The organism is Variovorax sp. JS1663, assembly GCF_002157355.1.
In the GTDB taxonomy this organism is placed as follows: domain Bacteria; phylum Pseudomonadota; class Gammaproteobacteria; order Burkholderiales; family Burkholderiaceae_C; genus Variovorax.
In genome coordinates this window covers 55,500-108,988 of the sequence record NZ_LYMK01000016.1, presented here as the reverse complement: position 1 = coordinate 108,988, position 53,489 = coordinate 55,500, and the positions used below count along the sequence as shown (strand labels likewise).

Sequence of the window (53,489 nt, the reverse complement as noted above, 5' to 3'; positions counted from 1 at the left end):
GTGGCATGCGGACATGCGACTTCGCCGCCACGCATCAGTCCCACTCCAGGTGGCGCACCGTCTGGACGGTGCTCAGATGCTGTTTCGCCATCAGCAGCAGCGCGTCGACGTAGTCGGTCGGCAGGCAGCGCATGTTCTCCCCGACCACACGCAGGCCCGCGTGCGCGAGCACCGCGGCAAAGCGCTCTGCGTGGTCGTTGAGGAAGCGCGACAGCGTCGATTCGCTGATCCCCATGCTCGCGGCAATGGCGGCCTGGGTCGAATTGCGCTGAACCGCCTGCAGGATCGAGGTCTGGATCTTGTGGGCGCGGGCGTCGAGGGCTTCGCTCACGTTGCATGCCCTTCCGCCGCCATGCGCCCGCTTGCGGCGGATTGCGACGGCCTTGCTAGGCCTTCGGCGCCACGGATCGGAGACTTCGGTGCCATGACCTACCGCCCTGCCCTTTCCGCCGATCCCGCGCTGATCCACAACTCAACGCGAACTCTCATGTCGACCAACGCGGCCCCAGGCCAGCCCGGCATGGCTCGGACGGCCGTGCACATCTCGCGATTGAGCATGCGATGGAACGAGGGCGTGCTCGAGGTCCGCTTTTCCGAAAGCAGGATCGAGTCGCTCGAGCCAGTTCGGCGCCTGCGCCCGGTGACTGGTCGACGCCTCGGAAGGTGACGGGCCATGGCTCAAGCCGCCTTCGGCTCGGGCAAGGTTGCTGCGCGCTCGCGCCCCCCAAGCCTCAGTTCCCAGAGCGCCTGAAGCTTGCGCGCACGCTTCGAAGGCACGTCCTTAGCCTTCCCCCGCGCGATTCGCGACAAGGTCGGCTGCGGGATGCTCGTCTGCTCCGAGATGGCCACTTGCGTCATACCGGACGCAAGCAGGGCTCGCAGGTAGTCGGGTGCTTCCATGGATATTCCATTTTCCATATTCATAGGATTTTGATGTGTCGTTCATGAATATGCAAGTGCGATTAAATGAAGCCATGGACACGCTTGGCTCTCGAATCAAGGCCGCCCGACTACGCAAGGGCATGACGCAGGCGGAGCTATCGCAGCGGGCAGCCGTTGGGCAGGGAGACATCTCCAAGCTGGAGAACGGCACGGTGTCGGGATCGACCAAGGTCGTGCAGATGGCACGCGCCCTCGGCTGCGATCCCTACTGGCTGGCGACAGGCGAAGGTGAGCCCTGGGGGCAGCCCGCTTCGCCAGACATGGAGTTCACAGGGGGTGGCAATGTTGTCGGCTTGGCAGTCCGCGGCTCCTCATTGTTCTTAGAGGGGAACGTCCAGATCGATGAGCATGACGCGGCAGCAGGTGGCGTCGTGCTCGGCTCGGGCGTGCACGATGGGTATGCCATCAAGGTTGTCGGCGACAGGAACGCGCCCGCGCTGAAGGATGGGCAGTTTGTAGTTGTCGAGGCCACCAGCCCTGTAGCACCTGGCGATCTAGGCCTGTTTCATCTCAGCAATGGCGACGTGTTACTGCGCGAGTTGCTTCGCGAGACCGACGACAACTACTACGTCGACTCTGCGGCCTGGGGTGCTCGGCAGACACTACCCAGGGCCTCGGTGACCAAGACCGAACACATCGTCGCTGTCGTTTCTCCATCCCGCTGGCGCAAGATCGAGTAGAGAAATATTCATTTGCGCTTGACGACTGACTGTCGTATTTGAATAATCGCTCCACGCCCATCCCGGGCGCTGTGGAGCGAGAAATGGATTTCGACGAAGCTTATGAAGCGACGGTGAGCCGCGAGCAGGCCCGCCGCGAGATCGCCCGACACGACTGCGACGGCGGCTTTGAAGCCTTCCTGACCGAGGTGGGCGACCGGGCCAGCTATCGCGGTTCCGAGGTTCTGACCTGGCTGGGGTACTGACCATGGCCTGGCTCGATCTCATCCTCGCATCACGCCTATTCGGCTGGTTGTTCGGCGACATGCATGGCCGCGACGAGCGCGAGGACGCCACGCCCGCCCGTGTCGTCGCCTCGGCCTTCGCAATCGCAGTCCTCTCTGGCTGCGGCGGCGGTGGCGGTGGCGGCGGCGGTGGGGGCCCCATCGCGACACTGCCCGCCCCGACCCACCAGAACCCGCAGCCCGAGCAGCCGATCAAGCCGCCGCCCGTGTGCTCGGTCTGGCTCGAAGGCGACAGCATCCTGCACGGCTCCACGTTCGGCGCCGGCCGACTGACTGAGCCGCCGGCCGCGGCCATCAAGCGCATGCGGCCGATGTACACCGTCACCGATCGCAGCCAGCCCGGCGCCTACGTGAACTTGCGCATGCCCGGCTTTCTGACCGAGCTGCTCGACGCGAGGTTCATCGTGATCGAGTTCGGCATCAACGACGGCGGCAACGGGTTCGACTACAAGGAACCGCTGCGCGCCATGGTGCAGCGCGCGAAGGGCCTCGGGCGCACACCGGTCGTAACCGGCTTGTCGCGTGTCCGCGGCGCTCCGCCGTGGCGTGATGCCTACGACGACCTGGCCCGGCAAGTGGCCGCCGAGGAAGGCGCCATCTTCGCCGACTGGGGCGCGGCCGCATTCGACCCGGCCGACATGGCCGACGACGTGCACCCGGGCCAAGCCTACTCGACGCGGCTGGTCGAGCAGTTGGTGCGCGCACTGGACAAGGCCGCGCCGGAGTGCAACGCATGACGGCACTCAACACCATGGTCAAGAAGGTGGCCGGGCTGGCCGACACCAAGGACGTAACGCCCTGGCAGAACCGCTTCATCAAGAACGTGGTGCGCCAGACCAGTAATGGCGACAACACCACCAGCCTCACCGAGGCGCAGATCGACACGCTCGAAGAGCTCTACGAAAGGCACTTCGCATGAGCGCGATCACTGCCGGGAAGGAAGAGCGCCTGCTGCGCTGGGCCACCGCCGACTACCTGTCCACCGCCGAGGTGCCGCAGCAGCCCAGCGACACCAGCGGCCTCGAGACGGTAAAGGGGCGCGAGTACGTCGTGCTCCGCAACATCAACGGCATCCTGGCCGTCTACCACGTGCGCTCGGACGGCACGATCTCCGAGCTGCTGACGTGGCCCCGGGAACTGAAATGAAGCGCCTTGCCGTCGATGCGGCCCTCTTCCCCCTGTTCCTGCTCGCGCTCGCGCTGCGCGCCATCTGGAGATCCCTTTGAACACTTCACCCATCATCATTTCCCAGATCGGCAACGGGCCGACGACTGCGCTCGACCTTCGCCTCATCCCGGACGACACCCGTCTGCGCATCCTGCACGCGGCGAACATCCTCGCCGGTGCGATCGGCGACGGGCGAGTCGTGGTGGCCGAAGACAGCGACGCCTTCGCCGAAGCGGCCATCGACGAACTGGGAGCCGCGGTGAGCGCGCTCGACGACCTGTTCACACCCAAGGTGCCGGCGACGGCCGAATATGGCAGCGGCCTGCAGCAGCGCTACCCCGTCATCCGCAACGGCGAAGAGGTGTTCGTCCTGCTGGAACACATGACCGACCTTGAGCTGCGCGCGACGGAAGCCCGCATCAGATTCCAGGCAGCGGCCGACGCCCGGCACGCGGACGAGTTGGAAGCGAGCCGGAGCGGTTCGTGAATCCGCTCGTGCTGACCGGCCACGAAACCGGCGAACATCTCATCAAGCAGTTGGTCGCCCTGCGCCTCACCGCGCGATGGCTCATCCACTCACGCGACGAGAGACGCAGCCTGCGCGCGGCGTGGGCACGCGTGCTCGAAAGCAATTCGGGCGACGCCACCGCGCAACGATGCATCGCGGAGCACGATGAGCGTCTGGTCGACCTGAAGTTCGCCGAGATCGAGATCGGCAACTACCTCATGCCGCTCTGCGCTGCTCTCGATGACGCCCAGGTGCCGCGCGCGGCAATCTTCGACGCCCTGGAGACGAACCGCGCCGATCGTGACACCGACTTGGTCCGGCAGTACGGCGGCAAGACCTCGCACCTCATCTGCGTGCTGGACCTCGAGAACTCCGCCACCAAGGACGACGACATCGCGATCCGGCCGCTGAAGTGGTGCCACACCATGGCCTTCATGCACGCGCTGCAGACGAACGAGAAGCTGGACCGAGTGGTCCACGACGAAGCGAACGACATGTTCGGCGGCGCCTTCGGCGAGTACCGCGAGCGGCCGCTGATGGAGCGGCTGGTGGGAGGCAAGGCGTGATGTCAGGGCTTGGGACGACCGCCGCTTCACTCCACCTTGATCGCCTTCGCGCCCCGCTTCGGGCGGACGAGCGGCGGATCGTCACCCGGCTTTGCCTTGGTGACTTCGTCCAAGCGACGAACCCGCCCTGGCTTCATCGCATCGCGGTAGAACTCGATTGCTTCCTTCAGTTTCGCCTGCGTGGCGAACAACTGCGCCGAAGATTTCTCGGCGGAGACATCGCGCCCCACCTCGATGCTTTCTGCCTCGACCAACATCTTCTCAAAAGTCTCGGCCTCGCGCGGCTTCAACGGGTTGAGCCCTTGCGCTCCGCAGCGCGTCAGCACTATGCGCAACAAATCGACAGCAGTTACGAACCGCACTTGGTGGATCTGGCTTGCCCATTCGTGGCGATAAACATCCGCTTGCAGGCGCGCCAACTCAAGCTTCATGAGCGGGTTGCCTTCGTCGTCAATGGCCTGCTCGAGGATAGAGACGATCTCGGCATTGAGGCTGCGCTTGCCATCCGCTGCGTGGCGCTCCAAGCGCTCGCGAAGTTCAGGCGGCATACGCAAGGGGTACGGCGGCTGTTGTTTGGGCTCCATCACCCAATCATCGACTCTTTTTGATCCTTCAACAAAGAATCTACTTGACTCTTCATAGTTGACTCTTTCAGAATCTACACCATGGCTACCGAACAAACTGCACCCACCCCGGTCCGCCTGCCCGAGGACTTGAAGGCGGCGCTGAAGAGCGCAGCCGACGAGAACGACCGCAGCCTCAACGGCGAGATCGTCAACCGCCTGCGCTCGACCTTCAAGGGAAAGCGCAAGCCCGCAGCCGACCAGCAGTCCGAGCAAGGCGGTGCCCAGTGAGCAGCATCGTCAAGATCAACGACACCGACCTGCAGGTGATCGAGTTCCAGGGCCAGCGCGTCGTGACGCTCACCATGGTCGACGCGGTGCACGAGCGCTCGAAGGGCACGGCCGGCCGCAACTTCCGGGAGCACCGCGCACGCTTCGTTGAAGGCGTGGATTTCTTCATCGCCAGTTCCGACGAAATTCGTCGGAACAACCCGGGCGCCATTCCTGACGCGCTTCGTCGGAACGATGTGATCCTGATCACCGAGGCCGGCTACACCATGCTGGTCAAGCCCTTCAACGACGACCTCGCCTGGAGCGTGCAGCGGCAGTTGGTCAACAGCTACTTCAACAACCGGCCGGTGGCGCCGCGCATCGCCTACGCCGTCGGCGCCCGTGACACGCTGACGAAGGCCGAACAGGACGAATTGCGCACGATCCTCACCGAGGGCGCCGAGCGCCTGCCGCTGAAGCAGCGGGGAGCCTTCCTGACGCGCGGCTGGAGCAAGCTCAAGGCGCACTTCAAGGTCAGCTATCGCGAGATCCCGCGGCGCGAGTTCGCCGAGGCGCTGTCGATCGCGAGCCGGCATGTCGCCGACCTGGATCTGCCGCAGGCGCTGCCGGCACCCGCCACCCTGCAGCCCCTCGAACAGGCGCTGCAGAGCATGCACCTGATGGCCGGCTCGGTCGCAGACCTGGCCGCCACCGTCAACGCGCTCATGTCCGAGCGCACCGCATCGGCTCGCGCCTCACCGCGCGGAGCCAGAAAAGGTGAAGCCCAGGCAGGTGAGAGCGCCCGGGCTTCTGTGAAAACCACCACCCCGTCTAAAGAGCAAAGGACTTCACATGTCGAATGATGCCACGTTAGCGCCTGCTCGCAAAGCCGGCTCTGCCAAGACCCCTGCGCCCTCTACAGCCGTCCCGGCCGCGCCGATCGAGAACGAGGCCAGCACCCTGACCACCGCTCAGGCGAAAACCGTGCTCGAGACGATCGCTGGCTATAGCGACACCCTTTGCAAGCTACTGATGCTGGCGCAGACCCAGGAGGACGAATGGGTTGCGGGAATTGCCGTAGACGCCGCCCTGATCATCGCGACGAGCATCGGCGCGCTGAGCGACACCGCGGCGGGCGGCTCGCGCGGCACGGTGATCGGTGGACACGACCGCTGGAACTTCGGCCCCAACTTCGGTGAGCGGGGTGCAGCATGAGCGCCGCCGCGACCAAGCCGCGCGCCAAGGGCGCGAAGAGCGCGAAGAAGGCAGACGCGCCGGCAGCGGAGACGCCGCAGTTCGCGATGTCCGAGATCTGCCGGCTGCTGCGGAGGGCCGAGGAACTGATCGACCAGGCCCGGGAGATCGGGGAGCCCGGCGACTTCGGCGAGCGCCTGATGCGCATGGCCATCGATCCAACGCTGACCGACCTTCACCGCAAGCTCCGGTCCGATGCGTTCTCTCGCGATTCTGTCGACGCGGCGATCGATGTGCTGGCCGACCTGCAGAGCCTGATCGACGGCGCCGGAGCCACAAGCGGCGGAGCCCGCAGCTTGGTCTTGCAGCAGGCCTTCGAGTGCACCGACAGCGCATACCACTTGATGGACCGTCCCGGCTTCTGGCCGGCCGAGCCGCAGATCTCGCAGAAATACGTCGACGAACAGCGCCATGCCTTCGAGGACGGCCGCGGCATGGCGCTCGAAATGCTGCGCAACGCCGACAGGCTCTTGCTCGCCGGCACAGATGACACAGCCGCCGCGAAGCGCTGGTGTCGCGGCGGCAAAGCGCAGTACCGGTTCGCCAAGATCTACCTGGAGTGGCTCATGGACAACCCGGAGACGCTCGAGGGGTTCGCTGCCGTGCTCTCCGCCAAGCTCAGTTGCGGGGGAGTCATCGCTGACGAATTCGATCTGTCGATGGCAGAGTTCGAAGCGGGCGAAGTTGGCGCCGATGGGACCGAGTCCGGTGGTGATGAGGACAACGTTCCGGCCGAGCGACCCACCACCGAGCCAGTCGAAGAGCAAACCGCGCCCCCGCAAGCAACAGGGATCGCCGAGGATGACGCTCATATGAATTGCAGCAACGCGCTCGAGATCACCAAGCTTCTGATCTGGATCGAACGTGCACGCTGCAACCTCAACAAGCTCTCCTTCTGGAGGACGAAGAGCGAGAAGTTACGCCAGCTGTGCGACGACTTCTCCATCAACGACGTGGCATGGGATGAACCGGACTCCGATGCGATGCGGACCCTCCTTTGGCTGCAGATGAACATGCTCGATGAGGCGATGGAGGTTCTGGCATGAACGTCCGCGCCGGGCTGTCGTTCGAGCAGCGCGCCGACCGCGACGCCTACGTCGGCCTGCCAGAAGCCCTGCTCGCCGCCGGCGTGCTCCGGCCCTGGCAACTGCCCGGTGCGCCAGGCAACGGCACCACCGCGGTGACCTTCCATGCCGACGGCACGCGGGCGCGGCGTGGCGATCCGCGAAGCCTCCTCGGCGAGTGCGGCCGCCTGCAGGTGCGCCGCGTCGCGAAGGGTTGCCTGCGCGTCGAAATCTGGCGCGGTGCCGTCGCCCCGCCCCGCGTGCAATGGCCCTTCCCTGTAGTCCATGGGAGCCCACCGCTATGAGCACACCGCCCCTTTCCCGCGAAGCGCTGGAGCCTCGCCTGGTGCACCTGATCGCCGGCCTGCGCCGCCACCAAGTCGAAGAGGCCGTGCAGCTGCTCTTGGACTACATCGACGGCAAGAGCCCCAAGAAGGCTGAGTTGGCCGAACCATCCGAGGCCCAGCTGGTCTGCTACGAGGCCTACCAGGTCGTCGGCTCGATGCTCTCGGACCTCAGGCAGTTCGGGAGCGAAATCGGCGACAAGATCCTGGACAACCTGAGCGCCGCGAAGCTGGTGCACAAGGACGTGCTGCCGTGGCCGCCATTCACGCCAGAGAAAAAGGCCCCCGCCGCGCCGCTCCCCGAAGGCACGATCGAGGACATCATCAACGGCTTGCCCGGCGGTCTCGACGGCTACCTCAAGACGTGGGGATGGCTCCAGTTCGCCCGCGGGATCGAGAAGGCGTTGGGCTGGGCGTGGCGGCCTGAGTTCGACGCCGTCAGCCAAAAGCAGGAGCAACTGGCCTACGAGTTCTGCGCAGAAATCAACGGCCTTGGCGGGAGCAAAGGCTCGCCGCCCGACCCCATCCGCCTTCTGGAGATGGCCCAGGCCTTGTACGAAGCCGAGCGCGAGGACGCAGCATGCACTGGGTGACGATCGAAAAGGCGGCGGAACAGACCGGCCTGCCAGCGTCCTTCTTCCACGAGCGCACCGGCGCCTCGGGCGAGTGGCCCGAGGGCAGGGTCTGGAAATGGTTCGACGGGCGGAAGCTTGTCGACCTGGACGCGCTGTACGATCTGATCGCCAAGCGCCCCAGCATCCCCAGCAAGCGAGGCCGGAAGCCCCGGCAGACCCAATGCCAAGAGGAACATCAACCGGCGTAATCGTCCGGGACGCCCACCTGCAGATCGATCTGCGCCGGCATGGCTTCGGCAAGGAGCGGTTGGATCTGCCGCCCACGCCCTCGAACATCCGCTACGCCGAGAAGCTGCGCAACGAGATCTTGGGCAAGATCGAGCGCGGCACCTTCGCCCTGGCGGACTACTTCCCGGACAGCCCGCGCTGCAAGACCGACGCGCCGAGCTTGACCTGGGCGCAGGTCGCCACCGAGTGGCTGAAGATCAAGAAACCAACGGTGCAGCACAGCACCATGCACCACTACGAGCAAACGCTGGGCAGCCTGCATTTCGACGAGGTGCGCGGCAAGCACATGGCCGACTTCGACTACCGGCTGCTGATGGGCCTGCTGGCCAAGCTGCCGGAGAACCCGAAGACCTTCAACAACATCGCCACGGTCATCAAGCAGGTCCTGCACTACGCCTACCTGGCGAAGACGATCCGGGAGCCCCTGCACGAGCACATCGCCATGCGCCGGCGCCAGGAGCCGGAGCCTGATCCGTTTGATCTCGCCGAGGTGGACCTGCTGCTCACCAAGTTCACGGAGGACGAGGCCCGCGACTACTACGAGTTCGCCTTCTTCTCGGGCCTGCGGCCGTCCGAGCAGATCGCCCTGCGCTGGACGCGCGCCGACCTGCGCTCCGGCACCGTCAAGGTGGACACGGCGCTCACCCGCGGCAAGGAAAAAGGCACCAAGACCAGCAGCGTGCGCATCGTCGAGCTCAGCGGCCGCGCGCTGCGCGTGCTCGAGCGGCAGCGCGCCCGCACGCAACTGGCCGGCGGCCATGTGTTCGTGGATCGACACGGGAAGCCCTTCGCCGGCACCGATGGACCGCTTGACGACTGGTGGAAGCCCGCCATGAAGGTCTCGAAGCTGCGCTACCGCGACGCCAGGCAGACCCGCCACACGTTCGCCACCATGTGCCTGATGGCGGGCAACCGGCCGGCCTGGGCCGCCGGGCAGCTCGGGCATTCGGTGGAGATGTTCTTCCGGGTCTACAGCCGCTGGATCAAGGGTGCCGACCACGGCGCCGAGCGCAACGCCCTGGACGCCTTCATCAGCCCCAAGACCGGGACAAAAACCGGGACAGAAGGGACGAATTCAACGTAGTTCGGCAGAGCCTCCAGAGGGGCGCCTATCGAGGGAATCCGCCGATTTCTGGCGTTTTCCCCTCAAAATAGGTTCGATTCCTGTCGGGGGCACCAGCAAGGTGTTGGTCCATCAGCCGCACCGCGCGCGGATGCACCGCGCGAGAAAAGGAGTGGCATGGCCAAACTCGTGTTCGGAATGAACCAGTCCCTGGACGGCTACGTCGACCATATGGCGTTCGGGCCAAGCCCCACGCTCTTCCGCCACTTCATCGAGGAAGCTCGGGGGCAGGCGGGCAGTGTGTACGGTCGCCGGATGTATGAGGTCATGCGCTACTGGGACGACGAGCACCCCGAATGGACTGCGGAGGAACAGGCCTTCGCGGCGGCGTGGCGGAAGCAGCCGAAATGGGTCGTCTCGCGCTCGTTGAAGTCGGTCGGCCCCAACGCCAGGCTGGTCGAAGGCGATCTCGAGGGGGCGATCCGTGCGCTGAAGGCCGAGCGCGATGGAGAGATCGAAGTGGCTGGCCCGGACCTGGCGCAAAGCCTCACCGGACTGGGCCTGATCGACGAGTACCGGATCTACCTGCACCCCGTCGTGCTCGGTCACGGCAAGCCCTACTTCGCCGGACCCCGGCCGCCGCTTCGCCTCGTGACCCATGATCGGATCGGTGAGGATGTGATCAGGCTGACCTACGTGCCGGCCTGATCTCGCGCCTCGCCAGATGGAAATCGCCGCGGCACCGAGCCGACCTCGTCAACAAGCGCCTTGGCTTTCCTGATGAGCTTCTCCGCAAGTGCATCGGCGTCTGCTTCACCGGACACCGCCAGCCGGCCTATGAAAACACCGTTTCGATGCACGTTCGCACCGACTGAGCCTGTACCGGTGTACTCGATGGTGATCCTGGCACCGTGATAGTCAAATATCGACCGGATACTTGAATCGGCCATTTGAATCTCCCGGAAGATCCATGCAGCCCTCCGAAGGGGAGTGCAGTTTCAACGGTCACCTCGTCGCAGCGGAACGCAAAGCTTAGACAGATTTCGACGACACGGACTGAACAACCGTCAAGAGACGGCCGATAGTTCAGCGTGATCAAGGGACGATTTCAGGCCCTGCCCGGCAGTACCTCCCGAGGGGCTCCTGTCGAGGGGATTCGGTTAAATTCCACGACCCGATCATGCATCTGCACGTCGACGAAGAGATCACCTTCCGCCGGCTCGAAATCCTCCTGGTCTTCATGGAGACCGGCAATCTTGCCCGCGCGGCCGAAAAGCTCGAGATCAGCGCGGTGAGCGTCCACCGCGCCCTGCACGCGCTGGAATCGGGGCTGCGCTGCGCCCTGTTCCGGCACGAGGGCCGCCATCTGCACCCGACCGAAGCGGCACAGGCACTGGCGGAGGTGGCACGCGATGTCCTGCGCACGATGTCCAAGGGCATCCGCGTCACGCGCGAAGTCGCCGGCTACTCGGCCGACCGGATCCGGATCGGCTCGCTCTACTCCCTGACGAGCCGCACGGTGCCGCGGCTGATCATGGGGATGAAGCTGCGCAAGCCGGACCTGCACACCGAACTGGTGCTCGGCTCCAACGCCCAGCTGCTGCAGAAGCTGCGCGATGGCACGGTCGATGCCGCACTCATGGCGATCCCCGAGGATGCCTCGGACGTCGAATCGGAGCCGCTGTTCGAGGACGACATCCACTTCGCCGCGCCCGTCGGCTCGCCTTATGCGGCGCAGAAGGAGATCGATCTGGGCGCGTGCGCCGGCGAACGCTTCGTGAGCCTGAGCGAGGGCTTCGTCACCTACAGCGGCTTCGTCGACACCTTTCGCATCGCCGGCTTCACGCCCAACGTGGTCATGAAGACGGACGACATCTTCTCGCTGATGAACCTGGTCAGCGGCGGCGTCGGCTTCACGCTGCTGCCGGGCCGCGTGCGCGGCGTCATGCCGCACAACGTGCAGCTGATACCGCTGCAGCCCCGATACCTGATGCGCCAGACCATCGCGCTCAATTTCCTGCGCACACGCGAGCGCGACCCCAACCTGCTGGCGCTGCTGTCGGTGTGCCGCCTCGCCAAGGCCGAACTCGGCTGAGTACGCCGCGGCGTCCGATTGGGGTTAACCCTCGATCGTTTCAGAAGGCGTAAAGGTCGACGAGACCGCTTCATTGATCGTCCGGGAGGGGGTCCGTACCGTACACCCCCAGACGCACGGTGCTCATCGGCGTCGCACCCAAAACTCCGGAGACGCTTTGATGAGTTCACACTGGATTTCGATCTACGTACTGGTGGGCATGTTCGTGCTCGCCACGGTGCTGCCGATCAACATGGGCGTGATCGCCTTCGTCGGTGCCTTCCTGGTCGGCACGCTGGTCGCCGGCATGAACGCGAAGGCGATCATCGGCGGCTTTCCCGCCGACCTGTTTCTCACCCTGGCCGGCATCACCTACCTGTTCGCGCTGGCGCAGAACAACGGCACCATCGACTGGCTGGTCAGGCTGGCGGTGCGTGCGGTGCGCGGGCGCATAGCCGCCATTCCCTGGATCATGTTCTTCATCGCCGCGCTGCTGACGGCGGTGGGTGCCGTGAGCCCGGCCGCGGTGGCCATCATCGCGCCGATCGCGCTCGGCTTTGCCGCCAAGTACGGCATCAATCCGCTGCTCATGGGCCTGATGGTCGTGCACGGCGCGCAGGGCGGCGGCTTCTCGCCGATCAGCATCTACGGCGGCATCACCAACAAGATCGTCGCCAAGGCCGGCCTGCCCCTGAGCGAGATGGCGACCATGTTCGCCAGCCTCGGCGTCAACCTGTCCGTGTCCTTGCTGCTGTTCTTCCTGATGGGGGGCATGAAGCTGCTGCGCCAGAAGGCCGACGTGAGCGGCGCAGTGCCGGCCACGCGCCGCGCTGCCCATGCACAGGGCGGGGCGCAGGTGTTCGGCGATGCGGAGGCCGAATCGTTCGCGGAAGAGCGGCGCATCGCGACGGCGGCCGGCGAATCGCTCATGGACGTGGCGCCGGCAGTCCCGGCCGACGCCGGTTCGCGCCTCTACCAGATCGCCACCGTGCTGGGCCTGCTGGCGCTGGCCGTGCTGACGCTGTTCTTCAAGCAGGACATCGGCTTCGTCTCGATCACCATCGGCCTCCTGCTGACGCTGATGGCGCCCGATCTGCAGAAGCGCGCCCTGGGCCAGGTGTCATGGCCGGAGATCATGCTGATCGTCGGCGTCAGCACCTACGTGGGCGTGCTGGAAAAGATGGGCACCATCGATTTCGTCGGCCACAGCGTGGCGGGCCTGACCTCGCCGCTGATGGCGGCCCTGCTGCTGTGCTTCGTCGGCGCGGTGGTGTCGGCATTCGCCTCCTCGACCGCCGTGCTCGGTTCGCTGATCCCCCTGGCCGTGCCCTTCCTGCAGGGCGACAACGCCGTCAGCGCCATCGGGTTCATCGCCGCCATGGCCGTCTCCTCGACCATCGTCGACGTCAGTCCCTTCTCCACCAACGGTGCATTGGTGCTCGCCAATGCGAAGGGCGTGGACCGCAACGTGTTCTTCCGGCAACTGATGGTGTACGGCGCCATCGTGACGCTGGTCGCGCCCGTGGTGGTGTGGCTGCTCTTCGTCGTACTGTAGGCACCGGCTCCACCCACTTCATTCAACCCGATCCACTCCATGAACTCCAGCCCCTGGAATCTCAAGGCCGAGGACCGCGCCGCCCGGCTGGCACGCGCGGCCACCGCGCTCGGAACGCGGCTCGACGGCAAGCGCGTCGATGCCGATGCCGTCGGCACCCTGCTCGAAGCCGTGCTCCTGCCCGGCGATCGCGTCTGCCTCGAGGGCAACAACCAGAAGCAGGCGGACTTCCTCGCGCAGGCGCTGGTGAACGTCGACCCGCAGCGCGTGCACGGCCTGCACATGGTGCAATCGGTGCTGGCGCTGCCGGAGCACCTGGACATCTTCGAGAACGGCGTCGCCGCGCGGCTCGACCTGAGCTTCTCGGGACCGCAGGGCGCGCGCCTGGCCAAGCTGGTGTCGGGCGGCCGCATCGAGATCGGCGCGATCCACACCTACCTCGAACTGTTCGCACGCTACTTCGTGGACCTGACGCCCAAGGTGGCGCTGGTCGCGGCGCAGGCGGCCGATGCCGAGGGCAATCTCTTCACCGGCCCCAACACCGAAGACACGCCGGCCATCATCGAGGCCACCGCGTTCTCGGGCGGCATCGTGATCGCGCAGGTCAACGAATGGGTGGACGGCAAGACCACGACGCTGCCGCGCATCGACATCCCGGCCGGCTGGGTGAACTTCGTCGTCAAGGCACCGCGGCCCAATGTCATCGAGCCGCTGTTCACGCGCGACCCGGCGCAGATCAGCGAGGTCCAGGTGCTGATGGCGATGATGGCGATCAAGGGCATCTATGCCGAGTACGGCGTGCAGCGCCTGAACCACGGCATCGGCTTCGACACCGCGGCGATCGAGCTGCTGCTGCCGACCTATGCCGAATCGCTCGGCCTCAAGGGCAGGATCGGCAAGCACTGGGCCTTGAACCCGCACCCGGCGCTGATCCCGGCGATCGAGGCGGGCTGGGTCGAGTCGGTGCACTCCTTCGGCTCCGAGCTGGGCATGGAGGACTACATCCGCGCGCGCTCCGACGTGTTCTTCACCGGGCCCGACGGCAGCCTGCGCAGCAACCGGGCCTTCTGCCAGGCGGCCGGCCACTACGCCTGCGACCTGTTCATCGGCTCGACCCTGCAGATCGACCTCGACGGCAACAGCTCCACCGCGACGCTGGGCCGCATCGCCGGCTTCGGCGGTGCGCCCAACATGGGCGCCGATGCACGCGGCCGGCGCCATGCCAGCCCGGCGTGGCTGCAGGCCGGGCGCGAGGCGCGGGCCGGGCGCACCGGCGCGGCCGGCACGCCGCGCGGGCAGAAGCTGGTCGTGCAGATGGTCGAGACCTTCCGCGAGCACATGCAGCCCGCCTTCGTCGACCGGCTCGATGCCTGGACGCTGCAGGAGCAGGCCGGCATGGCCCTGCCGCCGATCATGATCTACGGCGACGACGTGTCGCACATCCTCACCGAGGAAGGCATCGCCAACCTGCTGCTGTGCCGCAGCGACGCGGAGCGCGAGCAGGCCATCCGCGGCGTGGCCGGCTACACCGCGGTGGGCTTGGCGCGCGACCGGCGCGCGGTGGAGAACCTGAGGGACCGCGGCGTCATCCGCCGACCGCAGGACCTGGGCATCGATCCCCGCCAGGCGACGCGCAACCTGCTGGCCGCACGCAACATGCGCGACCTCGTCCGCGCCTCGGGCGGCCTGTACCAGCCGCCCAAGCGCTTCAGGAACTGGTAACCGGAGATCCGACGATGAGTGACCTTCCCGCAGGGCTCGAAACCCTGGACTTTTCTTTTACCGGCGGCCGGCCGGCCGGCGCCTTCGCGCCGGTGCTGGTCGGTGTCGTCGGCTCCGGCAACCTCGAGGTCATGCTCGAGCCGGCCGCAGGCGACGGCTGCGCGGTGCGCGTCGAGACCTCCGCGCGCGGCTTCGGGCCGATCTGGCAGGCCGTGATGAACGACTTCCACGCGCGCCATCCGCTGGCCGGCGTGCGCGTTTCGATCAACGACATGGGCGCCACGCCCGCGGTGGTGAGCCTGCGGCTCGACCAGGCGGTGGCCGAGATCACCGGAGGACAGCCATGATCAGCTATGCCGAGTGCTCGGCGCGCGAGCGGCTGGCGCTGCTGCTCGACCCCGGGAGTTTTCACGAATGGCTGCCGCCGAGCGAGCGGGTCATGAGCCCGCACCTGGCGCAGCTCGGCGTGCCCTCGGCCTTCGACGACGGCGTGGCGGTCGGCCGCGCGACGCTGGGCGGCCGCCAGGTGTTCGTTGCCGCCCAGGAAGGCGCGTTCATGGGCGGCGGCGTCGGCGAGGTGCACGGCGCCAAGCTGGTCGGCCTGCTGCAGCGGGCACTGCGCGACCGGCCGGCTGCCGTGCTGCTGCTGGCCGAGTCCGGCGGCGTGCGCTTGCACGAAGCCAATGCGGGGCTGATCGCCGTGTCGGAAGTGATGCGCGCGCTGCTCGACGTGCGCGCTGCAGGCATCCCGGTCGTCGTGCTGATCGGCGGCGCCAACGGCTGCTTCGGCGGCATGGGCATCGTGGCGCGTTGTGCCGACTTCATCGTGATGAGCGATGTCGGGCGGCTGGCGATGTCGGGGCCCGAAGTGATCGAGGCCTCGCACGGCGTGGAGGAATTCGATTCGCGCGACCGGGCCCTGGTGTGGCGCACGACCGGCGGCAAGCACCGATGGCTGACGGGGGACTGCGATGCGCTGGTCGAGGACGATGTCGCTGCGTTTCGCGCGGCAGCCGTCGCGGCGATCGACGCATCGAGGCCCTTGACCCTGGCGGGCCTGGAGGAGGAGCACGCACTGCTCGCGGCACGCCTGCGTGCCCTGCCGGCCGACAGCGAAGGCCGCGACGAAGCGACGCTGCTCTGGCGCGCACTCGGCATCGATGACGCGGAGCACGTCCCCGAGCTTCCGGTGGAAGCCATTCGCGCCCTGCGCGCCCACTAGCCAGGAGCCCCAGATGCAATGGAATTCCCTTGTCACCGAGCTCTTCGGCCCCTACCACGGCATGCGCGCAGCCGGCGACTTCCTGCAGGGCGAAGTGATGTTCGAAGGCGAGCCGCTCACGGTGATCGGCACCACGAACCATGCGCCGATCGGCGTCCGGCTCGCCCTGGCGCAGGCCCGCGTGGTGCTCGACACCCTCACCCGGCACCCCGGCCGGCCGATCCTGCTGCTGATCGACACACAAGGCCAGCAGCTGCGCCGGCGCGATGAATTGCTCGGCATCAACCGTGCGATGGCGCACCTCGGCGCAAGCATCGACCTGGCGCGCCGCCGCGGCCACCGCGTGATCGGCCTGGTGTACGACCAGGCCTTGTCCGGCGGCTTCATCACCTCGGGGCTGATCGCCGACGCGTGCTACGCGCTGCCGGATGCGGAGATCCGGGTCATGCGCATTCCCGCCATGGCGCGGGTGACCAAGCTGCCGGAGGACAAGCTCACGGCGCTGTCGAAGTCGAATCCGGTGTTCGCACCCGGCGTGCAGAACTACGTGGCCATGGGCGGCGTGCGTGCCCTGTGGCGGGGCGACCTGCAGGCCTGCCTGCGCGAGGCCCTGGCCCACACGCCGACCGAAGACCTGCGCGCGCAGGACGGCGCCGAACGGGGTGGACGCCGGCTTGCGGCCGGTGTGGTGCAGCGCGTGCTGGATGCCGCCTGAACGGCAAGGCACCATGGGAACGCAGCGCTTGCGTCGCCATCAGCTGGTCCGGCTCACCGATGCCGGCTGGCGCGCGATCCTGCAGCGCCCATGGGACGCGCAGGCCGGCGCCTGCCTGTCGCATTGGGCCATCCATCGCCTGCCACTGGTCGTGACACGCCAGCCGGCCGATTCGTTCGCGGATGGATCGATCGCACTCGGGCTGCCTGCCCCGGCGCGATGGGACCGGCGCCGTCTGCCGCTGCGCGTCCCGCCTGCAGCGGTCCTCTACGTCGATGCATTTCCACGTCTCGCCGACGTGCGCGGACTGGTTCCCCGATCGGCGGCCCGCCCGGTGCGCGCACTGGACGCGGCATTGCAGTGCCGGCAAGCCGATGTGCGCGTGTTCGGCAGCTACGGTTGGCAGGCGATGACCGGCCTGAGCTATGTGCGATCCGAGTCCGACCTCGATCTCTGGATCGGCGTCGACGGCATGGAGCAGGCTGATGAGGTCGCAGGGCAGCTTCACGCCTTCGGCACCGCGAAGCCGCGGCTGGACGGCGAATTCGTGTTCCGTGACGGCGCCGCGGTGTCGTGGCGTGAGTGGGTCGAGTGGCGCGCCGGACGCACGCGCGGCCTGCTCGTCAGGCGCCTCGACAGCGTGGCCTTGCACCACGACCTCGCCTGGTGCGAACGCGCCAGCATCTTCGCGGAGCTGGCTGCATGAAGACGGCGGTGCTTCGGGCAACGGCGTCCTCCAGCCTCACGCCGGGCGCCATCGGGCGCGCAGCCACCCTCGCGCTGCACGACGAACTGTCGCTCGCGCCCAAGCCGGGCCTGGTGACGCTGATCGACGCCGGCAGCCATGACGACATGGATGCGCACACCTTCATGCGCAGCCTGTTCTCGCTGCGCCGCTACTTCGCTCAGATCGCCGAAGCCGGCGCTCGCGGCGCCGATTTCGCCGTGCTCGAGCAGTGCGGCATCGCGGCGGAGGCCCGCATGCTCGCGGCCACCGGCGGCGTCAACACGCACCGCGGGGCGATCTTCATGCTCGGGCTGTTGTGCGCCGCGGCAGGCGCGGTCTGTCGAGAGCGCGGCATCACACTGCATGCGCAACACCTGCGCGATGCCTTGCGCCGGCACTGGGGCGATGCGCTGGCCGCTCGCAGCCGGCGCCCGCCCCTTCTCCCTGGTGGCATCGCCGCGCGGCGCCACGGCCTGCGCAGCGCCTCCGAAGAGGCGGCGCTGGCATTCCCGGTGTTGTTCGAGACGGCGCTCCCCGCCCTGACGGAAGCGCTGGCCCGTGGCCTGACGCCCTCGCAGGCGCGGCTCGACACCCTGTTCCACGTCATCGCCGTGCTGGACGACAGCAACCTCGCGCATCGCGGCGGCCTCGCCGGCCTGCGCTGGGCCCAGCGCGCTGCGCGGGCGTTCCTCGATCGCGGCGGCGTCGCGCGGCCCGATGGGCTCCGAGAGGCGCAAGCCATCGCCGACGATTTCGTGCGGCGGCGCCTGTCGCCCGGTGGTGCGGCCGACACGCTCGCCGCCGCCTGCTGGATCCGGCGCGTGTGCCCAGGATCATGAGCTTCGCACTGCTCTTTTCCGGCCAGGGCACCCAGCATCCGGCGATGCTGCCCTGGCTGGCCGACGACGCCCTCGTGCGCGACATGTGCACCCGGCTGGGCATCGACGACTGGCGCCAGTCGCTCGCCGACCCGGGATGGGCCGAGCGCAACGACAACGCGCAGACGCTGTTGACCGGCCTCGCCCTGGCGGCCTGGGGCCAGCTGGCGCCCCTCGTCGCATCGCCGGCCGCCGTCGCCGGCTACAGCGTCGGCGAATTGGCGGCCTTCAGCGCGGCCGGCGTGGTCGAGCCCGCCACCGCCGCGGCACTGGCGCCGCTGCGGGCCGAGGCCATGGATCGATGCGCCGCCCGCGTGCCCGGCGGTCTGCTGGCCTTGAGCGGATTGCCCGAGTCGCGGCTCGAGCAGTTGCGCGTCGAAGCCGGCCTTGCACTCGCCATCCGCAACGCAAAAGACAGCGTGATCCTCGGCGGCCCGAGCGCCGCGCTGGACCAGGCGGAACGCGCGGCCCGGGATGCCGGCGCGCAGTGCACGCGCCTGCGGGTCCATGTGGCATCGCACACGCCCTGGATGCGCGAGGCCGCGGAGCAGTTCGCGCAGACGCTGGCGGACGTGCCGTTCCACGCGCCCCGCGTCGTGCTGTTCAGCAATGCGCGGGATCGCATCCGGGATGCGGCCGCGGCCCGTACCGCCCTGGCCGCGCAGATCGCCACGACGGTTCGCTGGGACGAATGCATGGAGAACGTCATGGCACGCCAGGTGCGTTGCGTCCTGGAGCTGGGCCCGGGCCAGGCCCTGGCGCGCATGTGGAACCAGCGCCACCCCACCGTTCCAGCGCGCGCCTGCGACGACTTTCGCAGTGCCGCAGCGATTGCCGCCTGGCTGAACAGCCACGCGGACCGATGAAATGAAGGACGCCCGCGTGTCCGGCACGGCCGCCCACGATGGCGTGCCTGGGCTTCAGCTGAACGCCGGCGCGAGGCCGTCCCAGCACAGGTACTTCACTTCGAGGAATTCCTCGATGCCGTGGTGCGAGCCCTCGCGCCCCAGCCCGCTCTGCTTCACGCCGCCGAAGGGCGCCACCTCGTTCGAGATCAACCCGCAGTTGATGCCGATCATGCCGGACTCGATGGCTGCCGATGCGCGCCAGATGCGCGCGGCGTCCCGGCTGTAGAGGTAGGCGGCGAGCCCGTACTCGGTGGCGTTGGCGACGGCGATTGCTTCGTCATCTTCCTCGAAGCGGATGAGCGGTGCGAGCGGCCCGAAGGTTTCTTCGCGCGCCAGCGCCATCCGCGACGTGGCGCCGGTCACGACGGTCGGCTCGAAGAAGCGGCCGCCGAGCGAATGGCGATGCCCGCCGTGCAGCACCGTCGCACCCTTTGCGATGGCGTCCGCGATGTGCTCCTCCACCTTCCGGACAGCGGCGTCGTCGATCAGCGGACCGAGCTGTACGCCCGGTTCCAGGCCATTGCCGACGCGCAAGCTGCGGACACGCTCGACCAGCCTGGCGGCAAACGCCTCGTACACGCCGGCCTGGACGAGCACCCGGTTGGCGCTGATGCAGGCCTGCCCGGTGTTGCGGAACTTGGCCGCGACCACGCCGTCTGCCGCCGCATCGAGGTCCGCGTCGTCGAAGACGACGAAAGGTGCGTTCCCCCCCAGTTCCATCGAGCACTTCTTGATGGTGCCCGCGGCCTGCGCCAGCAGCACGCGCCCGACCTCGGTCGAACCGGTGAAGGTGATCTTGCGCACCAGCGGATGGGAAGTGAGCTGGTTGCCGATGTCGCGCGTGTCGTTTCCCGTCAGCACGTTGAACACGCCTGCCGGCACACCGGCGCGCCGGGCCAGCTCCGCCAAGGCCAGTGCCGTGAGCGGGGTCTGGCTCGCAGGCTTGACGACCATGCTGCAGCCTGCGGCCAGCGCCGGGCCCGCCTTGCGGGTGATCATCGCCGCGGGGAAATTCCAGGGCGTGATGGCGGCGCAGACGCCGATCGGCTCCTTCAGCACCACGATGCGCTGAGTGTCCTTCGGCGCCGGGATCACGTCCCCGCGCACCCGCTTGGCCTCCTCGGAGAACCATTGGAGGAACGACGCCGCGTACTGGATCTCGGTCTTCGCTTCAGCCAGCGGCTTGCCTTCCTCCAGCGTGATCAAGGTCGCCAGGTCGTCCCCGTGCAGGATCATGAGGTCGTACCAGCGGCGCAGCACCTCCGATCGCTGCTTGGCCGTGGTCCGGCGCCAGTCGAGGAACGCGCGGTGTGCAAGCTCGATGGCCTGCGCCGTCTCGTCCTGCCTGAACCGAGGCAGCTCGGCGAGCGGCTCGTCGGTGGCGGGATTGCGCACGCTGTACTTGCCGTGCGGCGTGGCATCGATCCACTCGCCGCCGACGAAAGCGGCGGCGCGGAACAGTTCGGGGTCCTTCAGCAGGTTCTTCATGGTTCGCTGCATCAGCCGATGCGCTTGGTTTCGAAATGGACAGGCAGGGGCGTGGCCAGTCCGGCAGCGCGGGCGAGGTCGAGGATCATCCCGGCGACCACCACGTCCTGCAGGCCCGAACCGACGGACTTGTACATGGCGATTCCGCCTGCGGGACGGTCCGCCTTGCCGGCCAGCAGGTCATGGAGGCTGATGCACTTCGCATCGGGTTCGGCGCCGTCTTTGCGGGCGGCCAGCATGTCCCCGGATTCCTCGAGCACTTCCTCGACGTTGTCGCAGACGATGAGGCCGGCGCGCGCCACCACGCTGCTGTCGACCTCCCGCTGATCTGGGAGCGTCGACCCGATGGAGACCACCGTCGCATGGGGCTCCAGCCAGGCGCCCTGCAGGATGGGTTTCTCGCCATACGAGCGGGCGGCAGCCAGCACGATGTCGGCGCCGCCTGCGGCCTCGGCCGGCGATTCGACCGCGCGCGCCGGGATGCCCAGCTCGGCGCTCATCTCGGCCGCGAAGGCTGCGCGCTTGGCCGGCGTCGGACTGAACACCCGGATCTCGTGCAACTCGCGCACCGAGGCGATGGCGAGCGTGTGCATGCGCGCTTCCAGCCCGCTTCCCAGGACGGCCAGGCGGGCCGCGCCAGGCGGCGCCAGGCGGTCCAGGGCAGCTGCGGATGTGGCCGCCGTGCGATAGGCGGTGACCAGGTTGCCGTCCACGATCGCGGCGAGCGAGCCCGTTGTCGCGTCGAACAGCACCACGGCGTACTCGAGCTGCCGGCCTGCCGGCCCGAAGGCCATGCCCATCAGCTTGGCGCCGTAGTAGCGGGATCCCGGCGGCACCGCCGTCATGGTCCGGAGCGAGGCGCGCTCCGCGGCCCCTGCAGCGATCGTGCGTCGGGGTACGGCCTGCGGCCCCATGGGCCGCGCATAGGTTTGCTGCAGGGCATGCACGGCAGGCAGCCACCGAAAAACGGCTGCAGCCGTTTCGGAGGAGACGAACAGGGGCGCATCGGCCACAGCGCTCGTGGATGGATTCACGTCGGGGAGGTTCATTCGAATTTCAGGTTGGCTTCATAGATGACGCGCCGGTACAGCCGGGTGTCGTGGCGCACCTGGTCGATCAGCAGGCTCGGAGGTCCGGAACGAGGAAGCATTCCGAGTTCGCGAAAGCGCGCCTTCAGTCCTTCGTTCTGCACCGCGACGTTCAACGCCTGGTTCAGGCGCTCGATCACCGGCGCAGGCGTACCGAGCGGGGCGAAGATCCCGAGCCAGGAGGCTGTTTCCATGCCCTTCAATCCGGCTTCCGCCACGGTGGGCACGTCCGGCATCCGCGGGTCGCGCTCGGTGCCCGACACCGCCAGGACCCTGACCCGGCCCGTCCTGGCGAGCTCGATGGCCGTGGCGTCGAAGGTGAGGTCAATGCGGCCTGCGGCCACTTCCGTGAGCGCGCTCGAGGTGGACCGGTACGGAATGTGGACGAGGTAGGTGCCGGTCAAGGCCTTGAACAACTCGCCGCCCAGATGCGCCCCGCTGCCCGGGCCGGCGCTGCCGTAGGTCAGCTTCCCTGGGTTCTTGCGGGCGTAGTCGATGAACTCCTGCAGCGTCTTCACGGGCAGTGCCGCATTGACGACCATCGCGATCGGGTACACCGAGGCGATTCCCACGGGCGCGGCCGCCGTCGCCGCGTCGTACTTCACCGACGGGTCGACCAGCGGGAGGATGCCGTAGGCGATGTTGGTGAGCAGCAGCGTGTTGCCATCCGGCTTTGCCGCGAACACCGCGGACGTTCCGATCCGCGTGCCTCCACCCGGCCGGTTCTCGACGATCACGGGCTGGCCCAGGGCCTGGCCCAGCTGCTCGCAGATGACGCGCGCACCGATGTCCGTGATGCCGCCCGCGCCGTAGGGCACGATCACGCGGACCACCTCGGCGCCGCCGGCGGATGAAAGCAGGAAGCAGCCGACGCCGCCAAGGAAGGCGCGGCGTGCAAGGTGCGTCATGGTGTCGTCTCCAGTTCTGGTGTGCCGATGCCAGGACGTGCAGGGCCGTCCTCGCACTTCGCTCAGCAGGGATGCCGCCCCACCATGAATGCGCCGTCCGGATCGGAGGTCACGGGAAGCCCGGAAGCCACCAGCCCCTGGCGAAGCACTTTCATGAAGCGGTCGGGAATGCGCATCGCGGGCGCGCGCAGCGGGCCGCCGTTGAAGCCCGCCAGCCAGTCCTGGTACTTCCACATGGTCCGGTTCAGGAAGGAGGTGCCGCCGATGTAGGCCTGGGTCGCGGCCGCATTGGCGCCGCGCGCGGGGTTGACCTTCCAGTACATCTCCATCGCCTGCTCGAATTCCCCCTTGCGGGCCAGCTCGAACGCGCGCGGGTAGTAGTGGCTCATCCACTGCGTGTTGCTGGTGCCGGAGAACTGCATCTTCATCACCCCCATGAGCGGGATGGCGTCGCCTTCGATCGGGCAGCTGATCACCACCTCGTCGCGGAAGTGGTAGTACATCTCGCAGATGCCGGCAGGCAGCGGAAAGCCCTGCTCGGACTTGATGGCCACGATGTTCGGGCAGTCCTTGAGCAGCCGGCGCACGAATGCCACCGACATGCCCGCCGGATGGATGCGCTCGAAGCCCCAGGCCGGCAGCGGAAACAGCATCACGGCGAGCTTGGTCGCGTCGCAGAACTGCTTGGTGTATTCGTAGACCTCCTGCTCCGTGGTGGGCCAGAACTGCGCGGGATACGAGAGCAGCACCATGGTGGCCCCGGCGTCTTCCGCCAGCTTCACGGCCTCGATGTTTTCCGCGAGCGTGTTGAAGGACGCATGGAAGAACAGGCCGAAGCCGGGGCCCGCCGTCTCCGCTGCCCAGGCCGTGAATTTGGCGTTCTCCTCCGGCGTGATGGCGACTTCGGTGCACAGCAGCGTGTGCTTGAATCCGAGCTCCTTGGCCAGCGCGACGTCGTGACGGATGCCGCGCTCGTTGAGTTGCTTTAGATCGGCCGAATAGCTCGGAATGGTGACGGCCGAGCAGCCGGTCAGGTTCTCCCGGGCCCAGGCCCGGGCGTCTGCGCGCTTGTAAGGAAGCATGGTGGACTCGCTTGTGAGGATGTCAGCCGTGCCCGCGGAAGCCGCGGCACGGAACGCCACAAGACTGTAGGTTCGCCGCGCGCAAGGGACGAGGGGGCGCGCGCGATAGCAGCTATGCGCCCAGGCGAAAGCTCAGGCGGCGTCGGCTCCCGCCAGGACTTGCGGTGCCATCGAAAGCAGGAGTCCGTGGATCTCCCGCGTTGCCAGCGTATGCGGCCGGTGGCGTGCCACCGCGAGCACGATGGCCCGCGCAAGCACCGGCTCTACGATCTTCAATGCGACGAGGCGCCTGCGGTCGTGCGGCGCGATGGACAGGGAGGTGATCGCGTAGCCCGCGGCGGACGCCGCGATCTCGTGCTGCAAACGGATCGAGTTCGCCTCCGCCGCAATCCGCAGCGTCAGGCCCAGCTTGCGCGCGAGCACGGCCAGCCTCTCCCGCAATGGGTGGGGTTCACCGGGGAGCACCAGCGGCAGATGGGCGACCTCCTCGAAGCGGACTTCCCGACGGCCGGCAAGCGGATCGCCGCTCGCGACCACGAGGCAGAGAGCCCCTTCCATCAGGACCGGCTCGTCTGCACTGGCCTCGCCTCCATCGCGCAGCAGCAAGGAGAGGTCCAGTCGACCTTGATCCAGCATCTCCTGCAGTTGCGCGCTCGACCCTTCCGCGAGGTGCAAACGCACCTGAGGGAACTGCTTCAGGACACGCTGGTACAGGGGGCCGGCAAGCGCCGGCACCGTCGAGGGCAGCAGGCCAAGGCGCACGTCGCCGACCGGCACCCCCCGGCTGGCCCGGACCTCGTCGGCAAAGCTCTCCGACTCGGCGATCAGCCGCTTGATCCGGGGATACAGCTGCTGCCCGAGTTCCGTCAGGACGACCCCCCGGCCGGTCCGGCGGAACAGGGGCGAACCCGCATCACGCTCGAGTTGAGCGATATGCCGGCTGACGACGGACTGCGGCACGTCCGCCGCCACGGCCGCGCGCGAGACCGCGCCCAGCTCCGCGACCTTGACGAAGTGATGCCAGCCGGCGTCGATGATGGGCTTCATGCCCGCAATTCTCGCCGCCTCCCTCCGCGCACGGCAGGGCTGCGGCGGGTGCACGAGCCCGGCCCAGGCGCGCTCACATGGGCTGGCCCAGGTACTGGTACGTCTGCAGCATGAGGGCCGCCGACCGCTGCGGATTCGGCACGGGATCCTGCTCGTACTTGCACAGCTGCAGCGAGGCGTTCCACACGGTGGATACCCGCTCGAACCGCCGCGCCGCATAGGCCAGCAGCGCCTCCTCGACTTCCGGATGGGCCTGCGCGCATTGCGCGAGCACCACGGCATCCTCGATGGCCATCCCCCCGCCCGAAGTCATCTGCGGGGTCGGCGAATGCGCCGCATCGCCCACGAGCACAATCCGGCCGCGGTGCCATGGCGCCGGCACGAGCGTGATGTCGAAGGGGCGGACGAGCACCTGCCCGGGCGTGGTGACTTGCGCCAGCGCATCCTGGATCACGGGGGCGGAGAAGCCGTCCAACCGCTCGCGCACCAGCACATCCAGCTGGTCGTCTGGCCAGTGCATGTGCTGGGCGCTGTTCTCAAGGAAGAACAGATAGCACGCCTCCCTGGAGGTCGGCAACGCGCCCACGGTACGCTTGCCGTCCGGCGAGCGATAGAGGCAGAAGCCGTTGACCTCGGGAGGCCGGGGCGCATTGAAGCGCCATGCACTCTGGCCTGCGAACCACACCCGGTGTTCGGATCCAAAGAACAGCTCCCGCAGCTTCGAATAGGCACCGTCTGCCGCAACAACAAGGTCATACGCTGCCTCGCGCCCGTCGGAGAACACGACCTCCACCCGGTCGCCGCGATCGGTCACGGACGTGGCGCTGAGGCCGCGCTCCAGCTTCGCGCCGGCCTCGCTGGCGGCGGTCTCGAGGATCCGGGCGAGTTCCGGGCGGCGGATCCCGATGCCAGGTGGCGTCGGGTTCGACATGAGCAGGTTCCCCGCGGCGTCGTGCTGCTTGAACACTTCGAAGCGCAGGCCGCTGTCGAGGCAGGGCTCGGCCAAGCCGATCTCCGAAAGTGCGCGCATCGTGTTGTGAAGCAGACAGATGCCCGAGCCGACGGTCGACCTCGCCGGCTGGACGTCGATGCAATGCGTCTCCAGGCCTGCCTTGGCCAGCGCGCAGGCCGCCGTCGCGCCGCCGATGCCGCTGCCCACTACCAGCACCCGCTTGGCTTTGTTCATGTGTGTGTCTCCTGTTCAATGACTCGTTGATGCTTGCGCTCGCGCCGGCTGCGCATCGCGCTGTGCTGCGCGGCTGCGCAGTTGCAGGTAAAAGCAGAAGGCGACGGCGTCGATGGCCACCGCGGCCCAGCCGATGGCGCCGTAGCCGAAGAACTTGACCAGGGTACCGCCGAGAACCGGGCCGATGGCAGACCCGATCATCAGCATCGCCGGCGTCGCGGAAACGGCCCGCCCGGACGGATCCAGTTCGGCCAGCACCCCGAAGGTGAAGATGTGCGTGAAGATGACCGCGGAGACGAAGAAGGCCCCTGCCGCCGCATAGGCCGGGAATGCCGTGCTCGCGACCAGGGCCACTGCCAGGGCCGCCTGGGCCACCGCGCCGCCGAGCACGACCTTGCGAGCATCCACCCTGTGCTGCAGGAACGCCGCGATCGCGCCCGGCGCCAGGTTGACGATCCCGACGGCGATGAGCACGAGATGCAGGTTGGAGGGCGTGAATCCGCGATCGGCGCCCATCCGCTCCAGAAAGCTGAACACCATGGCCTGCGTCACGTTCATCAGGCTGATGCCGGCCATGGCGCACCATGCGGCCTTCGGCAGCGGAGCCGCTCGAGCGACGTGCACCTCGGCAGCGCTGCGGCCAGGTTGCACGTTCGGAAACGCCAGGGCCGTGATGGCGCAGGCCACGAGCATGATGCCGCCGAAGATGGCAAAGAGCCCCGCTCCTCCGACCGCCGCGATGATCTGGGGCGCAGCCGCCATGTAGGCCACGCCGAACACGCCCACCGCCACCTGCATGAAGCCGAACATCCGATGCGGATTGCGCGTGAGGGCGACGGTGCCGTGCGTGATGCTCAAGCCGACGCCGGTGGCCATGCCGCCCAAGGCATGCAGCAGGGCCAGCGTTTCGAACTGGCTGCTGCGCATGCAGGCCAGGAATGCAGCGGCCGAGCCGGCATAGGCGATGGGGACGATCCAGCGGCCGCGCAGGCTGTTGAAGCGCGGGGCCACCACCAGGCTCGCCGCGACGGCGCCCGCCAGGAACAAGGTCGCGAGCGCGCCCGCTTGCTGCGGGTCGAAGCCGAAGCGCGCGATCAGCGTGCCGACCCAGACCGGCAGCGCCACGATGTCCACCATTCCCGCGCAATGCGCGGCCATCAGCGCGACGCGCGCGCGCAGCTTGTCTGTCGAATTCATGGGAAGTCTCCTTCGTAGGATTTCAATCGACGGCGCGCGGCGAAGCGATCCACAGCGCGCCCTCCTCGTCGTGCTCCACGCTCACGGGCGTGAGCGATTGCCCCATGCACGGTCCCCGGGTGCAGACCCCGGTGTCGATGTCGAACACCGCACCGTGCCCGTGGCAGACGATCGAAGCGCCGTCGGCGCTCAGGTAGGCGTCCCTGCGCCAGGCCAGCGGCGCGCCGGCCACATGCGGGCAGGCATCCAGCCATCCCTGCACGCGATCGCCGCGCCGCACCACGAACATGGGATGGCGCGACACGCTCGCCAGATCGAACCCGCGCGCCGTCCCGTCGGCGAGCTCTTCGAGCCTGCACAGGTACGTCGGCATGCCTGCTCTTCAGTGCGCCTGGCCAGGCGGCGGCGGGCCGCCCGGCGCCCACTTCTCCCGGTGCTGGAACAGGAAGATCTGCGATTCGTCGACCTGCATGGGCGCTTCGCGCGCGACCCAGCTGTCGTCGTGCAGGTCCATGTCCGCGTCGTACTCCACGTGGCAGCCCACGGGGCTGTTGAAGTACCAGAACCAGTTGGAACCGAACTTGTGGCGTCCAGGCCCCCAGAAGGTCTGGTAGCCCTTGGCGGCGAAGCGATAGCCGCACTGCAAGACCGCGGTCGGGCCCGAAAGGTGGAAGGTGAAGTGCTCCACGCCCTTCATGAAGGCCGGCGTCTCGATCAGGAACAGCGTGTGGTGTTCCTGCGTTCCTGCCGGTCGCAGGAAACTGCCGGCGCCGGTGAACCGGTCGGTGCAGCGGAAGCCCAGCCGATCCGTGTAGAACCTGGAGGCCTTGGCCTGGTCGGGCACGAAATACACCACGTGCGAGAGGGTCAGGGGTTGGAACTCGGCATCGGCGCTCGCTCCGACGGTGTTCGGGCCGCGACCTGGTTTGCTGCCGGGCGAGTTCACGGTTTCACCGGCCACCTCGATCTTCCGCCGCGCCGAGACCTGGAACCCGAGAACGAAGCCAAAGTCGTCGGACGCCTCGATGGAGCCATCGGGCAGGCGCTTCACCTCGCGGTCGCGGCCAAGCTCGTCGGCGATGGCCTCCACCGTCTCGCGGTCCGCGACGCCGTAGATCGTCTTACGCAGCATCGAGCCGGTTTCCATCGGCGGCGGCAGCGAGGGGTCGTCGCGGCGCGCGATGACGATGGACGTGCCGTCGACAGCCTCGAAGCGCCCGCCGGATTCGCTGACGCCGACCGGTGTCAGGCCGTAGTCGGTGAAGAACTGAATGCAGGCAGCGACATCGTCGACGCCGAAGACCAGGGAATCGGGTCCCAGGATGTTCATCCTCGTTTCCTTTTCGAGAGTTGGAAGGCTCGACGGCCAGTGTCATCGGCCGCAACCGAATAAATGCTATACGCATCGTATCGATATAGGTTCAGGACAAACCCTTGCAACCGGCCCGCGATCAACGGCTCCCTGATAGCGGCGCTCTCGTCGTGAGTTGGGCGAGTCCATTGCCGGGGCGGCGTTCTTACGGGGTTTCCCGATAGTTTCAATACGGTTCGTCTTGTATTATTTTTGGTACCAACAGGCGTCTCGATGACGGCGCCTCAACTGCGGAGACGACCCATGACGATCTCGAGACGGCAGGCGCTGGGCGCCGGTGTCGCAATGCTGATGACGACACTGGCCGGCAAATCACTGGCGGACGACTACCCCAGCAAGCCGGTGCGCATCATCGTCGCCAACCCTCCAGGGTCAGGGCTCGATGCCGATTCGCGCTTCTGGGCCGCGGGGCTCACGTCCTTGCTGGGCCAGTCGGTGCTCGTCGACAACCGTCCCGGCGGCGCGACCACGATCGGCACCTCGCTGGCCGCCAAGTCGCCTCCCGATGGCTACACCCTGCTCGTCGGCATCCCGAGCTCGCTGTGCTACATGTCCGAGCTGTACACGAGGCTTCCGTACAAGCCCACCGACTTCGACGCCATCAGCCAGCTCACCACCTTGCGCAGCGTGCTCGTGGCCCATCCGGGCCTGCCGGCCTCGACGGCGTCCGAACTCGTGGCGCTGGCCAAGGCCAGGCCGGGAACCATCCCCGCGGGAACACTCGGCATCGGCACCTTCCAGCACCTTCTGGGCGAGTGGTTCGGCACGATCACGGCGAGCACCTACCAGTTCGTCCCGTACAACACCACCAGCCCCTATGCGGCGCTGCTTTCGGGCGAGACGCAGGTGATGTTCGATGCCCTTGCGGCCTCCATGAGCAATATCCGCGCGGGCAAGCTGAAAGCGCTGGCTGTCACCGGCAAGGGCCGCCACCCGCTGCTGCCGAACGTGCCCACCTTCGAGGAACTGGGCATCGCGGACTACGACGCCTCCACGTGGTTCGGACTCATGGCCCCCGCCGGCACGCCCAAGGCCGTGCTGGAGAAGCTGGCCGCTGCGTGCGCCACCTTGGCACGCAAGCCGGAGGTCGTCCAGCGGTACCACGAATACGGCGGCGAGCCCGTAGGCAGCACGCCGGCCGAGTTCTCGGCCTACATCCGTGCCGAACGTGCGAAATGGATTCCGGTGGTGAAGCGTTCCGGCATCAAGCTCGAGTTGAGCTGACGGCCCGGGCACGCGACCTCATGTCACCCACATTGCGGCTTCTTTGGTTCGTCCCTTCGCCCGTGGCCCTGGTCGCCGATGCGTTGCGCCTGACGACAGGCGTGACTCTCCAGGCCGGGCGCAATCCCTCATCCGACGCCCAGTTCGAGGCGCTGGCGTCGGGCCAGGCGGATGCCGTGGTCACGGCCATGGACAACGTGATGGATTGGAACCTTCGCCAGGGGCCACAGGATCTGCGCGTTATCGCACAGCTGGAGCGCACGACCCCGCTGACCCTGGTGGGGCAGGCAGGGCGCACCAGGCTTGAAGACCTGCGCAACGCCACCATCCTCGTCGACGCGCCCCGCAACGGCTTCATCGTGGCCTTGCGCGCGATGCTCGCCGAGGAGGGCATCGGCCCGGACGCCTATGCGCTGGAGCCTGTGGGCGGCGTGAAGGAACGGCACGATGCGATGGTCTCCGGATGCGGCGACGCCACCCTGCTGGGCCCGCCTTTCGACGCCATGGCGCTCGAGGCCGGCCTGAACCGCATCGCGACCGTTCAGGAGCGCTATCCCGCCTTTCCCGGACAGGGCCTCGTGGTGAGCGCAAGTGCCCTGGAACGGCTGCGCCCTGCTCTCTCCGCCTGGCTGGGCGGCCTCGAGAACGCGCGCCGACGCATGGCCAGCGACCCGGAAGCGGCGAGACAGGCACTGGCGCCGGGAGGCTTTCCTGCTCCGGTCGTGGATGCCATGCTTCGTACCGCGCCGGCCTCGCTGTGCCCGTCTCGCGCCGGGATCGAGCTTCTCATCGCGCAGCGCCGCCGCTGCGGCCTGCCCGGCGCCGACACCACCTACGAGGAACTGGTGGAGGCCTCGGTCCTGCCTGCCGCCTGACGTTGCCCTCAGGCGACCTTGCGTTTCCTGGCAGGCGCGGTGCCGGCCTCCTTCTCGCTCGGCGCCAGCATCTGCATGATCGCGGCGCAGTGCTCGTCGGCGAATTTCTTGTCCAGCGGCAGATGCCGCATGAGGAGCCGGAAGTAGATCGGCGCATACAGGATGTCCATCTGCAGTTCCGTCTCCAGGTCGTTGCGGATCTCGCCAAGGCGGCGCGCCTCTTCGACCACCTCGCGCACGACCGCCCGCCGCCCGTACCAGAAACGTTCGCGGAACTCGCGCAGCACATCCGGATCGCTCTGGCCCTCGGCCATGATCTGAGAAACGATGCGTCCCGACCAACCGCTGTACTCCTCGACCAGCAGATGGACATGGCGCGTGAGCGCCTCCCGCGGGCTCGCGACCTTCGGCATGGGCGTGTGGCTCAGGTGGGTGTGCAGGAATGCCTCGATGACCACCGCCGCCTTGGAGTTCCACCAGCGGTAGATGGTGGCTTTGCCCACGCCTGCCTCGCGCGCGATCGACTCGATGGAGATCTGCTGCACCGGCGTCTTCTCCAGAAGCTTCAGCGTCGCATCGAGGATGGCCATGCGCGATGCATCGCTGCGTACGCGTCCGGGCAGGCGCGGGCGGGCCGCAGCGGGGCCCGGGGCGGCGGCGAGCCTCGCAGCAGAAGAGGCCGAAGAGCGGCCGCGAGCCTTGGCTGCGGCGCCTTGGGAAGAGGTTCTGGTAGGCAAGGAATTCCCGGTGGCAGCTGCGACGGCCCCATTATCTGGGACACGGCATCGGACTCACACCCGGGCCCCGGGCTCCAGGTCCAGCAGCACAAAGGCCATGCGGCATGGCTTGCCGGAACGGTTCGCCCAACTGTGGTTGGTCGCTCGCTGGATCAGGATGTCGCCGGCGCGCATGAGCGTCTCGCCTTCGTCCATGAGCGCGTGGATCTCGCCCTCCAGGACGATCGCATAGTCCAGGGACTGCGTCTTGTGGAACCAGAAGTGACGGGCGCCGCCCTTGTCCCGAACCCCGTGTTCGTCGAGGAATCGCGCCAGCTCGGCCGGCTCGTAGACCTCGTCGGGCGGGAAGTCGACCACGCGCAGGAGCGATCCCCCCTTGGAGTGGAAGCCGAACGCCCGGCCGGCGGGTGCCGGATCGGGGCCGGGCGCAGCGGCTTCGCCCGTCGCCCACAGCACCTGTGCGAACGGGGCACCTGGATCCGTCGTGTGGTTCGGCGCCGGCCCGTCCGACACGAAGATGGACTTGCCCTGCTCGTTCTCGCCGGTGACGATGCGGCGCACCGGCCGCGAATGCGCCCAGGTCTTCTCGCGTTGCATCTCGATCGTTGCGTCAGTATTCACGCCAAGGTCCTTTCTGATGGCGATATCTCGAGTCGGTGTTTCGCTGTCCATGATCAGACCGGCTTCGGCGTCTGCTGCCGCATGCACACGTTGCGCTGGCTGCCAAGACCTTCGATGTCCGAGTCGATCACGTCGCCTTCCCGGAGGAAGCGGTTGTGGTGCGTGCCGTTCCCCGCAGGAGATCCGGTCGCGATGAGGTCGCCGGGCCAGAGCTGGACATGCGCGGTGATGTACTCGATCTGCCGTGCCACATCGAACAGCATGTCGGCCGTCGATTCGTCCTGCATGGTCTGCCCGTTCAGCTTCAGGGTGATCCGCAGGTTCTGCGGCTGCTGCACGAAGCATGCGGGCACGAGGACGGGGCCGAAGGGCATGAAGCTCGGGGCCGACTTGGATCTCAGCCAGTCGGTGCCAAGCATCTTGTAGTCCGTGCGGGCGATCAGGTCCCGTGCCGAGACGTCGTTCACGATCGCATAGCCGGCGACGTGATCGAGCGCCTCTTCGCGGCGCACGTTCCGGGCCGGCCGGCCGATGATGACGGCGAGCTCCAGCTCCCAGTCGGGCCTTTGGGTGGTGGCCGGGAGCATGACAGGATCGAAGGCGCCGGTGATGGCCGAAGGCAACTTCGGGAACACGTACGGCTCGCCGTGCGCCGCCCGCTCGTCCATCATGTCTTCGGCCCACTTGCGCAGCGCCGGCCCCTCGAGGCCCTCCGGCCCGACACCCATGTCAAGCGTCAGGTCGACGACGTGCTTGCGATAGTTGGCGCCGGTGCAAAGCACCTGCCGCGGCAGGTCCACGGGAGGATGCACCCGCAGGCGGGACATGGGCAGCTCGAGCCCGTGCTGCGCCGGAATCCGTTCCCGCAGTGCCTGCAGCACCGCCAGGTTGCGATCCCAGTCCTGCAGCAGGTCCAGCACGGAAGCCTGCGCCGACCAGCGGGCCCCGCAGCGCACCGCCTCGGGATGCAGCGCAGGCAGGGGCAGCACGCGATCGCCGATGCACACGGCAGCAAATCGTTCGCCTCCATCGTGCGAGAAGGTTCCCAGGGAAAACGTCGCCATCGGCCTCTCACATGAAAGGTTGGCGCGGCGTCGGCCACCAGGTGCCCTGCTCCCGCTGCCCCATCCGGTTGCGCAGGACACCGACGCCCGACACCTCCAGCTCCACGACATCGCCCGGGCCGAGGCTGCGGCCGAGCTCGAGCGCCGAGCCGTTGCCCATCGTCCCCGAGCCGATCACGTCGCCCGGCTGCACGTGGTCGCCCAGCGATACGTAGGCGATCAGTTCCTCGACGCTCCACAGCATCTCCGAGGTGTCGCCCTCGCCCCAGGTTTCGCCGTTCACCCGAACGGCCATGCGGATGCGGTCCAGGTGCGGGAACTCGTCGATCGTCGTGATCCACGGGCCGATGCCATAGGCGAAGTCCTTGCTCTTGGTCGGCCCCATGCCGATCGCGAACTCGTTGGCCTGCAGGTCGCGGGCCGAGAAGTCATTGAAGATCGTCACGCCGAACAGATGCGAGCGGGCGGTGTCGGGCGTGATGTTGTGGGCGCGCCGGCCGATGACCCAGCCGATCTCCAGCTCGTAGTCCATCTTCTCCGCGCGCTCGGGCCACGGCACTTCGGCTTCGTGCCCGATCACGGTCCAGGGGGAGCCCTTGAAGTAGCCCGGAACCTGCAGCAGGGCCGGCGCGGGCGTGAGCTTCATCCGCTCGTGGAACTGCCGGATGTGCTTCACGAAGGTGAGACCGTCGCGCACCACGGACGGATCACAGGCCGCAGCCCAATGCAGACCCTCGAACGCCCTGGAGGCATCGTCCCCGTGGCGCGCCGCCGCCTCGTGCGCCGTCTCGAGGAACTGCTCGCCGAGCGAGATGGCCGCCGACATGCTTTCGGGGAACACGGCTGAGGCGTAGCGCAGCGCAGCCTCGCGGCTCGCGCCCCGCGACTGCTGGCGCAAGACCTCCGCCGCCCGCAGATCGATGACGCGGGACTGCTCCGGCTGCACCAGGCATATGCGCTGAACCGGACCATCGAGTCCCTGCACGACAAATCTTCCGAGCTTCACGACGACTCCTGCAAACAGATGATTGCGATACTGTACGTCTCGTTTTTAACCTGACTCTCTGGTGTTTACCCTAGAGCGCGCAAGAGACAGGATGTCGGCGCATCCCATTGACGCAATCGAGGTCCGCGCCTATAGTCATTCTCGATACGATCCGTATCGTAATTTTGTCGGCAAGACGCAATCACGCACTGCGTCCCCAGCCCCCTCCTCTTCAACTCCTGGCAGCCATTCCATGAGCAAGCGCCTTCCCGTCATCATTTCCTGCGCCCTGACCGGCGCGGGAGACACCCGCACGAAGAATCCCGCCGTCCCGGCCTCACCTGGAGAGATCGCGGACCAGGCCATCGATGCTGCGCGCGCCGGCGCATCCATCGTCCACGTCCACGTGCGCGATCCGGAGACGGGAAAGTCCTCGACGAAGTTCGCCTACTACGAGGAGGTCGTGCAGCGCATCCGGGCCTCCCGCTGCGACGTGCTGATCAATCTCACGACCGGTCCGGGCACCATGCTGACGGTGCCCACCGATGCGCCGTTCCGTGTCGAATCCATCGCCGATGCCGAGCTCATGACGCCGCACGAGCGGGTCGCGCACGTGGTCAGGCTCAAGCCCGACATCTGCAGCCTCGACGTCGCCACGATGAGCTTCGGCGACGCGGTCTTCGTCAATCCCGCGAACCACCTGCGCGAGATGGCCGCGGCGATCCAATCGTGCGGCGTCACCATGGAGCTGGAGGTCTTCGACCTCGGCCATGCCCGCCTGGCAAGCCACCTGATCGCAACCGGCGCCATTCCCGAAAGCGCCTATTTCCAGCTGTGCATGTCAGTGCCCTGGGGCGCACCGGCCACGCCGACGGTTCTGGCCGAGATGCAGCGCCTGCTGCCGCCAGGCGCCCGCTGGAGCGCCTTCGGCATCGGTCCGGACCAGTTTCCCATGGTTGCCACCGCAGCCATCCTGGGCGGACACGTGCGGGTCGGTCTCGAGGACAACCTGTACATCTCGCCGGGCAAGCTTGCGCGCGACAACGCGGAGCTCGTGGCCAAGGCGGCAAGGATCATCGCGGACCTCGGCTACGAAGTCGCCACGCCCGATCACGCGCGCGCGGCGCTGCTGGGCTGAACCCAGGAAGCACGCGAGATGCCCGAAACCCTGCCGGCTGCCGACAATCCCACGCGAGCGTACATGGCAGACGCGGTGGCTTCCGGACGCCGGCATGTTCCCCTGACGGTGAATCCCGCACTGGCCAGTCTGTCGGCGCTGCTGGTGGAGAGCGCGGGGAAGGAGCTGGTGATCAGGTTCACCGCACCACGGACCGCGACGCAAGGCAACGGCGTGGTGGGCGGCGGCACGCTGGCGAACATGCTCGATCTGGCCATGGCCATGAGCGTCCTCTCGCAGCTGAAGCCCGGCTACACATGCACGACCATCAGCCTGACCGTCAACATGCAAAGCGCGGGCCAGGAAGGTCATTTCATCGCCGTGGCGGAGGCGGACAGGGTCGGGCGGCAGATCGCCTTCGCGCACGCGAAACTTTATGACGCAGGGCGCTCCCGCCTCGTCGCGAACGCGACCTCGGCACTCGCAGTCATGCCGGTGCGGCCGTAGCGCGCATTCGCTCAGATCCACGACTGGATGTCAGCTCCTTGACGGACTCGCGTCAGACCACCAGAGACGCCGAGCGCTATTCACAAAGGCCTGACGTTGAAGAGGTGAGACCTTTCACGCCAGCGGCGGCAAGCGATCCAGCAGCTTGTCCAGCGTGATCGGGTAGTTGCGCACCCGCACGCCCGTCGCGTTGTAGACGGCATTGGCCACCGCGGCGGCCACGCCGCAGATGCCGAGTTCCCCGACGCCCTTCGCCTTCATCGGCGACGAGATCGGGTCCGTCTCGTCCATGAAGATCACCTCCTGGTGCGGAATGTCCGCATGCACCGGCACCTCGTAGCCGGCCAGGTCGTGGTTGACGAAGAAGCCATGCCGCTTGTCCAGCGCCAGCTCTTCCATCAAGGCACCGCCGACCCCCATGGTCATGGCACCGATCACCTGGCTGCGGGCCGCCTTGGGGTTCAGGATGCGCCCTGCAGCGCAGACCGCCAGCATGCGCCGCACGCGGATCTCGCCGGTGACCGCATCGACGCCCACCTCCACGAAATGCGCGCCGAAGGTGGACTGCTGGTACTTCTTGTCGAGATCGCCGTACTCGATGCCGTCCTCCGCCACCAGGCCGCCTGCGCCCGCTGCCTGGGCCAGCGGCACCGAGCGGCCACCGGCGCGCACCATGCCGTCCGAGAACTCCGCATCAGGCCCCGCGACACCGAGCTTGCGCACCACCGCTTCGCGCAGCTTCATGCACGCGGCGAAGACGCCCGCGGTCGAGTTGTTGGCACCCCACTGTCCACCGGAACCGCATGAGACCGGATAGGCCGAGTCGCCCAGGCGCACGCGGACCTTGTCGAGCGGCACTCCCATCGTTTCGGCGGCGGTCTGCGCGATGATGGTGTACGAGCCCGTGCCGATGTCGGTCATGTCGGTCTCCACCGTGACGATGCCCTGGCTGTCCAGGCGCACGCGCGCGGCCGACTTGGTCAGCAGGTTGTTGCGGAACGCCGCGGCGACGCCCATGCCCACGAGCCAGCGGCCCTCGCGCTGCTGCCCAGGTGCGGGCTTGCGCCTGCTCCAGCCGAAGCGTTCGGCCCCCGTGCGCATGCACTCGATCAGCCTGCGCTGCGAGAACGGGCGTTCCGGTTTTTCGGGATCGACCTGCGTGTCGTTCAGCACCCGGAACTCGATCGGATCGAGGCCGAGCTTCTCCGCCATCTCGTCCATCGCGATCTCCAGCGCCATCAAGCCCGGCGCCTCGCCGGGCGCCCGCATGGCATTGCCCTCGGGCAGGTCCAGCACCGCCAGCCGCGTGGTCGTCAGGCGGTTCGCGCCCGCGTACATCAGCCGGGTCTGGTTGACGGCCGTTTCCGGCTGCCCGTTCGGCAGGTCGCCGGACCAGCCCTCATGGGCGATGGCGGTGATCTTCCCGTCCCGCGTCGCGCCCATGCGGATGCGCTGGACGGTCGCCGGCCGGTGCGTGGTGTTGTTCATCATCAAAGGCCGCTGCAGCGCCACTTTCACAGGCCGCCGCGCCGCGCGCGCGCCCAGTGCGGCCAGCAGCGCGTCCGCCCTGACGAACAGCTTGCCGCCGAAGCCGCCGCCGATGAAGGGCGAGACCAGGCGCACGTTGGCCTTCGGGATGCCAAGCGTCTTGGCCACGTCGCCGGCACCCCAGGCGATCATCTGGTTCGATGTCCAGATGGTGAGCTTCTCGCCCTTCCATGCCGCGATCGAGGCGTGGGGCTCCATCATGGCGTGCGACTCGTCCGGCGTGGCGTAGCGCGCATCCAGCTGCACGGGGGCCGCGGCGAATGCGGCCGCGAAGTCGCCCGCCTTCGTTTCCGGCGGACCTGTGAAGTCATTGGCCTTCGGCATCTGCGCCGCATCCATCTCCGCAGCCAGGTCGAAGCGGCCCGGCGCACGCGTGTACTCGATGCGCACCAGCTGCGCCGCGGCGCGCGCCTGCTCGAAGGTGTTGGCCACGACCAGGGCGACCGCCTGGTGGTAGTGGTCGATCTCCGGCCCTGCCAGCAATTTCGCAGTGTTGAAGTCGCCCTTGCCGAGCTTGCCGGCATTGCGCGCGGTGACGATCGCCAGCACGCCGGGCGAGGCCCGCGCGGCGCCGAGGTCCATCGAGGCGATGCGCCCCTTCGCGACGCCAGCGCCGACGACGTACCCATACGCGGCGCGCGGAAGCTCGGCGTTGCGCTCGTAGGCGTAGCGTGCCGTTCCCGTGGTCTTGGCCGGCCCGTCGATCCGGTCCGTCGGCTTCCCGATGACCTTCAGCTGGTCGATGGGATTGGTCGTGGCGGGTGTATCGAACTTCATGGTCAGCTCCTCCCTTGCTCGATGGCCGCTGCCAGGACGCGCTCGGCCAGCGGCAGCTTGAAGGCGTTCTCGTGGGTCGGCTGCGCCTGTGCGAAGAGCCGCGACGTGACGGCCCTGGCGCCCTGCGGCATGGCGGATTCCGCGGCCTCCATCCGCCACGGCCTGTGCGCGACGCCGCCGAATGCCGCCCGGCCCGATCCGTCCCGCTGCACGATGGCGGCGACGGACACGAGCGCGAAGGCATAGGAAGCGCGGTCGCGCACCTTGCGGTAGACGTGCGTGCCGCCGACCGGCCGCGGCAGCGTCACCCCGGTGATGAGCTCGCCCTGCTCCAGCACCGTCTCGACGTGCGGGGTGTCCCCCGGCAGGCGGTGGAAGTCGGCGATCGGGATCACGCGGGTGCGGCCGTCGGGCCGGACGGTCTCGACGGACGCGTCCAGCACGCGCATGGCCACGGCCATGTCGCTGGGATTCGTCGCGATGCAGGCCTGGCTGGCGCCGACCACCGCGAGCTGCCGCGTCACGCCGCCGATCGCGCTGCAGCCACTGCCGGGGCGCCGCTTGTTGCACGGCTGGTCCGTGTCGTAGAAATAGGGGCAGCGCGTGCGCTGCAGCAGGTTGCCCGCGGTGGTCGCCTTGTTGCGCAGCTGGCCCGAGGCACCGGCCAGCAGGGCGCGCGAGAGCACGCCGTAGTCGCGCCGCACGCGCTCGTCGGCGGCCAGGTCGGTGTTGCGCACCAGGGCGCCGATGCGCAGGCCGCCTTCGGGCAGCGCTTCGATGCGGTCCAACGAGAGGCCGTTCACGTCGACCAGGTGCGCCGGCGCCTCGATCTGCAGCTTCATCAGGTCGAGCAGGTTGGTGCCACCGGCGATGAACTTCGCGCCCGGGTGGCTGGCGATGGCGGCTGCGGCTTGCGCGGGGGACTGCGCGCGTTCGTAGGTGAAGGGCTTCATGACCTGCTCCCCGCCACTTCGGTGATGGCATCGACGATGTTGGAGTAGGCGCCGCAGCGGCAGATGTTGCCGCTCATGCGCTCGCGCAGTTCCTCGGCGGACAGCACCGGGCGCGCGGCGAGATCGGCGCTGACATGGCTGGGGACGCCGCGCCTGATCTCGTCGAGCACGCCCACCGCCGAGCAGATCTGGCCGGGCGTGCAGTAGCCGCACTGGTAGCCGTCGTGCTTGACGAACGCGGCTTGCAGCGGGTGCATGTTCTGCGGCGTGCCGAGGCCCTCGATGGTCGTGACCTGGGCGCCTTCGTGCATGACGGCCAGCGTCAGGCAGGCATTGATCCGACGTCCATCGACAATGACCGTGCAGGCGCCGCACTGGCCGTGGTCGCAGCCCTTCTTGGTGCCGGTCAGGTTCAGGTGCTCGCGCAGCGCATCGAGCAAGGTCGTTCGCGTATCGAGGTCGAGCGCGTGGGCCTGGCCGTTGACGGTCAGCGAGAGCTTCATCCGGGGCACTGTTGCATCGGAGGGCACGGCCGGGGCCGGCGCGGGCGCCGCGGGTGCGGAGGATGACACCGCCGCCGCGGCGGCACCGGCGATGAGGGCATCGCGTCGCGAGATCAAGGGGATCGTGGAACTGTTCATCGGGGCTCCTGTCGTGGTCGGGTTCTGGGGGTTCTACCGGTTTTGCGTGGCCACTGTCCTGAAGGGGCGAAGCGCACTGGGCGCCGATCAGGCGCCGGCTGTTGTCGGAATGAGGCAGCAAGTCTTGAAAGAAGAGCGCGCATGGACCGTCTGTCCGCCGTGCCTTCAGAGTTGGCCGCCGGGCACCCTGTGCGCCCGGCGCCACACTCGTTACGATCGCCGCCAGGAGACAACACATTCGCAGTCCCCGTCCGAAGGGCGAAGACATGGCAACAAGCGGACTTTCGATGCTGGACCCCCTGGGCATGTGGCGCGATGCGCTGAGCCAGTGGGAGAACCGCACCAACCAGGTGGCCAACAAGGAGATGAAGTCCGAGGACTTCGCCCGTGCCGCCAACGCCCTGCTGGGCATGTCGCTGGGCCTGCAGCAGGCGCTCGGCAAGGCCAACAGCACCCTGCTCAAGGAATTGAACCTGCCCAGCCGTGCCGAGCTGCTGGCGTTGGACGAGCGCCTGCAGCGCATCGAAGAGCAGTTGGCGCTGCTGGCGCGGCAATGGGGGGCGGCCGGCCCGGCAGAGGCCAAGCCCACCATGCCGCCCCGCACACGGCGGCCTGCGCCGGCTGCCGCTGCGACGGGTGGGGCTGTGGGTGCCCCGCCGCAGCCCCCCGCCCACGCCGGCGAGACCGCTGCGGCAACGCCCAGAAGCACCCCTCGCAAGCCGGCAGCCAAGGCCAAGCCCGCGGCCGGCAAGCCAGCCGCACGCAAGGCGCGCCGAACATGAGCACGACCCGTCCCACCGCCAAGGCAGCAGCCGCGCCCCAGTCCGCCAGCCCGGACGCCGATTGGGTCGCCCGTGCGCGCGACGAGATCGATCGCGCCGTCCAACGCAGCATCAAGGGGGTGAACTATCTCGGCGCCGGTGCCGCGACGGTGGGCACCACGCCCAAGGACGTGATCCACAAGCAGGGCACGCTGAGCCTCTACCACTACCGGCCCCAGGCCGACGAGATCTACCGGGTGCCGCTGCTGCTGGTCATGGCGACCACCAACAAGGCCTACATCTTCGACCTGGCACCCGGGCAGAGCCTGGTGGAGCACCTGCTGAAGTGCGGCTACGACGTCTACGTGATGGACTGGAGCCCCCCGCGGCCCGAAGAGGCCGGCCTGCGCCTGGAGGACTACACCCAGCGCTTCATCCCCGACTGCGTGCGCCGGGTGCAGGAGGATTCGGGGGTGGACGACGTGAGCATCGTCGGCTACTGCATGGGCGGCGTGCTCTCCCTCATCTACGCCGCGCTGCACGCCGACGGGCCGATGCGCAACCTGGTGTGCTTCACCACGCCGGTGGACTTCAGCAAAATGGCGCTGTTCCAGGCCTGGTCGGACCGCCGGCACTTCGACGCGGACCGGATGGTCGGTGCGGACGGCATCGTGTCCGCGCAGCTGATCACGGGCGGCTTCGACGCGCTGCGCCCCACGGGGCGCGTCACCGGCACGCTGCGGCTGTGGGACAACCTCTGGAACGACGAGTACGTGCGCCAGTACCGCATGATGGACCGCTGGGGCACCGAGACGCTGCCGCTGGCCGGCACCTATTTCAAGCAGACCGTCCAGCTGCTGATGTGGGACAACGCACTCTTCCAGGGCACGCTGAAGGTCGGCGGCCAGCGCGTCGACCTGGGCCGCATCCGCGTGCCGCTGCTGTCCGTGGTGGCCGAGCACGACCACATCGTGCCCTACGACTGCGCGCACCCGCTGATGGACAAGGTCGCCTCCACCGACAAGGAAGAGGTGATGCTCAAGGGCGGTCACGTCAGCCTGGTGGCGGGGCCCAATGCGGTCAAGCGCATGTGGCCCAAGCTCGATCAATGGCTGGGAGAACGATCCGTATGAACAGCAAGCAAGCCGACGCACCAGCGCCCGATGCCCGCCGCTATCCGCGCAGCTTCGAGGCCGAAGGCAAGACCGTGGAGATCGACGAGTTGCGCGCCGCCGACGAGGCCGCGCTGCTGGCCTTTGCGCAGGCGCTGCCTGCGCACGACCTGCTCTTCACCTACCGGGACATCAGCCAGCCGCGGGTGATCAAGGCCTGGCTGCGCGAGGCGGTCGAGCGCCGGCGCATGCCGAGCCTGGTGGCCCGGCTGGACGGACAGGTCATCGGCTGCTCCGCGCTGATCCACGACGACCTGTCGTGGTCCCCGCACGTGGGCGAACTGCGCGTGGTGGTCGGCCCGCAGGCGCGTGGCCTGGGCCTGGGGCGTCAGCTGGTGCAGGACAGCTTCGCCCAGGCGCTCGCGCTGGGGCTGGAGAAGCTCACCGCCCAGATGACCACCGACCAGCGCGGCTCCATCTCCATGTTCGAGAGCCTGGGCTTCCGGCCCGAAGCGCTGCTCGCAGGCCACGTGCGCGGCCGCGACGGCGCCAAGCATGACGTCGTGGTGCTGAGCCACGACGTGGCCGAGGTGGCTGCCCGGCTCACCGCCTACGGCGTGGGCGCCTAGCCTGGCAGCGGCCCGCTTCCATCCATCACCACTCAGAGGAGACCAAGACCATGGATCTGGGCGCAATGCTCAAGGGCAAGGGCGTGCTCGTCACCGGCGCGTCGAGCGGGCTGGGTGCGCACTTCGCACAGGTGGCGGCACGCAACGGCGCACGCGTGGTGATCGCGGCGCGGCGCAAGGCCAAGCTCGATGCACTGGCGCAGGAGCTGAAGGGCCTCGGCGCGCAGCGCGTGCTCGCGGTGGAGATGGACGTGGGCAGCGACACCGCCATCCACGCGGCTTTCGACGCCATCGAGGCGGACGGGGGTCCGGTGGACGTGGTGGTCAACAACGCCGGCGTCGGCGGCGAAGGCGCGGCCATCGACATGAGCGCGGCCGACTTCGACGCGACCGTGCAGACCAACCTGCGCGGCGTGTGGCTGACCGCCACCGAGGCGGCCCGGCGCTGGCGCACGGCGAAGCAAGGTGGATCCATCATCAACGTCGCCTCCATTCTCGGCGAACGCGTCGCGCACTTCGTGGTGCCTTATGCGGCCACCAAGGCCGCTGTCATCCAGATGACCAAGGGCCTGGCGCTCGAATGGGCGCGCTACGGCATCCGCGTCAACGCGCTGGCGCCGGGCCACATCCGCACCGACATCAACGACGCTTTCTTCGCTACCCAGGCCGGGCAGGACATGATCAAGCGCATGCCGATGCGCCGGCTCGGCAAGGCCGAGGAGCTGGACGGCGCCTACCTGCTGCTGGCCACGGAGGCCTCGTCCTGGATGACCGGCACGGTGATCGCGGTGGACGGCGGGCACCTGGTCTCGTCCCTGTGAGCCCCCGCGTCACGAACGAACGCCCTGTCCGCTGAAGGCGCTCTCAGTCCAGCGTGATCCCGCCCATGTCCTTGACCACCTTGCCCCAGCGGGTGGTGTCGGCGCGCACCAGCTCATCGAACTTGGCACCCGACAGGCCCGTGGCTTCATAGCCCAGCTCGGCCATGCTGGCCTTGAGCTCGGGGGTCTGCAGCACCTTGTTGAGGGTGCTGCCCAGCTTGTCGACGACGTTCTTGGGTGCCTTCGCCGGCGCGAAGACGCCCAGCCAGCCCGTCATGCCCGCGAGCTCCGGCAGCCCGGCTTCGCCGAAGGTGGGCACGTCGGGCAGTGCGGCGGCCCGCTTGGTGCCGGTCTGCGCCAGCGCGCGCACCTTGCCGCCCTTGATGAGGCCGGCCGAGGAGCCCAGGTCGGCGATGACCGACGTGATCTGCCCGCCCATCAGGTCGGTCAGCGCGGGCGCGGCGCCCTTGAAGGGCACGTGCATGAGCTCGATCTTGGCCTCCTTGGCAACGGCGGTGCCCAGCAGGTGGCCGGTGGTGCCGTTGCCGTAGGAACCGAAAGTCGCGCTGCCCGGCTTGGCCTTGGCTGCCGCCGTGAATTCGGCCAGCGTCTTGGCGGGATTGTTCGCGTTCACCAGCAGCAGCAGCGGGGTGTTGCCAGCCTGCGCCACGGGCTGCAGGTCCTTGGACGGGTCGTAGGGCAGCTTCTTGTAGACGTGCGGGTTGACGTTGATCGACGAGCCCGCGGTGAAGAGGATGGTGTAGCCGTCGCCCGGCGCCTTGGCCACCGCATCGAGCCCGATGATGGCGCCCGCGCCCGGGCGGTTGTCGACGGTGACGGGCTGGCCCAGCGCGTCGCTCAGCTTGCGGCCCACCTGGCGCGCGATCGCGTCGACGCCGCCGCCGGCCGCATAGGGCACGACCATGCGGATGGCGCGGCTGGGGTAGTTGTCCTGCGCGGCGGCGGGGACGGTGCCCCACACGCCGGCCGCGCTCAGCGCGGCGGCGGTGATGAAAGTGGATCGCTTCACGGTCTGTCTCCAGAATCGGCGGCCGTTGTGCCGGCCGCATCGGTTGAACCCGGATGTTCGGCCGCCCGGCGCGCCCGACCAAGGGGGCGGACGGTCACAAAGGGGTTCACGCCGGACAGCCCGGCCTGCACGCCCCGGCGGCGCTCAGCGCCGAAAGTCGCTCGGGCTGCGCTGCGTCCAACGCCGAAAGGCGTGACGGAAATTGGCCGCGTCGCTGAAGCCCAGGGTGCCGGCGATGTCGTCGATGCTCATGCGCGTGTTGCGCAGGTACTCCTTGGCCAGGTGGCTGCGCACGTCGTCCAGGATCTCCTTGTAAGAGGTGCCCTGCTGCGTCAGGTGGCGGCGCAGCGTGCGCGAGCTGGTGTTGAGCTTGTGCGCCAGGGCCTCCATGTCGTCGAACTGGCCCGGCGTCTCCATGAGCAGGTTGTAGACGCGGCGCGTCACGCCGCTCGCGGTCTTGGCCTCCACCAGCATGCGTTCGCAGACCTCGGCGGCCATCGCGACGGTGATCGGATTGCGGTAGGCGGCCGGCTGGTCCAACTGCGAAGCCGGGTAGCGCAATTCGTTGAAGGGCTGGTCGAACGCGCAGTCGCAGCCGAAGTAGGTGCTGTAGAGCCTGGCGTGGACAGGCTTCGGGTAGCGCACGCGCAGGCGGCTCAGGCGAAAGTCGGGCCCGAGCATGTCGCGCGCCAGGGTCTGGTGGATGCCGAACTGGAACTCGATCAGGAAGCGGTACAGCGGATCGTGCAGATCCAGGCCCGACACCTCGTCGAAGCTCCACACGCCCTCGCCGTCCTCCTCGCGAAAGCGCAGCGACACGGCCGGCGTGGCGAGCCGGTGAAAGCGCGTGGCCATCTGCGTGACTTCGCGCAGCGTGCTGCAGCACAGCAAGGCATAGCCGTACATGCCGTAGCTCGACACGCGCATGCGGCTGCCGGCGCGAAAGGGCAGCTCCGGATCGGACGTGGCTGCCATGGCGTTGCGGCACACGGTCATGAACTGGCGGATCGAGGTCTTGAGCGAGGAACTCTGCAGCTCGCCGGCCTGCAGGCCGGTGCGCGCCAGCGCGGTCTCGGCGGGCACACCGGACTCGCTCAGTGTTTCCACCAAGGTCGCGATCTTGTAGGGGGGATAGACGCGCTCGTCGGCCAGCGGCAATGGCGTGGAAGTGGGAAGCACAGTACGCTGGATGGGGCTGGATGGCTGTCCGGAACTCACCCCATCTTAGCCGCTGCGCACCTGTCGGCCCCCCGGGACTTACTCGCAGAATCCCGCAAAGCAAGGAGACACGACCCCGTGACAGACGCCCTCATCGAACGGGCCCCCTCGGCCTACGCCTACCCGCTTCTGATCCGGCAGCTCCTGCATGCGCCGCTGGTTCATTCGGGCGACCAGGAAATCGTCTACCGCGACCTGAAGCGGTACGACTACCGCACCCTGCGCGAACGCATCGCCCGCCTGGCCAATGCGCTGGCCGCACAGGGCGTGGGACACGGCGACGTGGTGGCCGTGATGGACTGGGACAGCCACCGCTACCTCGAGGCCTACTTCGCGGTGCCGATGATGGGCGCCACCCTCATGACGGTGAACGTGCGCCTCTCGCCCGAGCAGATCCTCTACACGCTGGAGCATTCGGGCGCCAGGGTGCTGATGGTGAACGCGGAGTTCGCGCCGGTGGTCGCCGAACTGCGGCCCAAGCTGACGAAGGTGGCGCACCTCGTCCTGCTCCAGGATGGCGACGCGCCGCCGGCCGGCTCACTTTCCTTCGCCGGCGGGTACGAGGCGCTCCTGGCGGCGGCCTCGCCGACACGCGAGTTCGGCGACTTCGACGAGAACACGCGCGCGACCGTGTTCTACACGACCGGCACCACGGGCCTGCCCAAGGGCGTCTCCTTCAGCCACCGCCAGCTCGTGCTGCATACGCTCGCGACCATGGGCTTCATGGCCTCGAGCCACCCCGGGCAGAACCTGCACCGCGGCGACGTGTACATGCCCATCACGCCGATGTTCCACGTGCATGCCTGGGGCCTGCCCTACGTGGCGACCGCGCTCGGGCTCAAGCAGGTCTATCCCGGCCGCTACGAACCCGCCGTGTTGCTGAAGCTGCGCCACGCCGAGGGCGTGAGCTTCTCGCACTGCGTGCCGACCATCCTGCAGATGCTGCTCAACGTGCCGGCCGAGCAGGCGGGCGACCTCCGCGGCTGGAAGATGGTGATCGGCGGCTCGGCCCTGAGCACCGCGCTGGCGGGCGCCGCGCTGGCGCGCGGCATGGACGTGTGGGCGGGCTACGGCATGTCGGAAACCTGCCCGACGCTGTCGCAGTCGCAGTTGGCGGGCGACATGACGACGCTGCCGGAGGACGCGCAGCTCGCCCAGCGCTGCCGCTCGGGCATGCCGCTGCCGCTGGTCGACATGCAGATCGTCGACGGCGACATGAACCCGCTGCCGCGCGACGGCCAGGCCACCGGCGAGATCGTAGTGCGCGCGCCCTGGCTCACGCAGGCCTACTTCCACAACCCGGAGGCCTCGGACGCGTTGTGGGAGGGCGGCTACCTGCACACCCAGGACATCGGCAGCATCGGCCCGGACGGCTACCTGCTGATCACCGACCGCCTCAAGGACGTGATCAAGAGCGGCGGCGAATGGGTGTCGTCCATCGCCGTGGAAGACCTGCTGCTCCAGCATGCGGCCGTGGCCGAGGCGGCCGTGTTCGGCGTCAAGGACGACAAGTGGGGCGAGCGCCCCGTCGCGCTGGTGGTGCGGCGTGCCGGGCAGGACGTGGACGATGCCGCGCTCAAGAAGCACCTGATGGGCTTCGTGGACCAGGGGCGGATCTCCAAGTTCGCCGTGCCATCGAACATCCGCTTCGTCGACGCGATTGCCAAGACCAGCGTGGGCAAGATCAACAAGCGGGCCCTGCGCGAGCAGTACGCCGCCGGCTGAGGCCGCGCCGCGCGAGGCCCTTCCAACGAGCCCGATGCCATGAAGATCGAAGAACTGTTCAAGCAGGTCAGCACGCCGCTGGGCGCGCCGGCCTTTCCGCGCGGCCCCTATCGCTTCCACAACCGCGAATACCTCAACATCACCTACCGCACCGACGTCGAGGCGCTGCGCAAGGTCGTGCCCGAGCCGCTGGAGATCGACGACCCGCTGGTGCGCTTCGAGGTCATGCGCATGCCCGACACCACCGGGCTGGGCAACTACACCGAATGCGGCCAGGCCATCGTGGTGCGCCTGGGCCAGGAGCGCGGCGAGTACCTGCATGCGATGTACGTGGACAACCACCCGGCCATCGCCAGCGGCCGCGAGGTCAGCGCCTTCCCCAAGAAGCTGGGCGCGCCCAAGCTCTACGTCGACTCGGACACGCTGGTCGGCACGCTCGACTACGGCACGCTTCGCATCGCGGTCGCCACCATGGGCTACAAGCACCAGGCCCTCCCCCTCGAGGAGGCCCGGGCCGAGATCTGCGTGCCCACCTTCATGCTCAAGCTCATGCGCGGCTACGACCGGCAGCTGCGCATCTGCGAGCTGGTGCGCTCGCAGATCCAGGACATCGAGATCAAGACGGCGTACAAGGGGCCGGCACGGCTGCAGCTGTTCGAGCACGTGCTCGCGCCGATGGCCGACTTTCCGGTGCGGGAGATCGTGGCGGCCAGCCACATCCTCGCGGACCTGTCGTTGACGCCACCGTCGGTTGTTCACGATTACCTGGCGAAATGAACCATGAGCCATGACGACACGGTGTTGAAGCGCTACCGCGAGGTGGCGGTGGTGGGGGCCGGCGTGATCGGCGCCTCGTGGGTGGCGGTGTTCCTCGCGCATGGCCTGCGGGTGCGCGTGAGCGATCCCCGCGAGGGGGTGGACGCCGAGGTGCGCGGCTACGTGGCGCAGGCGATGCCCACGCTGGCCCAGCTCGGCGCGCCGCTGGCGCAGGCCGACTTCGGCGAGCGGCTCGTCTTCGAGCCCGATCTGGAACGCGCCGTGGCCGCGGCCGACCTGGTGCAGGAGAACGGCCCCGAGCGCATCGACTTCAAGCGCGGCCTGTGGCGCCGCATCGAGCAGGCCGCGCCGGCCGCAGCCCTGTTCCTCTCCTCCAGCTCGGCCCTGCCGGCCACCGAGCAGGCCAGCGAGATGAGCACCCCGGAGCGCCTGCTGATCGGCCACCCCTTCAACCCGCCGCACATCATCCCGCTGGTGGAAGTGGTGCCGGGTAAAGCGACCTCGGCCAACGCGGTCCAGGCCGCCGTCGAGTTCTACCGCGCGGTAGGCAAGGTGCCCAAGGTGCTGCGCAAGGAGGTCAGCGGCTTCGTCGCCAACCGGCTGCAGTCGGCCATCTTCCGGGAGTGCGTGGCGCTGGTCGCCGCCGGCGTCGTCACCATCGACGAGCTGGACGACATCGTGACCCACTCCGTCGGCCTGCGCTGGGCGGTGGATGGCCCCTTCGCGTCCTTCCACCTCGGCGGCGGCGACGGCGGGCTGCGCAGCTTCGTGCAGCAGTTCGGACCCGGCATGGAAAAGCGCTGGGCCTCCATGCAGCGCGAGGTGCGCTTCGACGAGGCCACGACCCGGCTGCTGTTCGAGCAGGCCGACGCCTCCTACGGCCGCCACACGCGGGCCGAGCTGGAAGGCGCGCGCGACGCGCGGCAGATCGCGATCCTGCAGGCGCTGGCCAGGATCAAGGGCTAAGCCCCATGGACATCACCACCGATGCGATCCGGCACGCACTGGCCGCGCCCGCCGCGCATGCGGACGGCTTCGACCCGCATGCCCATCTGCGCAGCGTGCTCGAAGGCGTGGGGCTCGCGCCCGAGGACAGCGGCGGTGCGATCGAATTCATCGGCCAGGACCCGATCCTGCCCAGCGTGTTCCGCATCGCATCGGCCGCCGGCATCGGGCTGGCGGCCAAGTCGGTGGCGATGGCGGCCCTGTGGCGCCTGCGCGGCGGGCCTGGGCAGGACATCTCGGTCGACCTGCACCGGGCGCCACACCGCCTCTGCCCCTTCTACGACCGACAGTGGGAGAAGCTCAACGGTTACCCGCCTCGCAACACGGCCGATCCCGATTCGCCCTTCACGCTCAAGTTCTATGAAGCGGGCGACGGGCGCTGGGTCATGCCGCTCAACCTGTACCCGCGCCTGAGGTCCTCGGCGCTGCGGCTCCTGGGGTGCAGCGACAGCGAGCAGGCCGTGGCGCAGGCGATCCGTGGATGGAAAGCGCTCGAGCTGGAGGACGCGAGCGCCAGGGCCGGCGTCGTCATGCCCATGCTGCGCTCGGTGGAAGAGTTCATGGAAGAGCCGCAGTACCTCGACGGGCTGCGCCGCCTACCGCTGATCGAGATCGAGCGCATCGGCGACGCGCCGCCCCAACCCTTCGCGCCGAACGCGCGCCAGCCGCTGGACGGCGTGCGCGCGCTGGGCATGGCGCGCGTGATCGCCGGCGCCGGAACCGGGCGCGCGCTCGCCCTGCACGGCGCCGACGTACTGAACATCTGGCGTCCCAGCGACTTCGAGAGCGACCTGCTGTATGCCACGGCCAATGTCGGCGTGCGCTCGGCGCTGCTCGACATCGGCAGCCCGGAGGGCCACGCCCGCATGCAGCAGCTGCTGGCCGGGGCCGACGTGTTCTACGCCAACCGGCGGCGCGGCTTCCTCGACCGCTTCGGGTTGTCGGCCGAACAGGCCGCCGCGGCGCGGCCCGGCATCGTGCACGCGACCGTCAGCCTGCACGGCGAGACCGGCCCCTGGGCCGACCGGCCGGGTTTCGACCAGACGGCCGGCTGCGTGACAGGCGTCATGACGCTGGAAGGCTCGCCCCAGGCACCCAAGCTGCCGACCATCATGGTGGTCAACGACTACCTCGGCGCCTGGCTGCTGACCACGGGCGTGGTGGCCGCCCTCATGCGCCGGGCCCGCGAAGGCGGCAGCTGGCGCGTGCACGTCTCGCTCACGCGGCTGTCGCTGTGGCTCTACACGCTGGGGCTGTTCGACAAGGGTTACGCCCATGCGACGGCGAACAGCACGCCGATGCACGCCTACCTGCCGCCGGAGGTGTTCCAGGCCGAGACGGGACTGGGCGACTACCAGGGCGTGACTGAACAGGTGCGCATGTCGGTCACGCCAGGGTCCTACGACCCCGTGCTGGTGCCGCGGGCATCGTGCCGCCCCGAGTGGAGGCGATTCAGTTGAAGACCCTGCTTGGCCAAAAAGACGTTCGGCCTTGACGTCAAATTTCCGCCTCGTGGCATGCGCCAGCTCTATGCCTGTTGGGTCGCGTGCGCAAGTCAGGAACTGGCGCGTCCGGGCTCATCGGCTGCGGGCTCGGTCAGGCTTCCCCAAACCTTGACCAACTGTTGAATGATCTCGGCGACCACCCTGCATGCAGGCGAAAGCTTCCCCTGTTTCGGGAACGCCAGGGTCACGTGGCGAAAGAGATCAGGCTTTACGAGCTTGCTGGCTTGAAGACGGCCCCGTTGGAGCTCCTCGGCAATCGAATACTGACCCATCATCGAATAGAGGCCCGTCGTATTCGCCACGAGTTCTTTCTGCATCGTCAACGAATCAACTTCGGCGACAGGTATCAGAGTGAATCCCAAGCTCCGAGCTGCTTCGTCAAGCGCATTGCGCCAGTGACTGGGACGGCGAGGCAGCACGAGGCGCAGACCCGACAGGCGCGAGAAGCTGACCGTGGGCTCTTTGGTGAGCTCGTCGCCCGGTGCGGCGATCAGATAGGTATGCGCAACGCTCAGCAGTTTTTCTTCGTGGCCGCTTGGGCGATTGAATCGAAAGAGGATCGCCATGTCGACGGCGCCGCTATCGAGCATCGCGTTGAGTTCAGTGCCCTGAGCCTCGGCGATGTTGAGGCGGATGCCCGGGTGTTCGACCTGTAGGCGTTGAAAAAGTCGCGTCATCAGTGGATGCGCTGCAGACGGGATGACGCCCAGGCGGACCTCGCCAAGCAGTTTGCCCGATTCCTCGCGAAGCTCCTGTGCCAGACGGTCTGTCTCCAACAGCCAGGAACGTAGCCGCACCGCAGCGCGCTCGCCCAGCTCGGTCGGCGCGACACCCCTGCCCGTGCGCCGGAAAAGCGGTCCGCCAAAGGTCGCCTCGAAGTCACTGATCTGGCGGCTGATATGCGACTGCACCGTCTGGCGGCGGGCCGCGACCTTGCTCAGGCTGCCAGCCTCCAGCACCTCCAGGAAGAGCTTGACGGTCGCGACGTTCATAGGGATTACCCGCGTGAGCCATGCCAATAGTGGCAAGTCTGATTGCTCTGAATTCTATCTATGCGGATAGCTCGTGGATTTCTACATTCGCTGTACCCGCTGCGAACTGATCAATTTCGAGCAACCAACGCAGTGATGAATTCAAGGAGACCCATTTGAAACTCGCTAGCTTCATACACGCTGGGCAGGCCACCTACGGAGTGGTCCAGGAAGAGCGCTACCAACTGCCGCCGGCCGACTTCCTCGACCGTTACCCAGACCTGGTGTCGGTGTTGCGGGCAGACGCCTTGCGCGAGCTCGAGCGGGCAGCGGCGGCAAGCGGGAATTCCGTGCAGGCGAGCGCGGTGCGTGCGCTCCCGGTGATTCCCAACCCGCCCAAGCTGATCTGCGTGGGCCTGAACTACAAGACCCACGTCGCCGAGACCAAGCGCGGCGACAGCGAATACCCGTCACTGTTCCTTCGCTTCAACGACACATTGGCGGCGCACGAAGAGGTCGTGCTGCGCCCGGCCTTCTCAGAGCGCTTCGACTGGGAAGGCGAACTGGCCTTCGTGATTGGCAAGGGCGGCCGTCATATCCCAAAGGCTCAGGCCTTCGAGCACATCGCCGGCTATGCCTGCCTGAACGACGTCAGCGTTCGCGACTGGCAGCGCCACACCCACCAGTTCACTCCGGGCAAGAACTTCCCCGGAACTGCCCCGTTTGGCCCTTACCTCGTGACCAGGGATGAGGTGCCGGATGTCACCAAGCTGACGCTGGAAACGCGGGTCAACGGCAACGTAATGCAGCACGCGAGCATCGACGACCTGATCTTCGACATCCCCGTTCTGGTCGAGTACATCTCGCGCTTCACGCCGCTGTCGCCCGGCGACGTGATCGCGACCGGAACGCCCGGTGGCGTCGGTGACCGCCGCGAGCCGCCGCTGTACATGAAGGAAGGCGACGTGGTCGAAGTGGAAATCACCGGTCTCGGCATTCTCCGCAACCGCATCGGAACGGCAGCCTGAGCGCCGCTAAACCATGGCAACAAAATCCACTCCCAATCTGCGCATCGCGGTCGATATCGGCGGCACCTTCACCGACATGGCCGCCTTCGACGAGACCACCGGCAAACTGCTGTTCGGCAAGGCGCTTTCGACGCACGGCCAGCTCGTCAATGGCATCCAGGCCACCCTGGACAGCGCCGACATCGATGTGCGCAACGGTCAGCTGTTCCTGCACGGCTCCACCATCGCCATCAACACGCTGCTGGAGCGCAACGGCGCCAACACCGCGCTGCTGATCACGGAGGGCTTTCGGGACATCTACGAGATCGGCCGCGTGAACCGTCCGGATGCCTACAACCTTTTCTTCAACAAACACCAGCCGTTGGTCAAGCGCTCGCTGCGCTTCGAAGTGGCCGAGCGATTGCGCGCCGACGGCAGCCTGCACAAGCCGCTGGACGAGGGTGCCGTGCGCGAGCTTGCCCGCGAGTTGAAGGGCCATAACATCGAGGCGGTGGCAGTACTGCTCCTGCACTCGTATCGCAATCCGGCGCACGAGCAGCGCGTCAAGCAGATCCTGCAGGAAGAGCTTCCCAACGCCTTCGTTTCTGCTTCGCACGAGCTGTCGCAGGAATACCGCGAGTTCGAGCGCGTTTCCACCGTCGTGGCCAACGCCTACGTCGGGCCCCGTGTCTCCAAATACCTCGGTCAGCTCGAGACACACCTTTCCGACAAGGGCTTCGGCGGCGACTTCTACGTCGTGCAGTCGACCGGCGGCCTGTTTCCGATCGAGCATGCGCGCGTCGGCTGCGTTCGGATGCTGGAGTCCGGCCCCGCGGCCGGCGTGATCGGTGCGCAGGCCATCTGTGCGCAACTCGGCATGGGCGATGCGATCGCCTTCGACATGGGCGGCACGACGGCCAAGGCGGGCGTGATCAGCGAGGGACGGCCGCTCACGACGGGCTCGGCGCTGATCGGCGGTTACGAGCGCGCGCTGCCGATTCAGATACCAATGATGGACATCCACGAGGTCGGCACGGGCGGCGGCTCGATCGCCCGTGTGGAGACGGGCAACGCGCTGCGTGTGGGGCCGCAAAGCGCCGGCTCCATCCCTGGCCCGGTGGCCTATGGCCGCGGCGGCAAGG

The 53,489-nt window shown here is 67.8% G+C and carries 63 protein-coding genes (2 of these 63 cut by a window edge); 39 read left to right on the top strand and 24 right to left on the bottom strand.

Features of this window, described 5'->3' with window-relative positions; all coding sequences use genetic code 11:
* The 3 genes from A8M77_RS35245 to A8M77_RS15600 all read right to left on the bottom strand — a co-directional run.
* A protein-coding gene (locus A8M77_RS35245) for a hypothetical protein (RefSeq protein ID WP_143694622.1) crosses the window boundary here: on the bottom strand, positions 1 to 35 show its 5' portion. The gene continues 238 nt to the left of window position 1, outside the view; the window shows 35 of its 273 coding nt (coding positions 1–35); it begins with the start codon at positions 33 to 35; its stop codon lies off the left edge, out of view.
* Positions 35 to 331: a helix-turn-helix domain-containing protein gene (locus A8M77_RS15610; RefSeq protein ID WP_086922421.1), complete on the bottom strand. Its 297-nt coding sequence runs from the start codon at positions 329 to 331 to the stop codon at positions 35 to 37. The genes A8M77_RS35245 and A8M77_RS15610 overlap by 1 nt, the downstream gene beginning before the upstream one ends.
* Before the next feature lie 347 nt (positions 332 to 678).
* Positions 679 to 900 (bottom strand): hypothetical protein, encoded by a 222-nt coding sequence (locus A8M77_RS15600; protein WP_086922419.1) that lies wholly within the window; start codon positions 898 to 900, stop codon positions 679 to 681.
* 44 nt (positions 901 to 944) lie between these two features.
* Between A8M77_RS15600 and A8M77_RS15595 the strand changes: the two genes are divergently transcribed.
* The 7 genes from A8M77_RS15595 (at position 945) to A8M77_RS15570 (ending at position 4,147) form a co-directional block, all read left to right on the top strand.
* Entirely contained in the window at positions 945 to 1,622 is a 678-nt protein-coding gene (locus tag A8M77_RS15595; protein ID WP_143694620.1) for a helix-turn-helix domain-containing protein, read from the top strand.
* 83 nt (positions 1,623 to 1,705) lie between these two features.
* On the top strand, positions 1,706 to 1,867 hold the full coding sequence (locus tag A8M77_RS36445) for a hypothetical protein (RefSeq protein WP_192871624.1): 162 nt from the start codon (positions 1,706 to 1,708) through the stop codon (positions 1,865 to 1,867).
* A 2-nt stretch (positions 1,868 to 1,869) separates the two neighbouring features.
* The gene (locus tag A8M77_RS15590) at positions 1,870 to 2,643 is read left to right on the top strand and encodes an SGNH/GDSL hydrolase family protein (protein WP_086922417.1); all 774 of its coding nucleotides are present in this window, start codon (positions 1,870 to 1,872) and stop codon (positions 2,641 to 2,643) included.
* Entirely contained in the window at positions 2,640 to 2,825 is a 186-nt protein-coding gene (locus tag A8M77_RS15585) for a hypothetical protein (RefSeq protein ID WP_086922416.1), read from the top strand. Before A8M77_RS15590 ends, A8M77_RS15585 begins: the two co-directional genes overlap by 4 nt.
* On the top strand, positions 2,822 to 3,052 hold the full coding sequence (locus tag A8M77_RS15580) for a hypothetical protein (protein ID WP_086922415.1): 231 nt from the start codon (positions 2,822 to 2,824) through the stop codon (positions 3,050 to 3,052). Before A8M77_RS15585 ends, A8M77_RS15580 begins: the two co-directional genes overlap by 4 nt.
* Positions 3,053 to 3,128: 76 nt before the next feature.
* The gene (locus tag A8M77_RS15575) at positions 3,129 to 3,560 is read left to right on the top strand and encodes a hypothetical protein (RefSeq protein WP_086922414.1); all 432 of its coding nucleotides are present in this window, start codon (positions 3,129 to 3,131) and stop codon (positions 3,558 to 3,560) included.
* Positions 3,557 to 4,147 (top strand): hypothetical protein, encoded by a 591-nt coding sequence (locus A8M77_RS15570; protein WP_086922413.1) that lies wholly within the window; start codon positions 3,557 to 3,559, stop codon positions 4,145 to 4,147. The genes A8M77_RS15575 and A8M77_RS15570 overlap by 4 nt, the downstream gene beginning before the upstream one ends.
* 26 nt (positions 4,148 to 4,173) lie before the next feature.
* Here A8M77_RS15570 and A8M77_RS15565 read toward each other — a convergent pair whose 3' ends face one another.
* Positions 4,174 to 4,731 (bottom strand): Arc family DNA-binding protein, encoded by a 558-nt coding sequence (locus A8M77_RS15565; RefSeq protein WP_086922412.1) that lies wholly within the window; start codon positions 4,729 to 4,731, stop codon positions 4,174 to 4,176.
* 81 nt (positions 4,732 to 4,812) lie between these two features.
* On the opposite strand from A8M77_RS15565, the gene A8M77_RS15560 reads away from it, so the two are divergent.
* The 9 genes from A8M77_RS15560 (at position 4,813) to A8M77_RS15520 (ending at position 10,276) form a co-directional block, all read left to right on the top strand.
* A complete protein-coding gene (locus A8M77_RS15560) occupies positions 4,813 to 5,001 on the top strand; it encodes an Arc family DNA-binding protein (RefSeq protein WP_086922411.1) in 189 nt (62 codons plus the stop codon).
* Positions 4,998 to 5,843: an ORF6N domain-containing protein gene (locus A8M77_RS15555; RefSeq protein WP_086922410.1), complete on the top strand. Its 846-nt coding sequence runs from the start codon at positions 4,998 to 5,000 to the stop codon at positions 5,841 to 5,843. Before A8M77_RS15560 ends, A8M77_RS15555 begins: the two co-directional genes overlap by 4 nt.
* Positions 5,833 to 6,195, top strand: a complete 363-nt coding sequence (locus A8M77_RS35240; protein WP_143694619.1) for a hypothetical protein — start codon at positions 5,833 to 5,835, stop codon at positions 6,193 to 6,195. Before A8M77_RS15555 ends, A8M77_RS35240 begins: the two co-directional genes overlap by 11 nt.
* Positions 6,192 to 7,280, top strand: a complete 1,089-nt coding sequence (locus tag A8M77_RS15545; protein WP_086922408.1) for a hypothetical protein — start codon at positions 6,192 to 6,194, stop codon at positions 7,278 to 7,280. The genes A8M77_RS35240 and A8M77_RS15545 overlap by 4 nt, the downstream gene beginning before the upstream one ends.
* Positions 7,277 to 7,603, top strand: a complete 327-nt coding sequence (locus tag A8M77_RS15540) for a hypothetical protein (protein ID WP_086922407.1) — start codon at positions 7,277 to 7,279, stop codon at positions 7,601 to 7,603. Before A8M77_RS15545 ends, A8M77_RS15540 begins: the two co-directional genes overlap by 4 nt.
* 41 nt (positions 7,604 to 7,644) lie before the next feature.
* Entirely contained in the window at positions 7,645 to 8,235 is a 591-nt protein-coding gene (locus A8M77_RS15535; protein ID WP_143694618.1) for a hypothetical protein, read from the top strand.
* Positions 8,223 to 8,465, top strand: a complete 243-nt coding sequence (locus A8M77_RS15530; RefSeq protein WP_086922405.1) for a hypothetical protein — start codon at positions 8,223 to 8,225, stop codon at positions 8,463 to 8,465. The genes A8M77_RS15535 and A8M77_RS15530 overlap by 13 nt, the downstream gene beginning before the upstream one ends.
* The gene (locus tag A8M77_RS15525) at positions 8,438 to 9,589 is read left to right on the top strand and encodes a site-specific integrase (RefSeq protein WP_086922404.1); all 1,152 of its coding nucleotides are present in this window, start codon (positions 8,438 to 8,440) and stop codon (positions 9,587 to 9,589) included. Before A8M77_RS15530 ends, A8M77_RS15525 begins: the two co-directional genes overlap by 28 nt.
* Before the next feature lie 156 nt (positions 9,590 to 9,745).
* Positions 9,746 to 10,276 (top strand): dihydrofolate reductase family protein, encoded by a 531-nt coding sequence (locus A8M77_RS15520; protein WP_086922403.1) that lies wholly within the window; start codon positions 9,746 to 9,748, stop codon positions 10,274 to 10,276.
* On the opposite strand, the gene A8M77_RS35235 is transcribed toward A8M77_RS15520, so the two are convergent.
* Entirely contained in the window at positions 10,261 to 10,518 is a 258-nt protein-coding gene (locus A8M77_RS35235; RefSeq protein ID WP_143694617.1) for a hypothetical protein, read from the bottom strand. The two genes, A8M77_RS15520 and A8M77_RS35235, sit on opposite strands and share 16 nt — an antisense overlap.
* Positions 10,519 to 10,748: 230 nt before the next feature.
* Here A8M77_RS35235 and A8M77_RS15515 point away from each other — a divergent pair, with 230 nt between their 5' ends.
* From A8M77_RS15515 to A8M77_RS15475, 9 genes are all read left to right on the top strand, one after another.
* The gene (locus A8M77_RS15515; RefSeq protein WP_086922402.1) at positions 10,749 to 11,663 is read left to right on the top strand and encodes a LysR family transcriptional regulator; all 915 of its coding nucleotides are present in this window, start codon (positions 10,749 to 10,751) and stop codon (positions 11,661 to 11,663) included.
* 160 nt (positions 11,664 to 11,823) lie between these two features.
* A complete protein-coding gene (locus A8M77_RS15510; protein WP_086922401.1) occupies positions 11,824 to 13,197 on the top strand; it encodes an SLC13 family permease in 1,374 nt (457 codons plus the stop codon).
* A 39-nt stretch (positions 13,198 to 13,236) separates the two neighbouring features.
* Positions 13,237 to 14,919, top strand: a complete 1,683-nt coding sequence (mdcA, locus tag A8M77_RS15505; RefSeq protein WP_086922400.1) for a malonate decarboxylase subunit alpha — start codon at positions 13,237 to 13,239, stop codon at positions 14,917 to 14,919.
* 14 nt (positions 14,920 to 14,933) lie between these two features.
* Positions 14,934 to 15,266: a malonate decarboxylase acyl carrier protein gene (gene mdcC / locus A8M77_RS15500; RefSeq protein ID WP_086922399.1), complete on the top strand. Its 333-nt coding sequence runs from the start codon at positions 14,934 to 14,936 to the stop codon at positions 15,264 to 15,266.
* Positions 15,263 to 16,141: a biotin-independent malonate decarboxylase subunit beta gene (locus tag A8M77_RS15495; protein ID WP_086922398.1), complete on the top strand. Its 879-nt coding sequence runs from the start codon at positions 15,263 to 15,265 to the stop codon at positions 16,139 to 16,141. The genes mdcC and A8M77_RS15495 overlap by 4 nt, the downstream gene beginning before the upstream one ends.
* A gap of 13 nt (positions 16,142 to 16,154) precedes the next feature.
* Positions 16,155 to 16,856 (top strand): biotin-independent malonate decarboxylase subunit gamma, encoded by a 702-nt coding sequence (locus tag A8M77_RS15490; protein ID WP_086922397.1) that lies wholly within the window; start codon positions 16,155 to 16,157, stop codon positions 16,854 to 16,856.
* A gap of 13 nt (positions 16,857 to 16,869) precedes the next feature.
* Positions 16,870 to 17,562 (top strand): malonate decarboxylase holo-[acyl-carrier-protein] synthase, encoded by a 693-nt coding sequence (mdcG, locus tag A8M77_RS15485; protein WP_086922396.1) that lies wholly within the window; start codon positions 16,870 to 16,872, stop codon positions 17,560 to 17,562.
* A complete protein-coding gene (mdcB, locus tag A8M77_RS15480; protein ID WP_086922395.1) occupies positions 17,559 to 18,422 on the top strand; it encodes a triphosphoribosyl-dephospho-CoA synthase MdcB in 864 nt (287 codons plus the stop codon). The genes mdcG and mdcB overlap by 4 nt, the downstream gene beginning before the upstream one ends.
* Entirely contained in the window at positions 18,419 to 19,327 is a 909-nt protein-coding gene (locus tag A8M77_RS15475; protein WP_086922394.1) for an acyltransferase domain-containing protein, read from the top strand. Before mdcB ends, A8M77_RS15475 begins: the two co-directional genes overlap by 4 nt.
* Before the next feature lie 54 nt (positions 19,328 to 19,381).
* Here the strand turns inward: A8M77_RS15475 and A8M77_RS15470 are convergent, their stop codons facing one another.
* The 9 genes from A8M77_RS15470 to A8M77_RS15430 all read right to left on the bottom strand — a co-directional run bounded on the left by A8M77_RS15470 (position 19,382) and on the right by A8M77_RS15430 (position 28,695).
* The gene (locus A8M77_RS15470; protein WP_086922457.1) at positions 19,382 to 20,857 is read right to left on the bottom strand and encodes an NAD-dependent succinate-semialdehyde dehydrogenase; all 1,476 of its coding nucleotides are present in this window, start codon (positions 20,855 to 20,857) and stop codon (positions 19,382 to 19,384) included.
* A gap of 11 nt (positions 20,858 to 20,868) precedes the next feature.
* Positions 20,869 to 21,906: an ornithine cyclodeaminase family protein gene (locus A8M77_RS15465; protein WP_086922393.1), complete on the bottom strand. Its 1,038-nt coding sequence runs from the start codon at positions 21,904 to 21,906 to the stop codon at positions 20,869 to 20,871.
* Positions 21,903 to 22,853, bottom strand: a complete 951-nt coding sequence (locus A8M77_RS15460; RefSeq protein WP_086922392.1) for a Bug family tripartite tricarboxylate transporter substrate binding protein — start codon at positions 22,851 to 22,853, stop codon at positions 21,903 to 21,905. Before A8M77_RS15460 ends, A8M77_RS15465 begins: the two co-directional genes overlap by 4 nt.
* 62 nt (positions 22,854 to 22,915) lie before the next feature.
* Positions 22,916 to 23,935, bottom strand: a complete 1,020-nt coding sequence (locus A8M77_RS15455; RefSeq protein WP_086922456.1) for a dihydrodipicolinate synthase family protein — start codon at positions 23,933 to 23,935, stop codon at positions 22,916 to 22,918.
* Positions 23,936 to 24,067: 132 nt separating this feature from the next.
* Entirely contained in the window at positions 24,068 to 24,982 is a 915-nt protein-coding gene (locus A8M77_RS15450; RefSeq protein ID WP_086922391.1) for a LysR family transcriptional regulator, read from the bottom strand.
* A gap of 73 nt (positions 24,983 to 25,055) precedes the next feature.
* Positions 25,056 to 26,168, bottom strand: coding sequence for an FAD-dependent monooxygenase (locus A8M77_RS15445; RefSeq protein WP_086922390.1), 1,113 nt, complete (start codon positions 26,166 to 26,168; stop codon positions 25,056 to 25,058).
* Positions 26,169 to 26,183: 15 nt separating this feature from the next.
* Positions 26,184 to 27,365, bottom strand: a complete 1,182-nt coding sequence (locus tag A8M77_RS15440) for an MFS transporter (protein WP_086922389.1) — start codon at positions 27,363 to 27,365, stop codon at positions 26,184 to 26,186.
* A gap of 22 nt (positions 27,366 to 27,387) precedes the next feature.
* Complete coding sequence (locus tag A8M77_RS15435) at positions 27,388 to 27,738, bottom strand: Rieske (2Fe-2S) protein (protein ID WP_086922388.1); 351 nt, start codon at positions 27,736 to 27,738, stop codon at positions 27,388 to 27,390.
* A gap of 9 nt (positions 27,739 to 27,747) precedes the next feature.
* On the bottom strand, positions 27,748 to 28,695 hold the full coding sequence (locus A8M77_RS15430; protein ID WP_086922387.1) for a VOC family protein: 948 nt from the start codon (positions 28,693 to 28,695) through the stop codon (positions 27,748 to 27,750).
* A gap of 285 nt (positions 28,696 to 28,980) precedes the next feature.
* Between A8M77_RS15430 and A8M77_RS15425 the strand changes: the two genes are divergently transcribed.
* Both A8M77_RS15425 and A8M77_RS15420 read left to right on the top strand, forming a co-directional pair.
* The gene (locus A8M77_RS15425) at positions 28,981 to 29,961 is read left to right on the top strand and encodes a Bug family tripartite tricarboxylate transporter substrate binding protein (RefSeq protein WP_158100937.1); all 981 of its coding nucleotides are present in this window, start codon (positions 28,981 to 28,983) and stop codon (positions 29,959 to 29,961) included.
* Between the two features lie 20 nt (positions 29,962 to 29,981).
* Positions 29,982 to 30,836, top strand: coding sequence for an ABC transporter substrate-binding protein (locus tag A8M77_RS15420; protein ID WP_086922385.1), 855 nt, complete (start codon positions 29,982 to 29,984; stop codon positions 30,834 to 30,836).
* An 8-nt stretch (positions 30,837 to 30,844) separates the two neighbouring features.
* On the opposite strand, the gene A8M77_RS15415 is transcribed toward A8M77_RS15420, so the two are convergent.
* The 4 genes from A8M77_RS15415 to A8M77_RS15400 form a co-directional block, all read right to left on the bottom strand.
* Positions 30,845 to 31,426: a TetR/AcrR family transcriptional regulator gene (locus A8M77_RS15415; RefSeq protein ID WP_086922384.1), complete on the bottom strand. Its 582-nt coding sequence runs from the start codon at positions 31,424 to 31,426 to the stop codon at positions 30,845 to 30,847.
* Positions 31,427 to 31,627: 201 nt separating this feature from the next.
* A complete protein-coding gene (locus A8M77_RS15410; protein WP_238136836.1) occupies positions 31,628 to 32,194 on the bottom strand; it encodes a cupin domain-containing protein in 567 nt (188 codons plus the stop codon).
* 53 nt (positions 32,195 to 32,247) lie between these two features.
* Entirely contained in the window at positions 32,248 to 33,258 is a 1,011-nt protein-coding gene (locus tag A8M77_RS15405; RefSeq protein ID WP_086922382.1) for a fumarylacetoacetate hydrolase family protein, read from the bottom strand.
* Between the two features lie 7 nt (positions 33,259 to 33,265).
* Positions 33,266 to 34,264 (bottom strand): fumarylacetoacetate hydrolase family protein, encoded by a 999-nt coding sequence (locus A8M77_RS15400; protein ID WP_238136835.1) that lies wholly within the window; start codon positions 34,262 to 34,264, stop codon positions 33,266 to 33,268.
* Positions 34,265 to 34,496: 232 nt separating this feature from the next.
* On the opposite strand from A8M77_RS15400, the gene A8M77_RS15395 reads away from it, so the two are divergent.
* Positions 34,497 to 35,381 carry a 3-keto-5-aminohexanoate cleavage protein gene (locus A8M77_RS15395; RefSeq protein WP_086922381.1) on the top strand — a complete coding sequence of 295 codons (885 nt, stop codon included), beginning with the start codon at positions 34,497 to 34,499 and terminating at the stop codon, positions 35,379 to 35,381.
* A gap of 18 nt (positions 35,382 to 35,399) precedes the next feature.
* A complete protein-coding gene (locus A8M77_RS15390) occupies positions 35,400 to 35,867 on the top strand; it encodes a PaaI family thioesterase (RefSeq protein WP_086922380.1) in 468 nt (155 codons plus the stop codon).
* Between the two features lie 114 nt (positions 35,868 to 35,981).
* On the opposite strand, the gene paoC is transcribed toward A8M77_RS15390, so the two are convergent.
* The 3 genes from paoC to paoA are packed head-to-tail and all read right to left on the bottom strand — an operon-like array spanning position 35,982 to position 39,786.
* Complete coding sequence (gene paoC / locus A8M77_RS15385; protein WP_086922379.1) at positions 35,982 to 38,192, bottom strand: aldehyde oxidoreductase molybdenum-binding subunit PaoC; 2,211 nt, start codon at positions 38,190 to 38,192, stop codon at positions 35,982 to 35,984.
* Positions 38,193 to 38,194: 2 nt separating this feature from the next.
* Complete coding sequence (locus A8M77_RS15380; RefSeq protein ID WP_086922378.1) at positions 38,195 to 39,145, bottom strand: FAD binding domain-containing protein; 951 nt, start codon at positions 39,143 to 39,145, stop codon at positions 38,195 to 38,197.
* Positions 39,142 to 39,786 carry an aldehyde dehydrogenase iron-sulfur subunit PaoA gene (paoA, locus tag A8M77_RS15375; protein ID WP_086922377.1) on the bottom strand — a complete coding sequence of 215 codons (645 nt, stop codon included), beginning with the start codon at positions 39,784 to 39,786 and terminating at the stop codon, positions 39,142 to 39,144. Before paoA ends, A8M77_RS15380 begins: the two co-directional genes overlap by 4 nt.
* 287 nt (positions 39,787 to 40,073) lie before the next feature.
* Between paoA and A8M77_RS15370 the strand changes: the two genes are divergently transcribed.
* From A8M77_RS15370 to A8M77_RS15355, 4 genes are read left to right on the top strand one after another with little or no spacing between them, the layout of a single operon-like run.
* Complete coding sequence (locus A8M77_RS15370) at positions 40,074 to 40,568, top strand: hypothetical protein (RefSeq protein ID WP_086922376.1); 495 nt, start codon at positions 40,074 to 40,076, stop codon at positions 40,566 to 40,568.
* On the top strand, positions 40,565 to 41,680 hold the full coding sequence (locus A8M77_RS15365) for a PHA/PHB synthase family protein (protein WP_086922375.1): 1,116 nt from the start codon (positions 40,565 to 40,567) through the stop codon (positions 41,678 to 41,680). Before A8M77_RS15370 ends, A8M77_RS15365 begins: the two co-directional genes overlap by 4 nt.
* The gene (locus A8M77_RS15360; RefSeq protein ID WP_086922374.1) at positions 41,677 to 42,288 is read left to right on the top strand and encodes a GNAT family N-acetyltransferase; all 612 of its coding nucleotides are present in this window, start codon (positions 41,677 to 41,679) and stop codon (positions 42,286 to 42,288) included. Before A8M77_RS15365 ends, A8M77_RS15360 begins: the two co-directional genes overlap by 4 nt.
* Positions 42,289 to 42,338: 50 nt before the next feature.
* Positions 42,339 to 43,109 (top strand): SDR family NAD(P)-dependent oxidoreductase, encoded by a 771-nt coding sequence (locus tag A8M77_RS15355; protein ID WP_086922373.1) that lies wholly within the window; start codon positions 42,339 to 42,341, stop codon positions 43,107 to 43,109.
* A gap of 43 nt (positions 43,110 to 43,152) precedes the next feature.
* Here the strand turns inward: A8M77_RS15355 and A8M77_RS15350 are convergent, their stop codons facing one another.
* A complete protein-coding gene (locus tag A8M77_RS15350) occupies positions 43,153 to 44,139 on the bottom strand; it encodes a Bug family tripartite tricarboxylate transporter substrate binding protein (RefSeq protein ID WP_086922372.1) in 987 nt (328 codons plus the stop codon).
* A 144-nt stretch (positions 44,140 to 44,283) separates the two neighbouring features.
* A complete protein-coding gene (locus tag A8M77_RS15345) occupies positions 44,284 to 45,318 on the bottom strand; it encodes an AraC family transcriptional regulator (protein WP_158100936.1) in 1,035 nt (344 codons plus the stop codon).
* Positions 45,319 to 45,435: 117 nt separating this feature from the next.
* On the opposite strand from A8M77_RS15345, the gene A8M77_RS15340 reads away from it, so the two are divergent.
* From A8M77_RS15340 to A8M77_RS15325, 4 genes are read left to right on the top strand one after another with little or no spacing between them, the layout of a single operon-like run.
* Complete coding sequence (locus A8M77_RS15340; RefSeq protein ID WP_202820629.1) at positions 45,436 to 47,082, top strand: fatty acid--CoA ligase; 1,647 nt, start codon at positions 45,436 to 45,438, stop codon at positions 47,080 to 47,082.
* Between the two features lie 39 nt (positions 47,083 to 47,121).
* Entirely contained in the window at positions 47,122 to 47,859 is a 738-nt protein-coding gene (locus A8M77_RS15335; protein ID WP_086922370.1) for an acetoacetate decarboxylase, read from the top strand.
* Between the two features lie 3 nt (positions 47,860 to 47,862).
* Positions 47,863 to 48,825 carry a 3-hydroxyacyl-CoA dehydrogenase NAD-binding domain-containing protein gene (locus A8M77_RS15330; RefSeq protein WP_086922369.1) on the top strand — a complete coding sequence of 321 codons (963 nt, stop codon included), beginning with the start codon at positions 47,863 to 47,865 and terminating at the stop codon, positions 48,823 to 48,825.
* A 5-nt stretch (positions 48,826 to 48,830) separates the two neighbouring features.
* Positions 48,831 to 50,324 (top strand): CoA transferase, encoded by a 1,494-nt coding sequence (locus A8M77_RS15325; protein WP_086922368.1) that lies wholly within the window; start codon positions 48,831 to 48,833, stop codon positions 50,322 to 50,324.
* A 95-nt stretch (positions 50,325 to 50,419) separates the two neighbouring features.
* Here the strand turns inward: A8M77_RS15325 and A8M77_RS15320 are convergent, their stop codons facing one another.
* Entirely contained in the window at positions 50,420 to 51,361 is a 942-nt protein-coding gene (locus A8M77_RS15320) for a LysR family transcriptional regulator (protein WP_086922367.1), read from the bottom strand.
* Positions 51,362 to 51,516: 155 nt separating this feature from the next.
* On the opposite strand from A8M77_RS15320, the gene A8M77_RS15315 reads away from it, so the two are divergent.
* Together A8M77_RS15315 and A8M77_RS15310 are read left to right on the top strand one after the other, a co-directional pair.
* Entirely contained in the window at positions 51,517 to 52,368 is an 852-nt protein-coding gene (locus A8M77_RS15315) for a fumarylacetoacetate hydrolase family protein (RefSeq protein WP_086922366.1), read from the top strand.
* 13 nt (positions 52,369 to 52,381) lie between these two features.
* Positions 52,382 to 53,489, top strand: partial view of a hydantoinase/oxoprolinase family protein gene (locus A8M77_RS15310; protein WP_086922365.1) — the 5' portion only. It continues 977 nt past the right edge of the window; 1,108 of the gene's 2,085 nt are visible here — the first part of the coding sequence; its start codon is at positions 52,382 to 52,384; its stop codon lies off the right edge, out of view.

Coding starts and splice junctions, on each gene's coding strand:
- A8M77_RS15600 (WP_086922419.1), bottom strand. CDS start 900: ATGGAAGCACCCGACTACCTGCGAGCCCTGCTTGCGTCCGGTATGACG.
- A8M77_RS15595 (WP_143694620.1), top strand. CDS start 945: ATGAATATGCAAGTGCGATTAAATGAAGCCATGGACACGCTTGGCTCT.
- A8M77_RS36445 (WP_192871624.1), top strand. CDS start 1,706: ATGGATTTCGACGAAGCTTATGAAGCGACGGTGAGCCGCGAGCAGGCC.
- A8M77_RS15590 (WP_086922417.1), top strand. CDS start 1,870: ATGGCCTGGCTCGATCTCATCCTCGCATCACGCCTATTCGGCTGGTTG.
- A8M77_RS15585 (WP_086922416.1), top strand. CDS start 2,640: ATGACGGCACTCAACACCATGGTCAAGAAGGTGGCCGGGCTGGCCGAC.
- A8M77_RS15580 (WP_086922415.1), top strand. CDS start 2,822: ATGAGCGCGATCACTGCCGGGAAGGAAGAGCGCCTGCTGCGCTGGGCC.
- A8M77_RS15565 (WP_086922412.1), bottom strand. CDS start 4,731: ATGGAGCCCAAACAACAGCCGCCGTACCCCTTGCGTATGCCGCCTGAA.
- A8M77_RS15560 (WP_086922411.1), top strand. CDS start 4,813: ATGGCTACCGAACAAACTGCACCCACCCCGGTCCGCCTGCCCGAGGAC.
- A8M77_RS35240 (WP_143694619.1), top strand. CDS start 5,833: ATGTCGAATGATGCCACGTTAGCGCCTGCTCGCAAAGCCGGCTCTGCC.
- A8M77_RS15545 (WP_086922408.1), top strand. CDS start 6,192: ATGAGCGCCGCCGCGACCAAGCCGCGCGCCAAGGGCGCGAAGAGCGCG.
- A8M77_RS15540 (WP_086922407.1), top strand. CDS start 7,277: ATGAACGTCCGCGCCGGGCTGTCGTTCGAGCAGCGCGCCGACCGCGAC.
- A8M77_RS15530 (WP_086922405.1), top strand. CDS start 8,223: ATGCACTGGGTGACGATCGAAAAGGCGGCGGAACAGACCGGCCTGCCA.
- A8M77_RS15525 (WP_086922404.1), top strand. CDS start 8,438: ATGCCAAGAGGAACATCAACCGGCGTAATCGTCCGGGACGCCCACCTG.
- A8M77_RS15520 (WP_086922403.1), top strand. CDS start 9,746: ATGGCCAAACTCGTGTTCGGAATGAACCAGTCCCTGGACGGCTACGTC.
- A8M77_RS35235 (WP_143694617.1), bottom strand. CDS start 10,518: ATGGCCGATTCAAGTATCCGGTCGATATTTGACTATCACGGTGCCAGG.
- A8M77_RS15515 (WP_086922402.1), top strand. CDS start 10,749: ATGCATCTGCACGTCGACGAAGAGATCACCTTCCGCCGGCTCGAAATC.
- A8M77_RS15510 (WP_086922401.1), top strand. CDS start 11,824: ATGAGTTCACACTGGATTTCGATCTACGTACTGGTGGGCATGTTCGTG.
- mdcA (WP_086922400.1), top strand. CDS start 13,237: ATGAACTCCAGCCCCTGGAATCTCAAGGCCGAGGACCGCGCCGCCCGG.
- mdcC (WP_086922399.1), top strand. CDS start 14,934: ATGAGTGACCTTCCCGCAGGGCTCGAAACCCTGGACTTTTCTTTTACC.
- A8M77_RS15495 (WP_086922398.1), top strand. CDS start 15,263: ATGATCAGCTATGCCGAGTGCTCGGCGCGCGAGCGGCTGGCGCTGCTG.
- A8M77_RS15490 (WP_086922397.1), top strand. CDS start 16,155: ATGCAATGGAATTCCCTTGTCACCGAGCTCTTCGGCCCCTACCACGGC.
- mdcG (WP_086922396.1), top strand. CDS start 16,870: ATGGGAACGCAGCGCTTGCGTCGCCATCAGCTGGTCCGGCTCACCGAT.
- mdcB (WP_086922395.1), top strand. CDS start 17,559: ATGAAGACGGCGGTGCTTCGGGCAACGGCGTCCTCCAGCCTCACGCCG.
- A8M77_RS15475 (WP_086922394.1), top strand. CDS start 18,419: ATGAGCTTCGCACTGCTCTTTTCCGGCCAGGGCACCCAGCATCCGGCG.
- A8M77_RS15470 (WP_086922457.1), bottom strand. CDS start 20,857: ATGAAGAACCTGCTGAAGGACCCCGAACTGTTCCGCGCCGCCGCTTTC.
- A8M77_RS15465 (WP_086922393.1), bottom strand. CDS start 21,906: ATGAACCTCCCCGACGTGAATCCATCCACGAGCGCTGTGGCCGATGCG.
- A8M77_RS15460 (WP_086922392.1), bottom strand. CDS start 22,853: ATGACGCACCTTGCACGCCGCGCCTTCCTTGGCGGCGTCGGCTGCTTC.
- A8M77_RS15455 (WP_086922456.1), bottom strand. CDS start 23,935: ATGCTTCCTTACAAGCGCGCAGACGCCCGGGCCTGGGCCCGGGAGAAC.
- A8M77_RS15450 (WP_086922391.1), bottom strand. CDS start 24,982: ATGAAGCCCATCATCGACGCCGGCTGGCATCACTTCGTCAAGGTCGCG.
- A8M77_RS15445 (WP_086922390.1), bottom strand. CDS start 26,168: ATGAACAAAGCCAAGCGGGTGCTGGTAGTGGGCAGCGGCATCGGCGGC.
- A8M77_RS15440 (WP_086922389.1), bottom strand. CDS start 27,365: ATGAATTCGACAGACAAGCTGCGCGCGCGCGTCGCGCTGATGGCCGCG.
- A8M77_RS15435 (WP_086922388.1), bottom strand. CDS start 27,738: ATGCCGACGTACCTGTGCAGGCTCGAAGAGCTCGCCGACGGGACGGCG.
- A8M77_RS15430 (WP_086922387.1), bottom strand. CDS start 28,695: ATGAACATCCTGGGACCCGATTCCCTGGTCTTCGGCGTCGACGATGTC.
- A8M77_RS15425 (WP_158100937.1), top strand. CDS start 28,981: ATGACGATCTCGAGACGGCAGGCGCTGGGCGCCGGTGTCGCAATGCTG.
- A8M77_RS15420 (WP_086922385.1), top strand. CDS start 29,982: ATGTCACCCACATTGCGGCTTCTTTGGTTCGTCCCTTCGCCCGTGGCC.
- A8M77_RS15415 (WP_086922384.1), bottom strand. CDS start 31,426: ATGGCCATCCTCGATGCGACGCTGAAGCTTCTGGAGAAGACGCCGGTG.
- A8M77_RS15405 (WP_086922382.1), bottom strand. CDS start 33,258: ATGGCGACGTTTTCCCTGGGAACCTTCTCGCACGATGGAGGCGAACGA.
- A8M77_RS15395 (WP_086922381.1), top strand. CDS start 34,497: ATGAGCAAGCGCCTTCCCGTCATCATTTCCTGCGCCCTGACCGGCGCG.
- A8M77_RS15390 (WP_086922380.1), top strand. CDS start 35,400: ATGCCCGAAACCCTGCCGGCTGCCGACAATCCCACGCGAGCGTACATG.
- paoC (WP_086922379.1), bottom strand. CDS start 38,192: ATGAAGTTCGATACACCCGCCACGACCAATCCCATCGACCAGCTGAAG.
- A8M77_RS15380 (WP_086922378.1), bottom strand. CDS start 39,145: ATGAAGCCCTTCACCTACGAACGCGCGCAGTCCCCCGCGCAAGCCGCA.
- paoA (WP_086922377.1), bottom strand. CDS start 39,786: ATGAACAGTTCCACGATCCCCTTGATCTCGCGACGCGATGCCCTCATC.
- A8M77_RS15370 (WP_086922376.1), top strand. CDS start 40,074: ATGCTGGACCCCCTGGGCATGTGGCGCGATGCGCTGAGCCAGTGGGAG.
- A8M77_RS15365 (WP_086922375.1), top strand. CDS start 40,565: ATGAGCACGACCCGTCCCACCGCCAAGGCAGCAGCCGCGCCCCAGTCC.
- A8M77_RS15360 (WP_086922374.1), top strand. CDS start 41,677: ATGAACAGCAAGCAAGCCGACGCACCAGCGCCCGATGCCCGCCGCTAT.
- A8M77_RS15355 (WP_086922373.1), top strand. CDS start 42,339: ATGGATCTGGGCGCAATGCTCAAGGGCAAGGGCGTGCTCGTCACCGGC.
- A8M77_RS15335 (WP_086922370.1), top strand. CDS start 47,122: ATGAAGATCGAAGAACTGTTCAAGCAGGTCAGCACGCCGCTGGGCGCG.
- A8M77_RS15330 (WP_086922369.1), top strand. CDS start 47,863: ATGAGCCATGACGACACGGTGTTGAAGCGCTACCGCGAGGTGGCGGTG.
- A8M77_RS15325 (WP_086922368.1), top strand. CDS start 48,831: ATGGACATCACCACCGATGCGATCCGGCACGCACTGGCCGCGCCCGCC.
- A8M77_RS15320 (WP_086922367.1), bottom strand. CDS start 51,361: ATGAACGTCGCGACCGTCAAGCTCTTCCTGGAGGTGCTGGAGGCTGGC.